This is a genomic window from Streptomyces sp. NPDC005648 (genome assembly GCF_040605395.1).
In the GTDB taxonomy this organism is placed as follows: Bacteria; Actinomycetota; Actinomycetes; order Streptomycetales; family Streptomycetaceae; genus Streptomyces.
Genome location: NZ_JBEXCS010000014.1, coordinates 57,672 through 115,342, shown reverse-complemented (window position 1 = coordinate 115,342; position 57,671 = coordinate 57,672). Strand labels below are relative to the sequence as shown.

43 protein-coding genes (1 of these 43 only partly in view) are annotated in these 57,671 nt (G+C 71.0%); 16 read left to right on the top strand and 27 right to left on the bottom strand.

The genetic code is table 11. The annotated features are described in order from the left end of the window. Nucleotides 1-73: 73 nt before the first annotated feature. Genes ABZT17_RS11155 through pdhA form a run of 3 tightly spaced genes read right to left on the bottom strand, consistent with a single transcriptional unit; the run spans nucleotide 74 to nucleotide 3,552 of the window. Nucleotides 74-1,399 (bottom strand): dihydrolipoamide acetyltransferase family protein, encoded by a 1,326-nt coding sequence (locus ABZT17_RS11155; RefSeq protein WP_356346653.1) that lies wholly within the window; start codon nucleotides 1,397-1,399, stop codon nucleotides 74-76. Next, on the bottom strand, nucleotides 1,396-2,415 hold the full coding sequence (locus ABZT17_RS11150) for an alpha-ketoacid dehydrogenase subunit beta (protein ID WP_356346650.1): 1,020 nt from the start codon (nucleotides 2,413-2,415) through the stop codon (nucleotides 1,396-1,398). The genes ABZT17_RS11155 and ABZT17_RS11150 overlap by 4 nt, the downstream gene beginning before the upstream one ends. 6 nt (nucleotides 2,416-2,421) lie before the next feature. Next, a complete protein-coding gene (pdhA, locus tag ABZT17_RS11145) occupies nucleotides 2,422-3,552 on the bottom strand; it encodes a pyruvate dehydrogenase (acetyl-transferring) E1 component subunit alpha (RefSeq protein ID WP_356346647.1) in 1,131 nt (376 codons plus the stop codon). Between the two features lie 133 nt (nucleotides 3,553-3,685). On the opposite strand from pdhA, the gene ABZT17_RS11140 reads away from it, so the two are divergent. After that, entirely contained in the window at nucleotides 3,686-4,249 is a 564-nt protein-coding gene (locus ABZT17_RS11140) for an Lrp/AsnC family transcriptional regulator (protein ID WP_356346645.1), read from the top strand. On the opposite strand, the gene ABZT17_RS11135 is transcribed toward ABZT17_RS11140, so the two are convergent. From ABZT17_RS11135 to ABZT17_RS11120, 4 genes are all read right to left on the bottom strand, one after another. Then, nucleotides 4,199-5,935 (bottom strand): aldehyde dehydrogenase family protein, encoded by a 1,737-nt coding sequence (locus ABZT17_RS11135; RefSeq protein WP_356346643.1) that lies wholly within the window; start codon nucleotides 5,933-5,935, stop codon nucleotides 4,199-4,201. The genes ABZT17_RS11140 and ABZT17_RS11135 overlap by 51 nt on opposite strands. A 4-nt stretch (nucleotides 5,936-5,939) precedes the next feature. Next, complete coding sequence (gene hisC, locus ABZT17_RS11130) at nucleotides 5,940-6,986, bottom strand: histidinol-phosphate transaminase (RefSeq protein ID WP_356346641.1); 1,047 nt, start codon at nucleotides 6,984-6,986, stop codon at nucleotides 5,940-5,942. Between the two features lie 241 nt (nucleotides 6,987-7,227). Beyond that, nucleotides 7,228-8,829, bottom strand: coding sequence for an ABC transporter substrate-binding protein (locus ABZT17_RS11125; RefSeq protein WP_356346638.1), 1,602 nt, complete (start codon nucleotides 8,827-8,829; stop codon nucleotides 7,228-7,230). A gap of 255 nt (nucleotides 8,830-9,084) precedes the next feature. Continuing rightward, nucleotides 9,085-9,750, bottom strand: coding sequence for a Tat pathway signal sequence domain protein (locus tag ABZT17_RS11120; protein ID WP_356346636.1), 666 nt, complete (start codon nucleotides 9,748-9,750; stop codon nucleotides 9,085-9,087). Nucleotides 9,751-10,049: 299 nt separating this feature from the next. Between ABZT17_RS11120 and ABZT17_RS11115 the strand changes: the two genes are divergently transcribed. The 3 genes from ABZT17_RS11115 (at nucleotide 10,050) to ABZT17_RS11105 (ending at nucleotide 12,783) form a co-directional block, all read left to right on the top strand. Beyond that, nucleotides 10,050-10,796, top strand: a complete 747-nt coding sequence (locus tag ABZT17_RS11115; RefSeq protein WP_356346633.1) for a TetR/AcrR family transcriptional regulator — start codon at nucleotides 10,050-10,052, stop codon at nucleotides 10,794-10,796. A 293-nt stretch (nucleotides 10,797-11,089) separates the two neighbouring features. Then, nucleotides 11,090-12,010, top strand: a complete 921-nt coding sequence (locus ABZT17_RS11110) for a permease (protein ID WP_356346716.1) — start codon at nucleotides 11,090-11,092, stop codon at nucleotides 12,008-12,010. Then, entirely contained in the window at nucleotides 12,007-12,783 is a 777-nt protein-coding gene (locus tag ABZT17_RS11105; protein WP_356346631.1) for a TIGR03943 family protein, read from the top strand. Before ABZT17_RS11110 ends, ABZT17_RS11105 begins: the two co-directional genes overlap by 4 nt. A 401-nt stretch (nucleotides 12,784-13,184) precedes the next feature. On the opposite strand, the gene ABZT17_RS11100 is transcribed toward ABZT17_RS11105, so the two are convergent. The 8 genes from ABZT17_RS11100 to ABZT17_RS11065 all read right to left on the bottom strand — a co-directional run bounded on the left by ABZT17_RS11100 (nucleotide 13,185) and on the right by ABZT17_RS11065 (nucleotide 29,345). Beyond that, on the bottom strand, nucleotides 13,185-19,097 hold the full coding sequence (locus ABZT17_RS11100; RefSeq protein ID WP_356346629.1) for a hypothetical protein: 5,913 nt from the start codon (nucleotides 19,095-19,097) through the stop codon (nucleotides 13,185-13,187). A 106-nt stretch (nucleotides 19,098-19,203) separates the two neighbouring features. Then, nucleotides 19,204-21,735, bottom strand: coding sequence for a hypothetical protein (locus ABZT17_RS11095; protein ID WP_356346627.1), 2,532 nt, complete (start codon nucleotides 21,733-21,735; stop codon nucleotides 19,204-19,206). Between the two features lie 58 nt (nucleotides 21,736-21,793). Next, nucleotides 21,794-24,697 carry a DUF6603 domain-containing protein gene (locus ABZT17_RS11090; protein ID WP_356346625.1) on the bottom strand — a complete coding sequence of 968 codons (2,904 nt, stop codon included), beginning with the start codon at nucleotides 24,695-24,697 and terminating at the stop codon, nucleotides 21,794-21,796. 6 nt (nucleotides 24,698-24,703) lie between these two features. After that, nucleotides 24,704-25,771 carry a PQQ-binding-like beta-propeller repeat protein gene (locus tag ABZT17_RS11085; RefSeq protein WP_356346622.1) on the bottom strand — a complete coding sequence of 356 codons (1,068 nt, stop codon included), beginning with the start codon at nucleotides 25,769-25,771 and terminating at the stop codon, nucleotides 24,704-24,706. Between the two features lie 14 nt (nucleotides 25,772-25,785). Further along, nucleotides 25,786-26,124, bottom strand: coding sequence for a hypothetical protein (locus ABZT17_RS11080; RefSeq protein ID WP_356346620.1), 339 nt, complete (start codon nucleotides 26,122-26,124; stop codon nucleotides 25,786-25,788). An 8-nt stretch (nucleotides 26,125-26,132) separates the two neighbouring features. Beyond that, on the bottom strand, nucleotides 26,133-27,356 hold the full coding sequence (locus tag ABZT17_RS11075; RefSeq protein WP_356346617.1) for a hemopexin repeat-containing protein: 1,224 nt from the start codon (nucleotides 27,354-27,356) through the stop codon (nucleotides 26,133-26,135). Nucleotides 27,357-27,580: 224 nt separating this feature from the next. Beyond that, complete coding sequence (locus tag ABZT17_RS11070; RefSeq protein WP_356346615.1) at nucleotides 27,581-28,534, bottom strand: expansin EXLX1 family cellulose-binding protein; 954 nt, start codon at nucleotides 28,532-28,534, stop codon at nucleotides 27,581-27,583. A gap of 235 nt (nucleotides 28,535-28,769) precedes the next feature. Continuing rightward, complete coding sequence (locus ABZT17_RS11065; protein WP_356346612.1) at nucleotides 28,770-29,345, bottom strand: TetR/AcrR family transcriptional regulator; 576 nt, start codon at nucleotides 29,343-29,345, stop codon at nucleotides 28,770-28,772. Between the two features lie 322 nt (nucleotides 29,346-29,667). On the opposite strand from ABZT17_RS11065, the gene ABZT17_RS11060 reads away from it, so the two are divergent. The 3 genes from ABZT17_RS11060 (at nucleotide 29,668) to ABZT17_RS11050 (ending at nucleotide 31,832) form a co-directional block, all read left to right on the top strand. Beyond that, the gene (locus ABZT17_RS11060; protein ID WP_356346610.1) at nucleotides 29,668-30,294 is read left to right on the top strand and encodes an NAD(P)-binding oxidoreductase; all 627 of its coding nucleotides are present in this window, start codon (nucleotides 29,668-29,670) and stop codon (nucleotides 30,292-30,294) included. A gap of 123 nt (nucleotides 30,295-30,417) precedes the next feature. Beyond that, nucleotides 30,418-30,741, top strand: a complete 324-nt coding sequence (locus ABZT17_RS11055; RefSeq protein WP_356346608.1) for a putative quinol monooxygenase — start codon at nucleotides 30,418-30,420, stop codon at nucleotides 30,739-30,741. Between the two features lie 71 nt (nucleotides 30,742-30,812). Continuing rightward, nucleotides 30,813-31,832 (top strand): alcohol dehydrogenase catalytic domain-containing protein, encoded by a 1,020-nt coding sequence (locus tag ABZT17_RS11050; protein ID WP_356346606.1) that lies wholly within the window; start codon nucleotides 30,813-30,815, stop codon nucleotides 31,830-31,832. A gap of 71 nt (nucleotides 31,833-31,903) precedes the next feature. Here the strand turns inward: ABZT17_RS11050 and ABZT17_RS11045 are convergent, their stop codons facing one another. The 6 genes from ABZT17_RS11045 to ABZT17_RS11020 all read right to left on the bottom strand — a co-directional run bounded on the left by ABZT17_RS11045 (nucleotide 31,904) and on the right by ABZT17_RS11020 (nucleotide 37,536). Next, complete coding sequence (locus ABZT17_RS11045; protein ID WP_356346604.1) at nucleotides 31,904-32,755, bottom strand: MarR family transcriptional regulator; 852 nt, start codon at nucleotides 32,753-32,755, stop codon at nucleotides 31,904-31,906. 319 nt (nucleotides 32,756-33,074) lie between these two features. Next, nucleotides 33,075-34,058: a 2-oxoglutarate and iron-dependent oxygenase domain-containing protein gene (locus tag ABZT17_RS11040; RefSeq protein ID WP_356346601.1), complete on the bottom strand. Its 984-nt coding sequence runs from the start codon at nucleotides 34,056-34,058 to the stop codon at nucleotides 33,075-33,077. 127 nt (nucleotides 34,059-34,185) lie between these two features. Then, on the bottom strand, nucleotides 34,186-35,097 hold the full coding sequence (gene mmuM / locus ABZT17_RS11035; protein ID WP_356346598.1) for a homocysteine S-methyltransferase: 912 nt from the start codon (nucleotides 35,095-35,097) through the stop codon (nucleotides 34,186-34,188). After that, nucleotides 35,094-35,843: an amino acid ABC transporter ATP-binding protein gene (locus tag ABZT17_RS11030; protein ID WP_356346714.1), complete on the bottom strand. Its 750-nt coding sequence runs from the start codon at nucleotides 35,841-35,843 to the stop codon at nucleotides 35,094-35,096. The genes mmuM and ABZT17_RS11030 overlap by 4 nt, the downstream gene beginning before the upstream one ends. Beyond that, on the bottom strand, nucleotides 35,843-36,673 hold the full coding sequence (locus ABZT17_RS11025; RefSeq protein WP_356346596.1) for an amino acid ABC transporter permease: 831 nt from the start codon (nucleotides 36,671-36,673) through the stop codon (nucleotides 35,843-35,845). The genes ABZT17_RS11030 and ABZT17_RS11025 overlap by 1 nt, the downstream gene beginning before the upstream one ends. Further along, entirely contained in the window at nucleotides 36,670-37,536 is an 867-nt protein-coding gene (locus tag ABZT17_RS11020; RefSeq protein ID WP_356346593.1) for an ABC transporter substrate-binding protein, read from the bottom strand. The genes ABZT17_RS11025 and ABZT17_RS11020 overlap by 4 nt, the downstream gene beginning before the upstream one ends. Nucleotides 37,537-37,741: 205 nt before the next feature. On the opposite strand from ABZT17_RS11020, the gene ABZT17_RS11015 reads away from it, so the two are divergent. Continuing rightward, nucleotides 37,742-38,524 (top strand): IclR family transcriptional regulator, encoded by a 783-nt coding sequence (locus tag ABZT17_RS11015; RefSeq protein WP_356346590.1) that lies wholly within the window; start codon nucleotides 37,742-37,744, stop codon nucleotides 38,522-38,524. A 57-nt stretch (nucleotides 38,525-38,581) separates the two neighbouring features. Here the strand turns inward: ABZT17_RS11015 and ABZT17_RS11010 are convergent, their stop codons facing one another. The 3 genes from ABZT17_RS11010 to ABZT17_RS11000 form a co-directional block, all read right to left on the bottom strand. After that, nucleotides 38,582-39,241, bottom strand: a complete 660-nt coding sequence (locus tag ABZT17_RS11010) for an IclR family transcriptional regulator C-terminal domain-containing protein (protein ID WP_356346587.1) — start codon at nucleotides 39,239-39,241, stop codon at nucleotides 38,582-38,584. After that, nucleotides 39,184-39,846 carry a hypothetical protein gene (locus ABZT17_RS11005; protein ID WP_356346585.1) on the bottom strand — a complete coding sequence of 221 codons (663 nt, stop codon included), beginning with the start codon at nucleotides 39,844-39,846 and terminating at the stop codon, nucleotides 39,184-39,186. The genes ABZT17_RS11010 and ABZT17_RS11005 overlap by 58 nt, the downstream gene beginning before the upstream one ends. A gap of 86 nt (nucleotides 39,847-39,932) precedes the next feature. After that, complete coding sequence (locus ABZT17_RS11000; protein WP_356346583.1) at nucleotides 39,933-40,550, bottom strand: 3'-5' exonuclease; 618 nt, start codon at nucleotides 40,548-40,550, stop codon at nucleotides 39,933-39,935. Nucleotides 40,551-40,697: 147 nt separating this feature from the next. On the opposite strand from ABZT17_RS11000, the gene ABZT17_RS10995 reads away from it, so the two are divergent. After that, nucleotides 40,698-41,498 carry a hypothetical protein gene (locus ABZT17_RS10995; RefSeq protein ID WP_356346581.1) on the top strand — a complete coding sequence of 267 codons (801 nt, stop codon included), beginning with the start codon at nucleotides 40,698-40,700 and terminating at the stop codon, nucleotides 41,496-41,498. Nucleotides 41,499-41,605: 107 nt separating this feature from the next. On the opposite strand, the gene ABZT17_RS10990 is transcribed toward ABZT17_RS10995, so the two are convergent. Continuing rightward, complete coding sequence (locus ABZT17_RS10990) at nucleotides 41,606-45,265, bottom strand: LamG-like jellyroll fold domain-containing protein (RefSeq protein WP_356346578.1); 3,660 nt, start codon at nucleotides 45,263-45,265, stop codon at nucleotides 41,606-41,608. A gap of 374 nt (nucleotides 45,266-45,639) precedes the next feature. Between ABZT17_RS10990 and ABZT17_RS10985 the strand changes: the two genes are divergently transcribed. The 6 genes from ABZT17_RS10985 (at nucleotide 45,640) to ABZT17_RS10960 (ending at nucleotide 53,725) form a co-directional block, all read left to right on the top strand. Then, entirely contained in the window at nucleotides 45,640-46,656 is a 1,017-nt protein-coding gene (locus ABZT17_RS10985; RefSeq protein ID WP_356346575.1) for a LacI family DNA-binding transcriptional regulator, read from the top strand. Between the two features lie 233 nt (nucleotides 46,657-46,889). Next, nucleotides 46,890-48,137 carry an extracellular solute-binding protein gene (locus ABZT17_RS10980; protein ID WP_356346573.1) on the top strand — a complete coding sequence of 416 codons (1,248 nt, stop codon included), beginning with the start codon at nucleotides 46,890-46,892 and terminating at the stop codon, nucleotides 48,135-48,137. 46 nt (nucleotides 48,138-48,183) lie between these two features. Further along, nucleotides 48,184-49,131 carry a sugar ABC transporter permease gene (locus ABZT17_RS10975; protein ID WP_356346712.1) on the top strand — a complete coding sequence of 316 codons (948 nt, stop codon included), beginning with the start codon at nucleotides 48,184-48,186 and terminating at the stop codon, nucleotides 49,129-49,131. A 56-nt stretch (nucleotides 49,132-49,187) separates the two neighbouring features. Then, complete coding sequence (locus ABZT17_RS10970) at nucleotides 49,188-50,012, top strand: carbohydrate ABC transporter permease (protein ID WP_356346570.1); 825 nt, start codon at nucleotides 49,188-49,190, stop codon at nucleotides 50,010-50,012. Nucleotides 50,013-50,104: 92 nt separating this feature from the next. Continuing rightward, the gene (locus tag ABZT17_RS10965; protein ID WP_356346568.1) at nucleotides 50,105-51,841 is read left to right on the top strand and encodes a trehalase family glycosidase; all 1,737 of its coding nucleotides are present in this window, start codon (nucleotides 50,105-50,107) and stop codon (nucleotides 51,839-51,841) included. 39 nt (nucleotides 51,842-51,880) lie between these two features. Then, the gene (locus ABZT17_RS10960) at nucleotides 51,881-53,725 is read left to right on the top strand and encodes an RICIN domain-containing protein (protein ID WP_356346566.1); all 1,845 of its coding nucleotides are present in this window, start codon (nucleotides 51,881-51,883) and stop codon (nucleotides 53,723-53,725) included. 917 nt (nucleotides 53,726-54,642) lie between these two features. Here the strand turns inward: ABZT17_RS10960 and ABZT17_RS10955 are convergent. Then, a complete protein-coding gene (locus ABZT17_RS10955) occupies nucleotides 54,643-55,755 on the bottom strand; it encodes an alkene reductase (RefSeq protein ID WP_356346563.1) in 1,113 nt (370 codons plus the stop codon). 393 nt (nucleotides 55,756-56,148) lie between these two features. Beyond that, nucleotides 56,149-57,495 carry an aldehyde dehydrogenase family protein gene (locus ABZT17_RS10950; RefSeq protein ID WP_356346561.1) on the bottom strand — a complete coding sequence of 449 codons (1,347 nt, stop codon included), beginning with the start codon at nucleotides 57,493-57,495 and terminating at the stop codon, nucleotides 56,149-56,151. Nucleotides 57,496-57,668: 173 nt separating this feature from the next. Here ABZT17_RS10950 and ABZT17_RS10945 point away from each other — a divergent pair, with 173 nt between their 5' ends. After that, nucleotides 57,669-57,671: the start of a helix-turn-helix transcriptional regulator gene (locus ABZT17_RS10945; protein ID WP_356346559.1), read on the top strand. 921 nt of this gene lie beyond the right edge of the window; the window shows 3 of its 924 coding nt (coding positions 1-3); its start codon is at nucleotides 57,669-57,671; the stop codon falls past the right edge of the window.

The following is a 57,671-nucleotide window of genomic DNA, read 5'->3' as shown; positions in this document are numbered from 1 at the left end:
TCGGTCGGTAGATGGGTGCAGTGGGCTCAGGCAGAGAAAGGGGAGGGAGAGGCAGAGGGAGGAGATGGAGGCGTCAGACGTCGGCGAGGAGGATGTCCGGCCGCTCCACGCAGTCGGCGACGAAGCGGAGGAACCCGCCGGCCACTCCACCGTCACAGACCCGGTGGTCGAAGGTGAGCGAGAGCTGCGTGACCCTGCGTACGGCGAGGGTGCCGTCGACCACCCAGGGCTTGTCGACGATGCGGCCCACGCCGAGGAGGGCCGCCTCGGGGTGGTTGATGATGGGGGTCGACCCGTCGACGCCGAACACGCCGTAGTTGTTGAGGGTGAAGGTTCCGCCGGTCAGCCGGTCGGGCGGCAGGGTTCCGGTCCGGGCCAGCTCGGTCAACCGGGCGAGTTCCGCTGCCAGTTGTACGGTCGTCAGCCGATGAGCGCCCCGGACGACCGGCACCACCAGCCCGCGTTCGGTCTGGGCGGCGAAGCCGAGGTGCACCTCGTCGAAGCGCAGGATCTCTTGCTGTCGGGTGTCGACCGCGGAGTTGAGCTCGGGGTAGCGGCGCAGACCGGCGACACAGATCCGGGCCAGCAGCGCGAGCAGTCCGACACGGCGGCCGGGTTCGGCGGCCTCCAGGGCCTTCTTGGCCCGCAGCAGTCCGGTTGCGTCCACGTCGACCCAGGTGGTGGCGTCGGGTATCTCGGTCCGGCTGCGCGAGAGCTTGTCCGCCACGGCCCGGCGCACGCCCCGCAGCGGGATGCGCACGGGACCACCCGCGGCGGGCTCCGTCGGGGCCGGCCCGGCCTGCGCCACGGCCTGTTCCACATCGCGTCGCAGAACGACTCCCGCGGGACCGGAAGGTGCCAGCGTGGAGACGTCGATGCCGTGGTCCCGGGCCATTCTCCGCACGAGGGGTGAGATGACCCGGGGGGCGAGCGGTCCGGTCGGCCCTGCGGTGGTGGGGCCGGGGCCGCCTGCCGCCACGGTCGCCGCTGACGTCGACGCGGTCACTCCTCGTCGGCGGCGACGGCGCGGTGCCGGTTCGTGACCAGTGCCGTAGCCGATCAGCACATTGCCGGATCCGGCCTGTTCCTCCTGGCGGTACCGCTCGGCGGCGCCGCCGAGCGGCCCTCGGTGCGAGTCGTCCGCCGGACCCCCGATGGTGATCAGCGGTTCGCCGACGCCCAGCGCCGAGCCCGCCTCGGCGTGCAGCCGCAGCACGGTGCCCGCGTAGGGGACCGGGACCTCGACCGCGGCCTTGGCGGTCTCCACCTCGACCACGATCTGGTCGATCGTCACCGTGTCTCCGACGGCGACCTTCCAGTCGATGATCTCCGCGTCGGTCAGTCCCTCGCCGAGGTCGGGCAGCCGGAACAGCTGCTCGTGCCGTGTCGCCGTGGTCATGCGACCGCCCCCTGCGGCAGGTGCCGGGTGTCCGGCTCGTCGGCGAACTGCAGACGGTCGACGGCGTCGAGGACGCGGTCGACGCCGGGCAGATGGGCGTGCTCCAGCTTCGGCGGCGGATACGGGATGTCGAAGCCGGCGACCCGCAGCACGGGCGCGGACAGCGAGTGGAAACAGCGCTCCTGGACCCGCGCGGCGATCTCCGCGCCGACGCCCGCGAAGCCCTGGGCCTCCTGCACGACCAGGCAGCGCCCGGTCCGGCGGACCGACTCCGTCACGGTCTCGTCGTCGAAGGGCACCAGGGTCCGCAGATCCACCACTTCGAGGTCGATCCCGTCCTCGGCGGCGGCGTCCGCCGCGGCCAGTGCCACCGGGACCGACGGCCCGTAGGCGACGACCGTGGCGTCCCGCCCCGGCCGGCGTACCGCGGCCCGGCCGAACTCGGGTGCCCGCCGTGTCTCCAGGTCGGTTTCCTCGCGGGACCAGTACAGCTTCTTGGGCTCCAGGAAGACCACGGGGTCGGGGTCGGCCACCGCGTCGCGCAGCAGCCAGTAGGCGTCCTCGGCCGTCGCCGGGGTGACCACCTTGAGCCCCGGGGTGTGCGCGTAGTAGGCCTCACTGGAGTCGCAGTGGTGTTCCACTCCGCCGATCCCGCCCGCGTACGGGATACGGATGACCATCGGCAGGCCGATCCGTCCGCGGGTGCGGTTGCGCAGTTTGGCCACATGGGAGGCGATCTGCTCGAAGGCCGGGTACGCGAACGCGTCGAACTGCATCTCCACCACGGGCCGGAACCCGCCCATCGCCATGCCCACCGCGAGACCGACGATGCCGGCCTCGGCCAGCGGGGTGTCGAAGCAGCGCCCCTCGCCGAAGTCGCGGGTCAGTCCGTCGGTGATGCGGAACACCCCGCCGAGGGGACCGACGTCCTCGCCGAAGACGAGCACCCGCTCGTCCTCGCGCAGCGCGTCCCGCAGGGCGGTGTTCAGCGCCTGCGCCATCGTGACCTTGGTCATGGGGGTTCAGTCCTCCTGCTCGTGCGGGGCGGTGTCGGCCGCCGCGAGTTCGGCCGCCAACTGAGCCCGCTGCTCCCTGAGTTGCGGGGTCGGCTCGGCGTAGACATGGGCGAACAGCTCCAGCGGGTCCGGTTCGGAGTCCGCGTTCATGTCGGCTCGCAGACGCGCCGCCAGCTCCTCCGCCTCCTCCCGCAGAGCCGTCACGTCCGCGTCGGTGAGCGCGTCCCGCGACCGCAGGTACGCCTCCAGCCGGTCGACGGGGTCGGCGTCCCGCCACCGTTCGACCTCGTCGTCCTCCCGGTAGCGGGTGGCGTCGTCCGCGTTGGTGTGCGCGTCCATGCGGTAGGTGTGCGCCTCGACCAGGACGGGCCCGTGTCCCGCGCGGGCGTGCTCGACGGCCGCGCCCAGCACCGCCAGCACGGCGACCAGGTCGTTGCCGTCGACCTGCTCGCACCGCACGCCGTAGCCGATGCCCTTGTACGCGAGTGCGGGCGCCGCCGTCTGGCGGGCCAGCGGCACGGAGATCGCGTACTTGTTGTTCTGGACGAAGAAGACGACCGGGGAGCGGAAGACGGCCGCGAAGTTCAGCGCCTCGTGGAAGTCGCCCTCGCTGGTGGCGCCGTCCCCCACCAGGGCCATCGCCACCCCGTCCGCGCCTCTGCGGCGCAGGGACTCGGCCATACCGGTCGCGTGCAGCACCTGCGTGGCCAGCGGGGTGCACTGCGGCGCGACCCGGGTGGCGGCGGGGTCGTAACCGCAGTGCCAGTCGCCTCGCAGCAGGGTCAGCACCTCGACCGGGTCGATACCGCGGCTCACCAGGGCCACCGAGTCGCGGTAGGTGGGAAACAGCCAGTCCTCGGGGCGCAGCGCGAGTACGGCGCCGATCTGGCAGGCCTCCTGGCCACGGCTGGACGGGTACACCGCGAGCCGGCCCTGCTTGGTGAGCGCGGTCGCCTGGGTGTCGAACCGGCGCCCCAGGACCATCAGCCGATAGGCCTCGCGCAGGTCCTCCGGCGCGGGCTCGGCGTAGTCGGCCGGGTGCCTGGCGGCCGGTGTGCCGTCCTCGGCCACGAACCGTACCGGCGTCAGGGAGGGCAGCAGGCCCTGGACCGTCTGCCGGAGGCTCTTCACTGACATGGAGGGCGACATGGGAGGCCACTCACTTTCTCTGGACACTTGACAAGAGAATGGTCGTCATCGCGGAATATGTGTTCAATACCTCGGCGAAACTCGTGATGAACTGCCGACTCAGGCGATCCTGGAGGACAATGTGTCTGGGGAATTCCCGTCGACCGGGTCGGTGATCGGACAAACTGCCGTCCCGCTCGACGACATCGACCGCGAGATCCTCAGCCGGCTCCTCGGCGACGGCCGTATCTCGGTCCGTGCGCTGGCCGAGCAGGTCCATATCTCCCGGGCCAACGCCTACACACGCATCGGCAGACTGGTCGCCGAGGACGTCATCACGGGCTTCACCGCGCAACTGAACGCCCAGCGGGCCGGCCTCGGCACCAGCGCCTACGTCACGATGAGCATCGACCAGAACGCCTGGCGCGACATCTCCCGAGGGCTGCGCGAGATCCCGTACGTCGAGCATGTCGCGCTCGTCACGGGGGACTTCGACGTGCTGGTGCTGGTGCGCGCGCCGGACAACATGGTGCTGCGCCAGGTCGTGCTGGAGAGCATCCAGGCGGTGCCGGGAGTGCGTTCGACCCGCACCTGGCTGGTCTTCGACGAGGTGCGCGGGCGAGGCGCCCTCTGGACCGCGGGCGGAGCGTCCCGCTCACACGTCGACCAGGCGGGCGCCCGGACCGGAGTCCGCGACGGCGACTGAGGCGGCCTCCAACTCGGCGGGCGGCGCTTTCGCCGGCTGGGGGGCGGCCCGCGGCGCCTGCCGCCGGGAACGTACGACGCGGAAGCGCCCGGTGACGAAGTGGGCGGCGGTGCCCGGTGGGTCGGCGAGCGCCGAGGAAGGGTCGGCCGGCAGGTCGGCGAGGTTCACCGTCAGATGCGCCCCGGCGTCCAGCGCCGCCGTCTCGACGGCCGCCAGCACCAGCGGATCGGTGGAGTGCACCGACGCGTGGAGCGCGCCGTGGCGGGCCACCGTACGGCGGAAGAGCGCGAGACTGTGCGAGATGGAGTCGGTCCCCACGAGGAAGGAAACCGGCCCCGGCCATTCGCGGGTGTAGACGCTCTCGTCCGAGGCGCGCAGCCGTACGAGCAGCGGGCTGCGCACATCGGCGTGCGGATGGTGCGGGTGGGGCACGGGAGCGGAGGCATGCAGGATCGGGCCGTGCCGCGCGGCCTGGGCGAGGGCGCCGCGCACCTCGTCGGAGGTGATCGCGCCCAGTACCCGCCCCACGCGTGCGGGATGCCCGAGCAGCCGGTCCACCGCGTCGCCCAGGTTGGCCCCGAGATCCCGGATCGTCTTGTGGCCCTCGTCGGTGGCGAAGCCCCGCTCCGGCACCAGGATGTTCTGCGGTGTGGTGCGCACGGTGCCGTTGCACAGGCACAGCGACAGGGCCAGACCCCGCACCAGGCCCTGGTAGTCCTCGGTCGAGTCCACGATCACCGTGTTCAGCCCGCTCCGGTCGGCGAACACGGCGGCCTGGCGGGCGTGTCGCTCCAGCCAGTCGGCGAATCGCGCGGAACCGGTGAAGTCGACGATGCGCACCTCCGGATCCGTGGCCAGCCGCCGGTGCACCTGCCGCTCCGGTTCCGCGACCGCGAGGGTGACGACGTCCGGGACATGACCGGCTTCCGCGAGCACCTGCCGGGCCACCCGCACGGTGATCGCCAGCGGGAGCACGGAGCGCGGGTGCGGGGCCACGATGACGGGGTTGCCGGTCACCAGGCTGGCGAACAGGCCCGGATAGCCGTTCCACAGCGGGAAGTCCGGACAGCCGATGAGCAGCGACACCCCGCGGGGTACGAGGGTGCAGGTGCCCTGCATCGCCAGGGGGCGCCCGCGCCGCTGCGCGCTCTCCCAGCGCAGGTCCGCCGGGACGTGTTCCGACTCGGTGAACGCCTGGACCACGGCTTCCAGCGCGCGGTCCTGGGCACGTGGCCCGGCGGCGCGCAACGCGGCCGACAGCGGCTGACCGGTGGTGTGGTGCACCGCGAGAGCCAGCTCGTGACTGCGGGTGTTGAGCCTGCGCAGGATCTCCACGGCCAGTCCCGCGCGCTGGTACGGCCCCGCCGCCCGCCAGCCCGCCGCGGCCCGCCCGGCCGCCGCGACCAGCTCCGACGGCTCGCACCGTGGATAGGAGATCCCCAGATCGCCGCCGTACGGCGAGGACTCCGTGCGCGCCCGGCCCGCTTCGCCGGGCTGGCCCAGGTCGAAGGGTTTCCCGAGCAGGGAGTCGAAGACCTTTCCGGCGGTGCGGGTCGATCTCATCCCCGCGTCGGCCGCGTCCTGCCCGGTCGCCTCGGTGAAGGGGCGGCAGCGCCCACCGGCTGCCAGGGTCCGTGCGACGCTCTGGATCAGGCCCCGGTGCCGTTCGTAGGGACTGGGGCGCACGGCCTCAGCCTCTCCACGTCTCGGCGAGCGCGAGAAAGGCGTCGTTCTCCTGCGGCAGGCCGATCGTCACCCGCACGCCCTCGCCCGGGAAGGGACGGACCACGACCCTTCCGTCGAGGCAGTGCACGGCGAGGTCCCCGCTGTCGTCGGCGAGCGGCAGCCACACGAAGTTCGACTGGGAGTCGGGGACTTCGTGGCCCAGCTCACGCAACCGCCGGGTCACCCGGTGTCGTTCGGCGACCGTGAGCGCGGCCCGCCGGGCGACCTCGGCGCCTTCGCGCAGGGCGAGGACGGCTGCCCGCTGGGCGAGGGCGCTGACACTGAACGGCACCTGGGTCTTGCGCACATGCGAGGCGAGCTCGGGCGGCGCGACGCAGTAGCCGACGCGCAGCCCGGCCAGGCCGTACGCCTTCGAGAAGGTCCGCAGCACCACCACGTTCGGGCGGTCGCCGAGCAGGGCGAGGGCGTCGGGGACCAGGGCGGGGTCGGCGTACTCCCGGTACGCCTCGTCGACGACGATCAGCACGTCCGGCGGCACCCGGTCCACGAAGGCGGACAGCTCCCGCCCGCCGACCGCGGTGGAGGTGGGGTTGTTGGGATTGCACACGAAGACAAGCCGGGTGCGGGCGGTGATCGCCCGGGCCATGGCATCGAGGTCGAGAGCGTGATCGCGCAGCGGGACCTTCACCGCCGTACCGCCCGCGACCGCCGTGAGGATCGGGTACGCCTCGAAGGAACGCCAGCCGAAGACGACCTCGTCGCCCGGGCCCACGACCGAGTGCAGCAGCTGTCCGCACACCTCGGAGGAACCGGCGCCCACCGCGATCCGCTCCGGATCGACCCCGTGGTGCGCGGCCAGGACCTGGACCAGGTCGGTGGCGTCCAGGTCGGGATACCGGGACACTCCGCCCGCCGCCTCCGCGAGCGTGCCGGCCACCCCGGGCAGCGGCCCGTGCGGTGATTCATTGCTGGCCAGCACGATGGCACCGGGCAGTTTGCGGCCCGGAACGTAGGCGGGCAGTTGAGACAGGGACGCACGGACACGCACCATGCTGGACTCGCTTCTGCAGCGCTGGGCCCGAGGTCATGCCGTCGGGCACTTGACAGGCAAATCGTGAAGAGAAGACGACAAGCGCTCAACCCTTTGGCGAATTCGGCGACATATCGCCAGGACCTGCCCGTCCGCTCGGCAAACAGTCTTCCGCGAGGTCCCCCGGAGCACCTGGCACGAGACGGACGGCACGCCGCCCTCGGGCCACGGGCGGGCTCTCCCGTGGTGTCTCCCCGTGGGCTCACCAACTGGCCTTGCGGTGCAGCTCCCACATCATCATGATCGTCGAGGGGTCGAGCGCCTGTTCGCCGCCGGAGATGTCGTCGCTGGCCGCGATGTACTGCCGGCCCTGCCACAGCGGAATCAGGCGGGCGTCGTGGACGAGGATCCGCTGCGCCTGCTCGAAGTCCTCCACCGCCTCGCCGCGGTCGCTCCTGCTCCGGGAGTCGGGCAGCAGTCCGCCGGTGATCACGGGGGATCGATAGGGCGTGCTGAGGGTGTTGTGGTCGCCCACGAAGGGGGCGATGAAGTTGTCGGCGTCGGGGAAGTCGGGGAACCAGCCGCGCCCGAACACCGGGTACTCGCCCTTCTGGTAGCCGACGACATACGTCTTCCAGGGCCGGCTCTTGAGAGTGATCGTGAACAGGCCCGAGCCGTCCAGCTGACGCTTCAGCTCCCGGAACTCCTGCGCGGTCTCCGAGCCGTAGCGGTCGGTGGTGTACCACAGGGTGAGCGGGACCCGCCGGGTGATGCCGGCGGCGGCGAGGATCCTGCGGGCCCTGGAGATGTTCGGGCCGCCGTACGCGTCGAAGTAGCCGGCGGTATGGCCGGCCAGCCCGGCCGGGACCATGGAGTACAGCGGGTCGACGGTGCCCTCGTAGACCTTGAAGGCGAGTGCGGGACGATCCACGACCTGGGCCGCGGCCTTGCGCACGGCCGGAATGCCGGCCCAGCGGTCCCTGGGGTTGAACACCAGGTAGTTGATGTCGATGCCGGCACCGTCGATCAGTTGCAGGTCGGAGGAGTGGCCGGAGGACGAGTGGGAGGGGTGGTACGACTGCAGGGCGACGATGTCGGACGCGGCGAGCCCGCGGTAGGTGACGTCGATGGCCCCCGACCGCAGGGCGTCGACCATGGTGGCCGAGTCGGGGAAGTAGCGGATGGTCACGGCGTCGTTGTGCCGGTGGGCGAAGCCCTTGTAGTGGTCGTTGCGGACGAGTTCGGCCTTCTTGCCGTCCTCGTAGCGTGCGAGCTTGTACGGCCCCGAGCCGTTCACCGACTGGTCCTCGCGCAGGGACCTGGCGGGGTAGTCGTGGGGGTCGACGATCGACATCGCCGGGGTGGCGAGGACGAAGGGGAAGGTGGCGTCGGCCTTGTTGAGGTCGAAGACCACCTCGTGGTCGCCGAGCACCCGCACCTCGTCGAGGCTGCCGAGCAGTCCCGCCGGGCCGCTGGGCGCGTCGATGGCGCGGATCCGGTCGATGGAGTACTTGACGGCCTGTGCGTCGAGCGGGTCGCCGTCGGCGAACTTCAGCCCGGAGCGCAGTACGCAGCGGTAGGTGCGATTACCCGAGTCGGTGAAGCCGCAGCTGCGGGAGGCGTCGGGGCGGGGGGTGGTGGCGCCGTCGGGGTAGGCGAGCAGTGTCTGGTAGACGTTCCGGAACAGTTCCCAGGAGCCGTCCCAGGACCCGGCCGGGTCCAGGCTGCTGGGGGCGCTGGTCGTCCCGACGACGATCGGCCTGCCGGACTCCGGGCCGCTGCCGGAGAGTACGCCGCATCCCGCCACCAGGGACAGGGATCCGACGGCGGCCAGTCTTCGCAGACTTCGGTTCTGGTTGAACACGCGCACACTCCTCGGTCCGTTCCGCGAATGTCGGCAGAACGTACTGAGTGCCGCGCCGGCCCGAACCACCCCGAAAGGGCGCTGTTGCCGGAATGTGCTGTGCCGATGCTGTCGTGCCGGTATGTGCGCCGCTCCAGGGTGGATGACGCGCCCGCTCGATCACGTCTGTGACGTTTCCGTGATCGCCGACCGGGGCGTGCGGTGCGTCGGCCCGGGGGTGGAGGGCCGGCGCACCGCACGCGTTCGGGCCGAGGGTCAGTTGGTGTAGACGGCGGGGGAGCCGCTGACGCTGCTGTCGACCACCGGGGCGTAGGAGGCCGAGAAGTAGCCGTTGGCCGCGCACAGTCCCGACCCGGAGACCTTGCTGAAGGCCTGGTTGGAGAAGGAGAGGCTGTTGTTGCTGTTGGAGCTCACGGCCGCGAGGCTGGGCGCCTGGTAGACGCAGGTGACGGAGCCCAGGAGGGTGGAGAGCACGACGGTGGTCTGGATGGTGCCGCCCGCGGCCGGGGTCACCACCACGCTGCCGTCGGACGCGGCGGAGGTGGTGTAGGGCAGGCCGTTGACGGTGATGCTGCGCACGCCGGTGACGCCGAAGACGTTGCTGGTGCAGCCGCTGAAGGTCTGGGCGGTCGCGGACTCGGTGGCGGTGCCCGGTGCGGCGGGGTTGTCCGCCACGGTGGCGGACAGCGTCGAGCCGGTGCAGGTGATGCCGGAGGTGCCTCCGCTGGCGGTGGCGAGGGTGGCCTTGGTGCCGCCGGCGAGGGATGAGGTGAGTACGTCCCCGACGGAGACGGCGGTGCCGCCGGCGCTGCCGTAGGTGAGGACGGCGCCGTCCGCGGAGGCGGCGGTGGCGGGGAGGAACGTCAGGGCCGTCAGGGCGGCGGCGGTGGCGGCGGTGGCGGCGACGGTGTGTCTGCGCATGGCAGGTCCTCTGGTGCTGGGGGGGTGGCGAAAGAGCGGGGCGCCGCGAGCGCCGCGGGGCGGCGGAGACGGCGGCCCGCGTGGGGCCGTTCCCGGGGGAGACGGCGGACCGGTGCGGGTGACTGACCCGGCGTCAGGGACGCGGGTGCTCTTGTTGCGGCCTTGCGGGTGCGTGAAACTGACGGTTCCCGCGGACCTCGCCCCGCGGGTCCGCTCTATGGAAAACCTGTGAAGTTTGTAAACCTGACGGGTATTCAACGTCAAGGCAGCGCACGGAAGTTCGTGAGGAAGGGCGTGTGATGGCAGGGACCTCCTCGGCGCCGGGGGTGCCTCTGGTGCTGCCCGGTACCCGCACGGGCCGCGACCCGGAGCGCTCGCTGCGGCGGGGGCCGCGCCGCACCTCTCCCGAGGCGGTCGCCGCCAACCAGCGCGACCGGCTGCTCGACGGTTTCGTGCGTACCGTGGCCCGCGTCGGCTACGCCCACACCCGGGTCAGCGACATCTGCCAGGCGGCGGGGGTGACCAGACCGGTCTTCTACGAGCTGTTCAAGGGCAAGGAGGACGCCTTCCTCGCCGCCCACCAGCACGGCACCTCCCTGGTCGTCGGCGCGATGGAGGAGGCCCACGCCCAGGGCGGCGACTGGCCGAGCCGGGTGCGTGCCGGGCTCGGCGCGCTGCTGGACATCCTGGCCGAGGCTCCCGCGTTCGCGGCCATGGCCATCGTGGAGATCGACGCGGTCGGCCCGGCCGGGCGCGAGGCCCGCGAGGAGCTGCTGGCCCGCTTCCGGACGTTCTTCACCGACCTGCCCGAGGTCGAACTCCCCGTACCCACTGAGGAGTTGGTCGACATGGTGGTCGGTGGGGTCTATTCCGCTATATACCGCCGGATCGCCGCCGGCCGAACCTCCGAACTGCCCGCCCTGCTGCCCGGTCTCGCCTTCTCCGTACTGGCCCCCTTCCTGGGCCCCGAACGCGCCACGGCCTGCCTCGACGATCCGCCCCCCACCCCGGGCCCCCGACCGTCCTGCCTCACCCCGGACGGCTGATCCGCGGAACTGCCGTGACCCGGGCCGACCCGGCCCCGTCGCTCCCCGGGACGGCGGAGCCGGCCGCGTCTGCTTCATCGGCCATACGACGGTCCTGTCCCGGCCGACCTGGCGTGTTTCCGTTTCATGGTGATAGGTGCCCTTTATGTTGGCCCGATCATCTGACAGGCGGAGCTGAGATGCAGAGCACGGAAGAACGGGCCGAGGAGGCCGAAGCCGCCGACTGGGACAGGGCGACGGGTGGCGAGACCACTCCCGGCCGGCCGCGGATCCGGCCGCTTCTGCTCCTGGGCATGGTCCTCGTCCCCGCTGCGGTGCTGTCCCTCGCGGAGGGATGGCTGGAGACGCCCGCGATGAAGGCCTGGCGGACCGTGTGTCTCGCCGTGACCGTCCAGGCACTGCCCTTCCTTCTGCTGGGCACCGCGCTGTCCGGAGCCATCAACGCCTTCGTGCCGGCGCGGGTGTTCAGCCGGGTGCTGCCACGCCGTCCGGTGCTCGCCGTACCGGTGGCCGGGATGGCGGGAGTCGTACTGCCGGGCTGCGAGTGCGCTTCGGTACCGGTGGCGAACAGCCTGATCGGGCGCGGTGTCACCCCGGCGGCCGCGTTCGCGTTCCTGCTCTCCGCGCCGGCGATCAACCCGGTGGTGCTGACCGCCACCGCGGTCGCCTTCCCGGGGCAGCCGGCCATGATCGCCGCCAGGCTGCTGGCCTCGCTGGTCACGGCGTGGGTGATGGGCTGGCTGTGGTTGTGGCTCGGGCGGGCCGAGTGGTTGCGGCCGGTCGCCCGGCACACCGGGCACGAGACCGGCGGCAGCCGGTGGCGGGAGTTCCGGACCGGTTTCCAGCACGACTTCCTGCACGCCGGCGGTTTCCTCGTGGTGGGGGCGATGGCGGCGGCCACTTTCAATGTGGCGGTGCCCCGTTCCGTGCTGGACGTGTTCGCCGGCTCGGCGTGGCTGTCGGTGCTGTTCCTGGCCGGGCTGGCGATCCTGCTGGCGGTGTGTTCGGAGGCGGACGCGTTCGTGGCGGCCTCGCTGAGCGGGTTCTCGCCGGTCGCACGGCTGGCCTTCATGGTGGTCGGACCCATGGTCGACCTGAAGCTGATCGCGCTGCAGGCCGGAACCTTCGGGCGGGCCTTCGCGGTCCGGTTCTCCGCCGCCACGGTGGTGGTGGCGGTGCTGGCCGCCGCGCTGATCGGAGGAGTGCTGCTGTGAGACGCCCGCTTCAGATCACCCTCCTCGTCCTCAGCGGCCTCGGCCTGCTGCGCATCGCCCTCTTCAGCGACCTGTATCTGCGGTACGTCAAAGAGGGGATGCGGCCGCTGCTCATCGCCTCCGGCGCCGTACTGATCCTGCTGGGCGTGGCGGACGCGGTGTCGTACGGGCGACGGCATGGGGCCAAAGGCCACACGGACCACGGGGACGAAGGGCACACGCACCACCACGGGGACGGCGGCCACGGGCACGACCATTCCGGCGGACCCCGTGCCGCGTGGCTGCTGCTGGTCCCGGCGGTGAGCCTGCTGCTCTACGCCCCGCCCGCACTCGGCGCGTACACGGCCTCGCGCGAGCCGTCCAGGCCCGCGGTCACCCCGCGGCACGACTTCGACCCGCTGCCCGCGGCCTCACTGCTGCCGATCACCCTCACCGACTTCGCCCTGCGTGTGCGGCAGGACCGCACGCGAGCCATCAGTGGACGTACCGTCCAGTTGAGCGGTTTCGTCACGGCCGGCAAGCGGAGCGACAGCTGGTTCCTGACCCGGATCATCATCTCCTGCTGCGCCGCTGACGCCCAGTCCGTGAAGCTGCGGATCTACGGCCCGGCGCCCCGCCCCGACACCTGGGTCGCCGTCACGGGCACCTGGCATCCCGCCGGATCCCTCGGCACCGAGTCCGCGGCCGTCGCGCTCGACGCCCGCACGGTGGAGGAGGCCGCCAAGCCGGTGAACTCGTACACCGACGACCTTCCACTCGTCCCCACGAGATGAGCCGGTGGCTGCCGGGGATTGTCGGGAAGCCGTGCGCCTCGGAACGGAAGGGTGGCAGCAGGCGTGAGACCGGTCGCGAGCGCAGCCGCTGTCGCGCGGACGGTGAGTCGCATGGAGCGCGTACGGGGGTCGAACAAACACTGGTGTCGGTTGGTGGTCAGCGTGGCAGCCGGCGCGGTCGGATCGGCTTCCAGTTCCCGTTGGGCCGCCTCGACGACATCCTCGCTTCGGTCATCCAGAAGTCCTGGGTCTCGCGGAGCACGGCCAGGTGATACCCAGGCCCACCCCACCTGCGGTCCTTTCCCGGCGTACCTTCCTGCTGGGGAAACGGCAGTGCGCTCAGGCTGTCGACGATTGACAACTGATCACTGGCGGAGTCCGCCGGCTGGTCACGGTCACGGTCACGCCCACGGCTCGGTCGGCCTGACGGTGTCGAAGGCGAGTCCGCTGGAGCTCTCCCCGGTGCCGGGAGCCTTCTCCCGGCGCACCCAGCTGTGCCAGGAGCCGTCGAACCAGCGGGCCAGCACCGGACGGCGGATCACGTTCGCCCCGTCGCGCGGCACCTCCTCCTCGCGCACCCACAGCCCCGGCGCGATCAGCCGCCCCTGCGGGCGGGAGGCGAGGCCGGGACCGGTCAGCTCGGCCAGCCGGAACCGGATCATTCCCGGGCGGACCGGCTCCGGAACCAGCGGGAACCAGTAGTCCGGCACCAGGGACTGCACTCCGTAGACGGGGAGTTCGCCGCTCGGTGCCGGGTCGGGCGGCGCGACGCGCGCCCACTGGTCCCGGCGGTCCACCGGTTCGCCCCGGCCGTCGGTGTAGCGGGGCTGCACGGCCCAGGCCAGGTTCGCCAGTTCGTCGCGGGCCAGTACCACCTGCTCCAGCGGCTCGCCCGTCTGACCCGGCTCCGTCGGCAGCATCAGCAGACCCGTCGCCGCGGGTTGGCCGGGGTCCGGGCCGTCCAGGGTGAACATCGACCAGGACGGGTCGTCGCGCCCGGCGCGCTCGACGAGGTGGTAGCGGCCGAACACATCGCGCACCAGCAGCTGGTCCAGCACGGTCAGCGACCCGACCGGTACTTCCAGCGGCACCAGGAACCAGTCGTTGCCGTACACCGTGGCGAACGAGATCAGCAGCAGCCGTCCGGTGTCCAGCGTGGACACATCCGTCGAGCCGAGGTCGATCCGCGCGTCCTCCATCTCCCAGAACCGGTCGGCCGGCAGCCCGCCGTAGTGCACCGTCGTCGGCAAGCCCTCGTCGGTGAAGGTCCGCCTCGGCCCGGGTGGAGCGCCCGTGACCTCGGGATCGGGGTGCACGTCGAGCGCGTACCAGTCGAGTCCGTCACCCAGATAGGCGTCGGCGCGCAGTACGGCACCACCGACGGACACCTCGGCGCCGTACTCCAACCGGTGCGGGTCGAAGCAGTCGGGGCCGCGCTCGGCCAGCTGCCCCGCCCACCAGCGCCGCCAGCGGCTGAGCACGTCCCCGAGCCCCGGGGCGCCGGCCGCCAGGGTCCCGGCGTCGAGCGCGGCCGCCACGGCCGCCGCGTCCGGCAGCCGCCCTCCCAGCAGTGCGATCAGGCTCGTGTCGGATGCGCCGCCGTTCTCGTCGGCGGGGAGTTGATGGGCTGTCAGCGCGGCTGCGGCGGCGGCGAGCAGGCCGGCGTCGTCGGCCATCCGCAGCAGCGCGGCGCCGCCCTCGGCACGCAACCGCTCGTCGACGAGCACCGGTTCGTCCTCGACCGACACGTCCAGGGGGCCGAGGCGCGGGTCGTAGGGCACCCAGTCGGTGGCGCCGGCCGGGCGCCAGGCGTCGATGGGGGCGCTGCCGCCGCTCATCCGCACCACCGCGGGGGAGCCGGCGTCCTGTGCGGCGAACTCGCCGAACTGCCACTGCCGGGTGAGCAGCCACAGCGGGTCGTGCGTGCGGGCGGCCAGGCCGGACTCGACGTCGCCGGTGCGATAGCCCGCCTCCAGCCGGAACGGCCCGTCCGGGTCGGTGTTCGGCCGGGTGGTCTCCACGCGGGACAGTGCCTGCCCGGTCGCGCCGTGCGGGGAGATACGGATCGCGGGCAGCAGATTGCCCAGCCGTGGCAGGTCGTCGGCGTCGACGGCGCGCAGCTTGGCCAGCTCCAGCGTCTCGCGGAGCACCTGGACCAGCCCGTCGGAGGTCCAGCCACGGTTCAGGTCCGGGGGCACGGCGATGAGCACACTGTGGGGGGCCTTGGCGTCCGGGCGGTCGTAGTGGAAGGCGACACCGGTCAGCTCGGTCTCCGGCGCGGGCTCGGCCGCCGGCTCCGGCGCGGGGGAGGAGGCCGGCTGGTCCGCACCGGGCAGCAGCTCGATCCATTCGTCGAGCACCAGACCGGTCACGCCCGCGCCGGGCACGGGCTCGGCGGGGGCGTGCCAGACCAGGTGTGTGGTGGCCAGCGGGCGCTGTCCGGCGGGGAAGACTCCGCCGATCCATGGCTCGGTGGGGTCGCCGGGACGCTGGGCCGCGCGCAGCGGTTCGCCGCGCCCGTTGCGGATCCCGGCCAGCACCAGGGTCTCGTGCAGGGTGCGTACCGACGTCCGTACGGCGGCGTTGCGGCGCAGCCAGTCCTCGATGTCGGCGCCGGACAGGTCCGCCCGGCCGGCCGGTGGGGCTCCGGAGAGGTCGGGCAGGAGGGGGATCTCCGCGCCGAGCACCGCCGCCAGCGCGGTCCGCGCGCGGGACGGCCAGCTCTCCGCCGGTTCCGGAGCCAGTGCGGCGAGAGCGGGGGCGGCGGGGTGCGCGGCGATCAGGGGATCGGCGGCGAAACGGGCCAGTCGTGCCCGCAGACCGGTGTGGTCGAGCACGTGGCCGGCCGGATCGTCGGAGAGGTGGAGGGGCAGCAGCGGCTGGGCGGTGGCCAGCAGCGCGCGGATTCGGGAGGCCCGGCCGAGCAGACCGGTCCAGTCGGGCCCGGAGAGGGTGACCGGTGTGTCGGGTGCGGCGCCGAGGGCGGCGAGGAGTGCGTGGCGCAAACGGGTCTGATCGGCGCCGGATGCCTCCAGCAGGGTGCTGACGGCGCCGAGGCCCAGCCGGTCGGCCGTGACCTCGAAGGGGCTGTCCTCGTCGCCCAGCATGCCGGTCAGGGTCCAGCCGGCCGCCGGGCCGAGCAGCCTCGCGACCCAGGTCTCCAGGGCGGGTTGCAGGGCGGCGAGCGGATCACCGGGCCAGCCGGTCGGCTCGATCGGTGCCGCGGGCAGCAGGGCGGCCACGCGGTGGGTCACCGCACGGGCCCGATGCGGGGTGCGCAGGACATGGAAGGTGTCCGGTACGTCCTGGCCCCGGCCCAATGTGTCCGCGGTCAGCCCGGCCCGGATGGGGTTGCCGCCCACCAGCTGGTGCACGCTCTCCGCCAGCACGAGGTCGCCCACCGCGTCCAGGGCGTCGGCGAGGTCGGCCAGCAGCGGCGCCACCGCGTCCTGTTCGCCCACGGGCACCACGGACTGGTCGTCGATGTCGCTGGGCAGGCCGGACGCCGCGGCACCGGCCCGCACCAGCGCCAGTCCGTCGACGACGTTGCGCGCGGCCACGGCCTCCGCGCTGCGGGCCCACAGGTGTGGGTCGCCGTCCTGTCCCTCGGGCTCCGGCACCACGGGCAGGGGGAACTGGCGGCGGAACCGCTCGATGAGGTGGTCCAGTTCCGCGTCGTGCAGCGCCCGCTCGAAGCGGTACCCGAGCAGCGAGCCCAGATTCTGCCCCTGCCGTACACCGCCCAGCAGCCAGCGGGCGGTGCGGGCGCGGCGGGAGGTGAGGTCGACGGCGTACGTCTGCTCGCCGGGGTGGCCGAGGAAACCCGAGCGCAGGACCGCCGCGGTGGCCGCGTGCTGCAGTGAGGGTGCGTGGATGTAGCCGTCCTGCGCCGACACCTCGACCGTGGTGTCCTCGTCGTCGATCTCGATGTCGACCTGTTCGCGGGCCACCGGTGGGCGCAGGTTCTCCACCCAGCCGTAACACCCGTAGCGGACGCCCTGGACGCCGGACGCCCTGAGTTCGGCCAGCCGCCGCGAGGCGAGGGAGGTGATCCAGGCGTCCAGCCGGTGGGAGTGGACGTCGACGACTTCCAGCAGCAGTTCGGGCAGCCGGGTCACCGGTACGGCGGCGAGTGCGCGCAGTGCCTGTTCGAGCCGGGGCAGCGCGGTCGCGGCGCGTAGGGCGGCGGCGACCCGCTGGGCGCGGTCGTGTTCGGCGAGCCCCTCCAGTACGTCGGCCACCAGTTGGTCCACGTCACCGGTGACGGCCAGTGCCTGACGCAGCGGGTCGTCCGCCGTGTCGTCCTGGGAGGACGACCAGTTGGGGAGGAAGAGCAGCGCGTCCAGCAGGCCGGTGGCGTCCGGCGGGGGCTGGTTCTCCAGGTCCTGCGGCACGTCGTCGTCCTGCGGCTGGGGCGGCGTGGGCCCGTCGGGCCGGTCGCCGGCCCCGTCCGGCAGGTCGAAGAAGGTGCCGCGCCGGGGAGGTGTCTCCCGCCCGGACGACAGCTCCACCGGCCAGGCCTGGTCATAGCCCTGGGCGTCCAACTCCCCGGCCAGGAAGGCGCGGACCGCGTGCAGGTAGTCCGCGGTGGCCGTCGCCCGGGCCGGGAAGGCGACCGGGTCGGGGGCGAGCCGGGAGACGAACCCCGGTACACCGGTCGTCTCGTCGAGTCCCCAGCCGAGGTCCGTCCAGCCGTCACCGCGGGTGGTCCAGCGCAGCACCCCGTCCGGCGGCAGTCCCGGCAGTCCGGGCTCGGCGGGCGGCTCGTCGCGCGGGGTTCTCGGTACGGCGAAGGCGGGGCCGTCCATCCGCCGCATGGCCAGGCCGGTCGCCACCGGCAGCCGGGTCAGGGCGTCCACCGCGATCCGGTCGACCGGCTGGTCGGGCCGCACCCTGGGGACGGCGTCCGGATCGTCGAGCACGGCGCGCCAGCGTTCACGCAGCCGCAGCAGCCAGGGTGCGAGCAGGGCGTCCACGTCCGCGGGCCGTTCGGCGCGCCAGTCGCCGAGCGCGGTCGCGGGCAGCACGCCGTACGGCTGCCGGCCGACCCGTAGTGTCGCCAGCGGACCCCGGCTGCGGACATGCTCGGCGAGATGGTCCCGTACCCCGCGCCACGCCCGCGTGGGTCCGGCGGCGCGGATCTGCTGGGTGCCCAGGTCCAGTTGGGACACCGCGGCCTCGGCGTACCCCTGCCCCAGGGTCGGCCAGGTGAGCAGGGACAGCGCGGCGAGGGCGGCGGGTTCCGCGTCGGCCGCGCCGGAACAGCCGCGCAGGAAACCGGCGTCGGGCAGTCCGAGCGCCTCCGCGAGGGCGTCGGCCACCGGGCGTTCTCCGGACTGCGGGTCCGGTTCGGGGCCCGGGTAGGCGGGCGCCGAGGACCAACCGGAGCGGGCGCGGGGGGTGTTGTTGGTCGCGGTGCCGACGGGCAGCAGACCGAGCCCGCCGGCGTAGCGGTGGCCGTGCAGCAGATCGCGCAGCCGGGTGGCGCCGTCCGTCACCGAGTCGGCGCGTACGCCGACGACGAGCAGCTCGTCCAGGTGGTCCGTGCCGTCGGCGAGGTTCAGCTCGACCCCCATGCCTGCCTTGAGGGCCTCGAACCAGTCGGTCTCCCAGCCTTCCTCGTCGCCGCGCAGCAGCCCGACCGGCAGGGGGTCGGGCACCGGGCGGCCGAGTTTGTCGACGACGACTTCACCGTCGAGCAGACCGAGGAAACGCCACCGCTTCGGCATCGAGATCGTCCGCGTCCGGGGTGCGGCCGGGTCGTCGGGGCGCACCACGGGGGGCGGGGAGCCGGGGCGGCAGGCGTCGACGGCCCAGGAGGCGCGCGCCGGGCGCAGCCGTGTGAGCAGCTGCTGCCAGGCCTCGGGGCCCGGTGCCTGCCAGTACTCGGTGGCCGCGGCCGCCTCGTCCGGGGTGAGCGCGGGTTCGAACTGGGACATCAGGATGTCGTCCGGGTACACCCGCACGCGCAGGGTGCTCGGCTCCCACCAGATGGTCTCCACCCGTACCGGCAGCAGCGCGATCGGGGTGGTGTTGCCGTCGGGGAACAACGGCGTTCCGGAGTCGAGGGCCTGGTTCAGTTCGTCCTCGTCACCGGGAACCGGTCCGGCCAACTGGTCGGCCGTACGCTGCAGCTCCGCCTGGGCCGCCTCCGCCGTGGCGAGCAGGTCGGGTGTGGCGCGCTCGTCACCGGTCCGGATGGCGTCCTGCAGACGTCGTACGACGGCCAGTTGCTCGTCGGCGCGGGCCCGCGCGACGTCGGCCTCGGCGCGGGCCCGGTCCAGCTGAGCGCGGGCGCTGAACGCGTCGGTCATCTCCGGTGTGCTCCTGTCCTTGCGCGGTGCTCGGTCTCGGTGCGCTGGGCGCCGGCGCGGTGCCAGCTCGGCCGCGGGTTGGTGCCCGGCGTGGCGCTCGCGGTGCTCAGCCGGTGAGCAACGTGGCTGCCGGGAAGGCCAGTTGGAAGGGCTGCTGGAAGGCGATGCGGGCCGTGTCCGCGGCGTCCCGTCCCCACACCGGGGTATCGGGTGGTGGCGGACCGGTCGGCTGCGGCGCCGGGGGCGGCGGGGCGAGGCGTACGAACCGGGCGGCGTCCAGGGTGACGCCCTGCCAGGTGAGGTCGGCCCAACTGCCCATCGGTGCGGGCTGTGCGCCGGAGTCGAAGCCGAACTGGGTGCCGTGCATCGGTTCGCGGAACACGAAGAACCAGCCCTCGGCACGGGCCTGTTGCTCGTCGAGCGCGGCGAACAGATAGAGCACGGTGGACTCGTCCAGCGCCAGCGGGGTGCCCGGCACGCCGTCGAACGCTTCCGGCAGCCTCCCGTTGTCGCCGCGCACGGCGAGCAGCGCGGTGCCGGGAAACCGGTGCAGCAGCTCCCCGCGCACCAGCACGGCCAGATGACCGTCGCCGCCGTCGCGCAGTCGGCTGCTCAGCGGGGTGTCCAGCGGCCAGAGGGCGATCTCGTCGATGTCCGCGTCGCCGGGCCAGAAGCGGGCGAACGGCGTGCCGCGCTGGTCGGTGGGGAACTCCCGCCACAGCAGCTCCCGGTTGAACTCCTGGTTGAGCCCGACCAGCAGGGCGGCGACGAACTCGGGATTGGTCTTCAGCAGCGTCACCGAGTCGGGTGGCAGCGCCCCGATTCCCGGAATCGCCCACTCCGGCCAGCGGGCCAGCAGCTCCTCGGCGATCGGCACGGTGAATTTGGGGTGCGCCATGATCGGCCGCAGCGGCCGGGCCTCCGTCTCGGTGCGCCGGGCCCAGAAGTCGGCGGGAATGCGGTCGGTCATCCGCAGCAGCTGCAACCGGGGCGGGCTGATCCCGGTGCGCAGCTCACCCGGCAGCTCGACCTCGGGCGACCGATCCCCGCCGCCCATGTCGCTCAGCCCCTGTTCGATCACCGGCTTGGTCGCCTCGACGCCGGGCGCACCGGGGGTCGCGACCCGGCTCATGCGCCGGGCCAGCGCGCCACTGCGGCGGGTCAGCCTGGCGAAGGAGGTGCTGGCCGCGCCGGTCGGCACCGGGGACGCGGCCAGCAGGGAGGTGAGGGTGGCCGTGGTGGAATCGGCCGGGGTGTCGGCCGGCGCGGGTACGGACACCGCCACCCGGTCGCCCGCCGGTGCCAGCACGGTCACCAGGTCGGAGACCCCCAGCGGGTCGAGGTGCTTGCGCTGGGCCCGTTCGGCAGCGGCGGCGGACAACTCACTGACGGCCAGCAGCTGGTTGGCCCGCCGGACTTCACCGACCTGCTCCCAGGCCCGCGCCATCAGGAACTCCTGCTCCTGCTGCACATAGCGGGCACCCAGGGCGGCTGCCACCCGGCGCCGCACGTCCAGGTTGAGGGTGCTCATCCAGTCGTCCGGGTCGGCGGGCACGGTCTGCTGCCCGGTGTGGTGGCTGCCGTACAACGGCGGTGCCACGGCCGCGGTGTCCCTCTCCTCCGGTGGCTGCCCGGCGGCGTCGCGGCGCTGGGCCGGCGCGTCGAGGCGGGCACGGAGCAGGGTGCGGAACCTGTCCTGTGCGGCCGGGTCCGACCAGGTCTCGGCTCCCTCCGCACCCGGCACCCGCAGCGCGCCGTCGAGGGACACGGTGGCCGGACCGGCCGGCTGCTCGGCCGGCCAGGGGCGGCTCACGTCGATGGTGCGGGAGCCCAGACCGGCTTCGGCGGCGGGGTGGAAGCGCAGCCGTCGGGCCAGTTCCTCGAAGGTGCCCGCGGCCCCGGTGCGGAAGGTCCACCAGTGGTAGACGGGCAGCTCGACGGTGTCGGAGCCGTCGATCGGCCAGGCATCCCCGGTGCCCGCGCGGGCCGGGTCCCCGTGCAGCCCCGCGGCCCGTCCGGCGGCGGTGGCGGGCACCACGGCGGCGATCCAGCCCCGGTCCGGCTCCAGCCGCCGCGGGCACACCAGACGTCCGACGACCTCGGCCGAGTGCGCGCGCACCCCCTCTTCGGCCAGTCGCTGCGCGGTGGCGAGGTCGGTGACGTCGTCCGGGAGGCGGGCCTCCACATGTGCCCATGCCCATCGCTCGCCGAGCGGAGGCAGCGCGGCGACCGGGGCGGTCAGCACCGGCAGGGGGTTGCCGTCGCGCGGTGCGGCGGCCTCGTCCTCGGCCAGCACGACCAGAGTGATCCACGGCTGCGGGGTCGGCCCGGACGGTGTGGCGGCCGTGGCGGGGGACAGCAGCCAGGGCAGGTCGGCGTGCGCCAACTCGACACTCGCCATGATGTTCTCCGCCGCCTGGGCCGTCCCGGACGGGGGCTCCTCCCGCAGCACCATCGTGCGGTCGAAGCCGAGCACGTCGCCGGGCCCGACCAGCGACAGCGTCGGCCCCGTCGCCGTCTCCTGCGTGTGCCGCCCGTCGATGTCACGGCCGAACAGCACGGCGGTCGTCAGCGCCTGTCCCGTGGCGGAGGCCGCCGCCCCGAGCCGTGCCGAGGAGAAGAACCATCGCGTGCTCATACGTCGCTCCCGTCACGGCCGCACATGCGGTGCCCGGGCTGCCCGCTCGCCCCGTGGCTCATGCCTGCTGCTCCCAGCTCTCGACGAGCCGCACCGGTCGCCGCGGATCGGCCAGTTGTCCGCGCACCGTCTGCCAGGCGTCGGCGGTGGCGTTGACCAGGGAGACGTCGTGGAGCAGCGGGTCGAGGTCCTTGGCATCGACGACGCTGAGCGTCGCGGGACGGACCCGCACGGCCGCTTCGGCGGTGCGCCAGCGCTCCAGCCGTTCGGTCGCGCCGACCGTGAACACCGCCTCGTGGCCGAAGTGCCCGGGCCAGGTGGAGAACTGCCGCTCCGCCAGGGGCGGTTCGTACGCGGTCTCGTACCGGTCGTCGACCCGGTGGCCGGGACCGACCCGGACCCCGTCGGTGCCCACCCGCACCCCGCCGGCGTAGTCGGCGAAGGCGGGGCGGGTGAGCTGCTCGTCCTCGGTGAGGTCGAAGAAGTCGGCGGGCACGAACCGCTCGGGCAGCGGCGGGAGATGGTCGGCGGGCTGGGGAGTGCCGAGCGTGACCTGCTGGATCGTCCATGTCTGCACGGGCACGGGACGGCGTTCGAACCGCGAGAACGCCACGCCCAGGGGGAGCACTTCCTGGGTGACGCGCAGCGTGGCGTCGGGATGCACGAGGGTGCCGTCGGTCAGCTTCCGGGTCGCCGCGGGCGTGAAGTTCAGCGCGGTGCGCTCGACCGCGGGCCGTTGCGCCACCCAGCTCCTGGGGAGGGCGATCGCCTCGCGCAGAGGTTCGAGCGGATCTCGTCCGGGCCGTGCGGCGGCGGGAGGCGGTGAGCCCCAGCGGACGTCGAAGTCCAGCGAGACGTCCCAGAACAGCACCGAGATGGAGCCGGTGCCGTACGCGTGCCAGGGCGCCGGGCCCTCCAGGGTGAAGTCCAGTGCCACGCCGGCCAGCCGGTGGCCGAACGCGCGCACCGCCACCCCGGCCCGCACACGCACCGCGAACGAGAACACCGGGTCGAAGACGAACAGCGCGTCCAGCCCCAGCCAGCCTTGCACTCCGCACCCGGCGATCATCGCGTTCAGCTGGACCTGACCGCCGAACATCAGCGCGTTGGAGGTGACCGCGAGATACGCCTCCATCCGCAGCCCGAAGCCACCGCCCGGGGCCAGATCGACCTGGAGACGGCGCAGCGCGGGCACCTTCGGCGGCGGGCTGTAGCGGGGGTGGAAGCCACCGGCGGACAGCACGAACTCCGGCTGCGCGCCGCCGCGTACCAGCAGGTACATCTCGCCGCGCACCGCCAGTCCGACGATCCAGGACCCGGCCAGCGACACCAGGACCTCGACCTCCGGGATGCCCGGGTCGAGCCGGCCCAGCACACTGGCCTGGAGCCGGATCAGGGGCAGCTCGGGGTCGGGCAGCCCGACCAGGAGCCGCCCCACCAGGACCGCCCGCACCGGGGCGGGCAGTTCGAGGATCAGCGCGCCGGACAGCGACACGATCCGTCCACCCCAGGTGAGGCGCACCATGGGCCCGACGAGGACCCGACCGGCGGCGACCGGGTACACCGCGCCGAGCGAGGCGATGATCTCCGTGGCGCGGTCCGCGGCATGGTGCGGGAACAGCACGCGGTCGGCGTTGCCGTCGCCCACCAGCTGCTGCAACTCGGCTACGTCCACGCGCCGGTTGACGCCGATCTGTCCGCCGACGGCGTCGAGGGCGAAGCCCAGTCCCAGCTCGATGCCGGGCGCCGGGAACTGGGCGGAGAGCAGCACCAGGAAACTGGTCGGCGCACCAGCGGTCGGCGGTCGGAACATCGCGAACGCCTGCAGTTGCAGCACGCCCAGATCGATCGAGAGCAGCCCGGCGTAGCCCTGGTCGGGGGTACGGCGGACCAGACCGCTGCCGGAGACCGGGGGCACCTGGAGCTCGGTGCCGATGCCGTCGGGGAACAGCTCGCGCAGACGATGCGGGTCGAGGCCCACGGGGGCGGCGGGCGTCAGGGCGATGGGCAGGTCGATGCCGGCGCCGTCCAGGAAGACCCGCACGGGCAGCCCGGGCATCCCGGCGGTGAGCGACAAGGACAGCGCGAGGCGCGGCGCACCGCCGTCGGAGGCCAGCTCCAGTGCGGCACCCCGGGTGCTTACCCCGGGCGCGGCCAGCCGCAACGGCAGCGGGACCCCGAGCCCGCCCGTTCCGGTGAAGCGCAGCCCGTCGACGCGGTCCGCCTGGAGCGTGACGGTGACCGGCCCGGAAGCGGCGGCCATAGGACTGGCTCCGTCGACGCCGACCATCCGCGCCAGCGCGGTCGGCAGGACGGCCGCGGTGAGTTCGCGCAGTTCGACCGCGACGGACGGGGCGGCGCCCGGGGACGCGGTGACGGTGATCCCCAGGCCGTTGACGCCGATCCCGGGCCCGTCGGTCATTCCGGCGGTCAGCCGTCCGGCGCGCTGGAGCCGGATCGTCGCGCTGCCGCCGGGCGGGGCGGGCGGCAGGCTGGGGCCGAACGCGGCGTCCCAGCCGCCGGGCGCGGCGATGGTGGCCTGCGCGCTCCACGGCCCGTTGACCGTCGGCGGCAGGGTCAGCGTCGTTTCGGGGGTGACGACCACGTCGAAGACCGGCCCACCCGGGGTCACCCCGAGCACCGCGCGCCCGGCCGCGGCGCCGGACGGATCGGTCAGCACCAGGGCCACCCCGAGGGGTGCTCCGGGCGCGCGCCGCCAGCCGTGCAGCCGTACCGGCGCACTGGCGTCCAGCTCGCCGAGCACCTCCCGCACCAGTTCCACCAGCGAGTTCCCCGGCGGCAGACGGTCGTGCACCGCGAGGAGTCGTCCGGCCAGTACGGTTCCGGCGGCGGAGGGGTCGTCGCCCAGCTGGGGGAGCTGCCGCACGAGGTTCTCGACCGCGTCCTGGGCGAGTGCGCGCAGCTGGTCGGCGATCTGCTGCAGAAGTGCGTGCGGGTCCATGGCGCCTTACCCGAGGCCGATGTCGCCGTTGTCGATGACGAGCGCGCGCCCGAAGCAGCCGACCGCGAGCCAGCGGCCGTCCGGACTGAACGCCATCGCCTGCACCTCTTCGGTGCTCACTGTGTAGTGCTCCTTGCCGTCCAGAGCGAACACGCGCACCACGTTGTCGACGGAGGCGCTGGCGGCCGCTTTGCCGTTGGGCGCGAACGCCACATGGGTGACCGCGCCGAACTCGGGGTTGGGGCCACCGGGCGTCAGTTTCGGCGCCCGGCCCTTCTCCACCCCCGACTCGGCCTCCAGGACGCGGGCGAACCCGTCGGCGCCGCCGACCACGGTCCACTTCCCCTTCGGATCGAACGCCAGACAGCTCGGCGCGGTGACCTGATCGTCGACGTCGTCCTCGGTCGGCCAGAGCTGCGCTCCGCCGTCCGCCTCGAACATGCGCGTGGTGTCGTCGGCGGAGCAGCACAGCACGAGGGAGCCGTCGGGGCTGAAGGCCACGGCGAACACCGCGTTGTCGGGGGTCAGCCGTCCCGTCTCGGCCCCGGTGTCCAGCGCCAGCACCCGCGCCGACCCGGCGAACTGGTGGTCTCCGCCGTGGCGCTGGTCGATGGCCAGCGCCACCCGGGAGCCGTCGTGGCTGAGGTCGAGATCGGCGATGAGCGGGGTGTCGACCGGAATCCGCCGCAGTGTGCCGCCCGTGGGGCCGTCGAGTACGACGACTGCGGTGTCCGTCGCCGCGACCAGCCTGCCGTCCGGGCAGAACCGTAGGGTGTTCACGGAGTTGCCGGGGTCGAGCGGACCCTGCCAGATCGCCGCCCCCGTCGTGCCGTGGCGCAGGAACACCTGCTCGAAGTCGGCCACGGCGAAGGTGGTTCCGTCCGGGCTGAAGGCGATGGCGGAGACCAGTCCCTGAGTGGGCACGTCGATCGGGGGGCCGATGCCGACCGAGCGCACCCGCAGCACCGAGTCGGTGCCGCCGCTGGCGAACCGTGAGCTGTCCGGGCTGAACGCGATGGCCTGGACGGAGCCGTCGTGTTCGACCGTGAGCGCCACGGTGCCCGGCTGGCTCATGAGCGGTTCCTCTTTCAGGCGACTGGCGGTGAGACGTCGAATGCCGCGCTTCCACCGCGCACGGTCACGGTCACGGTCGCCGGGGTGAGATGGTCCGGGTTGTCGAACCGGTACAGGGCATAGGCGTTCGCGCCGACCAGTTCGATCGTCGGAAGCAGTCCGGGCGCGGGCCCTTCGGCCAGGTTCAGACTCTGCCCGTCGGCGACGAGGTCCACCGCCACGTCGGTGTCCTGCATGTCGGACGGCGATTCCACCGCGATGGCCACGCTGACCCGCACCGAGTCGTCGGACGTGTCGCCGAGCTGCGGGTACACCCAGAAATCACCTGCGAGTTGCGGTTCTTCCGCATTCATGGGACTCATTACGGCACGCTGCAATTCACGGTCCACTCCCTGGTGAACAGTACGGTTCCGCCATTGCACACATCGATCAGCTGCCCGCGGAAATCGACGTCGATCTTGAAGAAGATGCCGGCCGGACCGTTGCCTCCCGGGGTGTCCCGGCCCACGTATTCGGCACCGGAGCGTCGATCCAGGAGGTACATGTCGTTGCGGTTGCCATTGCCGACGGACGCGTTGCGATGGCCGTAGTCCAGGTCGACGTGGAATGGGTTGTCCGGATTCGACGCAGCCTGACCGTCTTCCTGGAAATTGTCGTCGGTGGAACCCGGACCCGGCCTCGGGCGCATCAGGCGCGGTGCCGGTACTCCGTTCTCCCTGAGGACGAAGCGCACGGGTTGTCCGTTCACCTCGAGGACGCCCCGGACGTACTGCCGGTATTCCCCGCAGGCCGGAATCGACGGGTTGGCTTCGGTGAACACGGCATGCATGTCGAACTCGCCGCCGCAGCGCACTCGAGGCAGCGAACTCTTGCTGCAGGACAGCAGCCGGTCCGGGATCTTCACGCTCGCCACGTCGGCCTGCGGCCACTCGATCACGTCGTCCAGCGGACCGGTGAAACCGGCCTGCACCAACTCGGGCCATTTTCCGGGCTCGGTGATCGGCAGCGGGTAGCCCGGGCGGACCTTGCTGTTCTGGATGTCGTAGTTCAGATAGCTGCCACCCTTGAAGAAGTACGCCGTCCCGTTGCCCCAGTTGACGGCCGCGTCGATGCCGTTCTTGAAGGCGGCCGGGAAGTCCGGCCAGCCGTCGCTGATGTCCCGGGGGTAGATGTTGTGGTCGACGAAGTTGTCCTTGATGTCGTAACGGACGTACTGCGACCCTTTGAAGAAGAACGCCCGGCCGTCCCCCCAGTTGATCGCCGCGTCGATGCCGGCGGCGAACGACGCGGGCAGCGCGGGCCATTGATCGGCCGTGGCGTGGGGATAGAAACTCGCGTCGACCGTGTCGTCGGTCGCGTCCCAGCGGACGTATTGCGGGCCCTTGAAGAAATAGACGTAACCGTCCGGCCAGGTCAGGGCGGCGTCGAATCCATGCGTGAAGGAGGCCGGCATCGCTGTCCACGCCTCGGAGACATCGCGGGGGTAGATATCGTGATTGACCGACTCGGCACCGGTGGCCGGATCGATCTCGTAGCGCACATACTTGCCGCCGCGGAAAAAGAACACCGTTCGCGCCTGAGCCATGGCCGATCCTTTCCGCAACCGCCGGGTCACGCACAGCCAGCGTAAAGGAAGGATGGGTCTCGGGCGGGCGTTTGTAAACCCATCCGGGTGAGATCCACTCGATTGCGCTTCACCGAAGACAATCGGAGAAATGCGGAAGGGATAATTCAGTTCGATTCTGCCCCGTGCGCCCCCGTCGCGGAACTGATCGCGGCGAGGGCGTTGCGCAGGCGTCGGCCGGGTGATCAGTGCCGGGCGAACTGCACCTGGGTGGGCTGCACGACATTCGGCTTCACGGCGAGGCCATTGATGGTCAGTTGCTGGCCGTAGATGTCCGTGACCCTGATGGAGCTGCCGCATCCGGTGCCGTCGGCGGAGATGAAGTAGTTGTAGCCGGTGCGGGGCAGCGGCCGCCAGCCGCTTCCGGTCCGTACCGCGAGTGCCGTCACCGGGTTTCGGTGGTCGATGACCTGGATGCCGCACCAGTAGGCGCTGGACCCCGTCATGTAGCGGATGGAGATGTCGCCGATCGAGCTGGGGCTCACCAGGCTCCAGGTGATGGCGAGCCGGCCGACCTTGAGCTCGGCGAGTTTCGCGAAGGCCTGCTGACTGAGGTCGATTTGCCCGGGAGCGCAGGGCAGCGGACATTCATTGGTGATCCGTACGGTGACGGACTTGCCGTTGGCCGCACGGACCTGCACGTACGCGCCGCACGCCCTGGAGGTCTGGTAGTCGGTGGTGTTCATCGCCGCGATCATGAGGTCGGGGCTCGGGCCGAACAGACAGGCGCCGTTTCCGTCCCCGGCCTCATAGGCGGTGGCGACCCCGCTGTAGGAGGTGCCGGGCTGGATGCGCCCCGCCGACGATGTGGTGGCGGCCGTCTGCCGCGGTGGGCGCGGGGTGGCCTTGGCGGGCTTCCGCGCGGCGGGTTGGGACTTGGAAGCCGACGGCTTGGGCGTGGCGGTCGGTGAGGAGGTCGCTGACGCGGTCGGCGTTTCGGTCCTGTCCGCGCTCGCGGAACTGACCGGGGTGTTCGCGGCCGGCGTGGCCGCGGCAACCTCCGTATCGGCCTTTCGGCCGGGGAGGTCCCCCAAGACCAGATAGGCGAGAACGCCTGCGACGGCCACCCCCAGCGTGGTGCCCAGCATGAGCCTGCGTCTCTGCCTGCGCTGCCGCGCGGCCTGCCTCGCTGTCTGCATTGTCTGTCCGTTCGGGGAGCGAGCTGATGGTGCACCCCTCAGTGACCGCCCGAGGCCGAAAGGTTGCCGGACATCCGCAGTTCAGCCAGGTGAACTTGAGCGAGTCTCCGGCCGGGCCATCCAGGAGGCCGCTCAGCCCGGCTCACGCGTCACCGTGGAGGTCGTACGGATTCCCGGATCGCCAGTTGGTCGGCCTCCAGGATGGTCGGCCTCCAAGCCAGTCACCCCTCGGCGGTCAGCCCCGGCCCGGTGCTCCCGTGCGCAGGCCGTCCATGATCAGATCCAGGAGCCGGGCAGTCTGAGCGTGCCAGTCGCCGTTGACGTCGATCTGCCAGATACCGGCGATGGCCAGGACGAAGTCATCGGCGGTCACGCCGGGACGGATGGTGCCGGCCTCGTGGTTGGCCGCGAGCAGCGCCTCGATCGCCGCGACCACCAGCGCGTACCCCGGTTGGGCCGAGGCGGTCGACGTGCCGATGGTCTGACGCATCGCCTCGGCGAGTCCCACCTTGGCGACGGCGAAGCGGGCCAGCCTGCTCATCCACTCGCGCAGGGCCTCGTCGGGCGCCTTGGTCTCCAGCAACTCGGTCGCACCCTCGGTGAGTTGCTCCACCTCGCGCCGATGTGCCTCCAGGACGAGAGCCTCACGGTTGGGGAAGTTGCGGTAGAACGTGCCCTGCCCCACGCCCGCCTTCTTGGCGATCACGCTGAGCGGAACGTCCGCCGAACGGGACAACTCGACCAGCGCCACCTCCAGGATGCGCTCACGATTGCGCTGCGCGTCCGAGCGCTGAGGCCCGCCATTACTCAAAACCCCACTCCCTCTTCCGGGTTCAGACCTGGCACCCGACAAGCGGACGGCAATCCGCTTGAGGCTGTCGCGGTGCTTGCTGTAGCCGACGCCATGGCCCGCCGCCTCACGTTCCCACCATTGAAGCGTATGGCTGGTCGATTCCCATCCCGCGCCATCGATGGCAGGCGATCGATGACGCGATTCTCGCGGGCAGGCCTCCGCGCGAGTGTGATGCCGCCCTGTTGCCTCACTTGCTAAGCGGACAGCTGTCCGATAAGTTTCACGACGAAGCCGGACAGTTGTCCGTTTAACTCTCTCCTCCCCGGAAGGGCTCCCTGCCATGAAGCTGCTCGTTCTCGGCGCGACCGGTCCCACGGGACGTCACCTCGTCGACATGGCCGTGCGCTCGGGTGACTCGGTCACGGCCTTCGTGCGCAACCCGGATGCCCTGGGTGACCTGGCCGAGGGGGTGACGCCGGTCATCGGCGACGCCACGTCGCAGCGCGACATCGCCGCGGTGGCGGCCGGACATGACGCGATCCTCTCGGCCCTGGGCCGGGGCAACTCGGTGACGGCCGACGGCTTGTTCACGCGTTCCTCGGCGGCGCTGATCGGTGCGGCCGGTGCCGCGGACGTCTCGCGACTGGTGTGGCTCTCCTCGTTCGGAGTCGGCCACACCTACGCCTGGGCGAGCACCGCCCAGAAGCTCATCTACCGCACGGTGACGCGGGCGATCTACGCCGACAAGGAGATCGCGGATGAGCGGATCCGCAACAGCGGGCTGGACTGGACCGTGGTGCTCCCGACCCGGCTGACCCACGGTCCCGCCAAGGGCACCTTCCAGGCGGACGACCGGCTGCCGATGAAGGGCAACCCGACGATCAGCCGGGCCGACGTCGCCGCCTTCATGCACCAGGCGGCGCACAGTGACGAGTGGATCCACCGCAGCCCCGTGATCACGGACTGACGTCCTCATCCGGCATCTCGGTCCGTGCTGCGTCGGTGTGGGTCAACCGATCAGCCCCGGTGACCAGGGTCCCAGGCTTCTGTCATGATTATAACGACTGTTATAGCGAGAGGGGTGTACTCCATGGCGGAGCCGGTGGTGATGGTGGCGACGATCGTCGCGAAGCCGGGCCAGGAAGAACTGGTCGAGAAGACGTTCAGGGCGCAGATACCCGCGGTGCACGCCGAACCCGGCTGCCTGCTGTACGCGCTGCACCGCAAGGCGGGCACCGCCGGCGAGTTCGTGATGATCGAGAAGTGGGCCTCGCGGGAGGCGCTGGGCGCGCACATGAAGGGCGCGGCGATGCGGGAGATCGGCACTGCCCTGTCGGAGGCCCTGGCCGCCCCGCTGGACGCTTTCTTCCTGGAGGCGCTTCCCGCGGGCACCCCGGACTCCGGCGCCATCTGACCTACGAGGGCACTGGGCCGACGGAGTTGCCGCCCGACCCGACACCCCCCACGCAACCGAGGAGTTTCCCCATGAAGAGCCTGATGTTCGTCGCGCCCGGACAACTGCGCTTCGACGAGGTCGACGCCCCCGTCATCGTCGAGGGCACGGACGCGCTGGTGCGCCCGCTCGCGGCGACGACGTGCGACCTCGACCACCATGTCATCGACGACAGGACACCGTTCTCCGGCTTCGGCCCGTTCCCGCTCGGCCACGAGTGCGTGGGCACGGTCGTCGAGGTCGGCCCCGACTGCACGGACGTAGCGGTCGGCGACGTCGTCGGCGTCGCCTGGCACATAGCGTGCGGCACCTGCGCGCAGTGCGAACTCGGCCACACCGCCCGCTGTCTCCGCCACGGCGACGCCCAGTACGGCCTTCCGGTGAACGGGGCCTGGGGTGGCTGCTTCGACGAACTCATCCGCGTGCCCTACGCGGACTTCAATCTCGCCAAGCTCCCCGCAGGCGTCGACCCCGTGCACCTGGCGTCGATCGGCGACAACCTCGCCCTCGGCTGGGAGACGGTGATGCCGACCGTCGCCGGGATCACCGACCCGAAGATCGCCGTCTTCGGCGGCACCGGTTCCATCGGCCTGTACTGCGTCGACGTCGCGGTCCACTGCGCGAACGCCCGCACCGTCTACTACGACGACGACCCGGTCCGGATGAAGGTCGCCGAGCAGCTCGGTGCCGAGGTACACGACGTCAGCGGCAAGCGCGAGAAGGACTTCCACCTGGCCGTGGACGCCAGCTGCGACCCCGAGCGCCTGCGCAAGGCACTGCTGTCGGTCCTGCCCGAGGGCCACGTCAACAGCGTCGGCATCTACTTCGACGACGTCCAGCTCCCGCTGCTGGCCCTGTACCAGCGGGGAGTCCACTTCCACAACGGCAAGGGGCACGCGCGACCCAACATGACACCGACCCTGGAAGCGGTGGCATCCGGCACCCTCCATCCCGAGCTGGTCACCAGCGGCATCCACGCCTGGAACGAGATCCCCGACGTGCTGACCTCGGGGCACGCCGGCCACAAGCCGATCTTCGTACTGGAGAAGTGAGGAACCGGGACCGTCGGTCCCTCCTGGTGCGGGGCCCGGTTGGACCGGGCCCTCGGCGCGCTGTTTGCGTGTCACCGTGATCCCGCGGCCACCAGCGTCGCGGTGATGGGGCCGAGCGCGGCGACGAGTTCGTCCAACTCGTCAGGAGACAGGGCCTCGTAGGGCGGGGCGGCGAGTTCGTCGGTCAGGGCTTCGATGCGCTGCTTGGTCTCCCGGCCGGCGTCGGTGAACCGGCCCTCGCCGTCGACGAGCCCGCGTTCGCGCAGGCCCTCCATGACCGCGGCCAGCCGCTCCTTCGGCAGGTGGTGCACACGCCCGAACGACTCCGGCGGGTGGATGCCCTGCTCCAGCGCGGAGAGGATGTGGGCCTCCGTTCCGCCGATGCGCGCGCCGACGAGGGCGGCGATGTGTCCGTCGCCGCGGTGCTCGCGCAGCATGGTCGCGGAATGCCACAGCCGGGCGACCGGGTCGGCGGGCACCGGCAGGGTGCGCATCCCGGCGTACATGACCCGGCCCTCGGTGGGGGCGCTCGTCGCGGCCTTGGTGGTCAGGTCGGCGGCGCGCACCAGGCCCGGGGAGGCGGCGAGTTCCTCGCCGAGGATGCGCCGCAGGGAGGCCGCGCTGCCCCGCTCCCGCGCGGCGACGGACGCCTCGGGCGGGATCGTCTCCCAGGCGCTGGGGATGTGCCGCGCGGCCTCACCGTCGGCGAAGTTGTAGAAGGCCGCGTGCACGACCTGGGCCGGCACCCGGCCCAGCGGCGCGGCCCGGCTGGCGAAGTAGCCGTCCCAGTAGGTGCGGTGGCCGAGGGCGGCGAGTTCCTCGTTGCACTCGTCGGCGAAGAAGGTGACCAGGCAGATCGGCTCCAGGAGCTCGAACATGCGGCGGGCGATGTCTGCCCTCGGATACGAGTGCGCCTTGCGCATGGGGCTCTCCATTCGTCTCGTTGTGCCGGGATGGACCTTCCGGCACCACGAAACTCATCGGTGGGCGAACCGGGGAACGTCAGATGTCGAGCAGGTCCCGGGTCCGTACGGGACCGCCCGACTCGAAGGACCGGTTCGCGGCAAGGCCGCTCACCAGGGAGCGTGCCCCGTCGACGGCGTCGGCCGCCCGCCCGAGCGCGTCCAGGTGGACTCCTCGACGAGAAGCTCGAGGCGCCCCTCGCTGCCGTTGAAGGAGACGCGGCCGGTGAGTCCCAGGACCCGCCGTCACTGAAGTCCTTCCCGGCTGCTGCTTTGGCCGTCAGGCCACGGCCAGTCCCGGATGGTGCCTGCTCACCACCGCGGGGTGGGCGCGGACCCAGCCCTTGAGCTCGTTCCAGCCGAACTCCGCGAACAGCGGGTTGTCCGGGTCCTCCGTCACGCCTGCCGCGTCCGACGCGCCGGGGAAGGGAAGCGGCGAGATCCGGGCGTCGAGCCGGGGGTTGTAGAAGAACGGTGCCGAGAAACGCTCGCGTGATCCCGGAGGAGAGACCACACGGTGGTTGGTCGCCTTCAGATAGCCGTTGGTCGCGACCTCCAGCAGCTCGCCCAGGTTCACCACGAACGCCCCGGGCAGATACGGCACGTCGATGAAGCCGTGCCCGTCCGGCGCCTCCACCTGGAGCCCCGGCACCTCGTCGGTCAGCAGCAGCGTCAGGAAGCCGTAGTCCTTGTGCACGCCCACGCCCTGGTCCCCGCCCACGGGGGCACGTCCCGGATATCGGACCAGTTTCAGGTGGTTGCGCGGGTGTCCGGAGAAGGCGTCGTCGTAGAAGTCCTCGGGGCCGCCGATCGCCGCGAGCAGCTCGTGCAGCAGCCGGTGGGCGACCGTGCTGAGCCGGGCCATCCACTCCAGCGACACCTCCCGCAGCACGGGCAGGGCCTCGGGCCACTGGTTGGGCCCCTCCAGCCACCAGTACGGCGGCTCGCCCGGGGCCGGCACGTGCGCGGGCAGCTCGTTGCTGATGTCGAGCTGGTCGCGCCAGTCGCGGCGGCCCTGGGTGTGCTCGTTGCCGATCCGTGTGTAGCCCCGGAAGTGGGGCGAGTTGAGGTTGTCGAGCGCGTGGCGGTCGGCTTCGGGCAGGGCGAAGAAGTCGCGGGCGGTGCCGAGCAGCCGGGCCTGTTCGGCGGGCCTGACGCCATGACCGACCAACTGGAAGAAGCCGACGTCACGGGCGGCCCGGTGGAGCGCCTCACGGTCGAGGGCCGAGAGGTCGATCACCGGGAGGGAGGCGGGCTGGGGCATGGGTGTCGTTCCTTGGAAGCGATGCGTGTACGAGGAGGTGGCGAGCGGGATCGGGCGGTGCCCGGCGCGCCGTCGGGGGCGCGGCGCACACACGCGTACGGGTGCGTACCCGGCCCGGGAACGCCGTTCAGTGACCCGGCGGGGAAACGGCGAGGCGGCCGGCCAGCTGCGCGATCTCGGCCGGGCCGACCCGGCAGCAGCCGCCGACGAGCACCGCACCGGCGGAGAGCCAGGAGGGAGCCAGGTCCGCGATCTCGTCCTGGGCGCCCAGCCAGCCGCGGGCTTCGGGGTCCCAGACGCCGCCGCCGTTCGGATAGACCACGCCGGGCAGCGCGGTGTTCAGGGCCAGCGCGGCAGCCGTGTCGGCGGCCGGGGCGCAGTTCACCCCTGTGGCGACGACGTCCTGGCTGCTCCGGGCCAGGGCGAACGCCTCGGCCAACGGCTGGCCCGCGCTCGTGGTCGTGCCGCGGATGCTGTACGAGAGCCAGGCCGGGATGCCCAGGCCGTCGAGGGCGGTCAGGACGGCCTCGGCCTCGCGCAGGTCCGGAATGGTCTCGACGGCGAAGACATCGGGTGCCGCCTCGGCCAGCGCCTCCAGCCGGGGGCGGTGGAAACGTGTCAGCTCGGCCACGCTGAGGCCGTAGTCGCCCCGGTACTCCGAGCCGTCGGCCAGCATCGCGCCGTACGGCCCCACGGACGCCGCCACCCAGCGAGCGCCGCCGGTCCCGCCCGGGGCGCTCTCGGCGGCCTCGCGGGCCAGGCGCACGCTGCGCCGCAGCAACCTGGTGGTCTCGGCGCGAGTGATGCCCAGCCGGGCGAAACCGTCGTAAGTGGCCTGATAGCCGGCGGTGATGGCGACCTGGGCGCCCGCCGCGTAGTAGGCGCGGTGGACGGCCGTGATCGCGTCGGGGTCGTCGCGGAGCAGACGGGCGGACCAGAGCGCGCCGCTGAGATCGTGGCCCTGGGCCTCCAACTCGTTGGACATGCCGCCGTCCAGGACGAGGGGGCCGGCGGCCAGGGCGTCGCGGAAGGTCGTCACAGCACTCTCGTCACGAAGTCGCGGGTACGGGGGTGGTCGGGGGCGGTCAGGACCCGTGCGGGCGGTCCGGACTCCAGGATGCGGCCGTCGTCGAAGAAGACGATCTCGTCGGCGACCTCGCGGGCGAAGCCCAGCTCATGCGTGACGACGAGCATCGTCATGCCGTCCGCGGCGAGGCCGCGCATGACGTCCAGGACCTCACCGACCAGCTCCGGGTCGAGTGCCGAGGTCGGCTCGTCGAAGAGCATGAGCTTGGGCCGCATGGCCAACGCACGGGCGATGGCGACGCGTTGCTGCTGACCGCCGGAGAGCTGGGCGGGGTAGGCGTCGCGCCGGTCGGCCAGGCCGACGCGGTCGAGGAGCGCGAGCGCCTCCTCGCCGGCCTCGGCGCGGGGGCGGCCGGCGCCGACCGGTCCCTCAACGACGTTGGCGAGGGCCGTCAGGTGCGGAAAGAGGTGGAAGCGCTGGAAGACCATGCCGATGTCACGGCGCTGCCGGGCCAGGTCACGGCGGCGCAGCTCGCGCAGCCCGTCCCGGTAGGGCTCGTAGCCGATCGGTTCGCCGTCCACCAGGATGCGTCCGCCGTTGGGCCGCTCCAGATGGTTCACGCACCGCAGGAAGGTGGACTTGCCCGAGCCCGAGGGCCCGATGACACAGGTGACCGTACCTCGCGGTACGGACAGGTCGACCCCGCGCAGTACTTCCCGCCCGGCGAAAAACTTGCGGACACCGGTGGCCTCGATCATCATCGGCTGCCGCCCTTCGCGAAGTGACGTTCGAGGTAGTGCTGGCCGATGTTGAGGAGGGTCGTGACGGCCAGGTACCAGATGCTGGCGACGATCAGCAGCGGGATCGTCTGGTACGTGCGGGCGTACACGATCTGCACGGAGTACAGCAGTTCGGCGTAGGCCAGCACGCTCACCAAGGAGGTCGTCTTGAGCATGGAGATGGTCTCGTTGCCGACCGGCGGGATGATCACCCGCATCGCCTGGGGCAGGACGATCCGGCGCAGCGTCCTGGCCCGGGACAGCCCCAGCGCGTCCGCCGCCTCCGTCTGCCCGGGGTCGACCGAGACGATTCCGGCCCGGATGATCTCGGCGAGATAGGCGGCCTCGTTGAGGCCGAGACCGAGCAGGGCCGCCGTGAACGTCGTGATGACGGAGTTCGCGGGCACGCTGCCGATGGCCGGCAGGAGCGGCAGATGCAGGGACAGGGTCGGGTACAGCGCGGAGATGAATCCCCAGAACAGCAACTGCACCAGGAGCGGGGTGCCACGGAAGAGCCAGATGTACGCCCAGCTCACCGTCCGGGCCACGCGGTTGTCCGACAGGCGCATGAGCGCCAGCGCGATGCCGAGGACGAGCCCGATCGCCATGGCGGCGGCGGTGAGTTCCAGGGTGGTCAGCAGGCCGGTCAGCACGGTTCGGCTGAACAGCCAGGCGCCGACGGTCTCCCAGCCGAAGCGCCCGTTGGTGATCAGTGACTGGACCAGGGCCGCCGCCAGCAGCACGACCACGAGGGTCAGGGCCCACTGGCCCGGTCTGCGTCGGCGGTAGAGCGGCAACTCGGCGGTCATGAGGCCGCGTTGATCTCGAACGTGTCCAGGGCGCCCGACTGCAGGCCCCACTTGGCGAGGATCTGCTCGTAACCGCCGTTCGCCTTCAGGTCCTCCAGAGCCGACTTCAGTAGATCGGTGAGCTCACTGTGCTTCGGTACGGCGATACCGAACGGCGCGTTGCCGTAGGAATCGCCGGCCACGTCGAGCTTGCCCCCGGACTGCTTGGCGGCGTACGCGGCGACGGGTGAGTCGGCCAGGGCGGCGTCGGCGCGCCCGCTGGTGACGGCGAGGTTCACACCGGTGCCGTCCGGGAAGGTGCTGACCTTGATCGGCGTCTTGCACGTCTTGGCACGGGCCGGCAGGTCCACGAGCGCCTGTGTGGACCCCTTCGCCACGGCGACGGTCCGGCCGCACAGCGAGTCGCCGCCGGGCTTGAGCGCCTTGGGATTTCCGGCCGGGACCAGCAGGGAGGTGCCCGCGTTGAAGTAGGTGACGAAGTCGACGACCTTCTCCCGCTCGGCGGTGTCCGTGAAGGAGGAGACGCCGAGCTGGTACTTGCCCGACTGCAGGCCGGGCAGGATCGAGTCGAAGGGCACGTTGACGATGGTGACCTTGACTCCGAGGACGGTGCCGAGGGCCTTGTCGAGGTCGGCCTCGGCGCCGACGACCGTCTTGTTGTCCGAGGCGAAGAAGTCCATCGGCGGGTAGCTGACATCGCTGGCGACCTTGATCCCGCTCGCCTTGAGGGCGGCGGGGACCTTGGCGGCGAGGGCGGCGTTCTTCTTGACCGGGGCGGCGCCGGAAGCGGTGCCGGACGGGGCCGCGGAGGAGGCGGCGGTCGGCTCGGAGGGGTCGGCGCAGCCCGCCAGGAGCAGTGCCACGGAACCGAGGAGTACTAGCGGGCGCAGAGCGGACAAGACGAACTCCAGATGAGCCTGATGTGCGGGGAATGGCTGGAGACTATCCGTGAATGCGTAATAGGCAAATCCAGTTGCTCATCATGCACGCACCTTGCAATGAACCTGCAATGTCCGCGCAACGATCGCCCCCGGCGGCACCGCGGCCTGGCGCTATGCTCGGCCCGCGATGACCACCGACAGCAGCCTCACACGCGGCCTGGCCGTGCTCCGCCTCTTCGCCCAGCACCCCTCGCCGGACCCTCGCGGCCACACCGCCGCGGAGGTCGCCGCGCTACTGGGTCGTGAACGCAGCCAGGTCTCCCGCATCCTGCGGAGCCTGGAGACAGCCCGCTTCCTGCGCCGCGATCCGGTGTCGCTGCGCTACTCCGTCGCCTGGGAGCTGTACGCGCGAGCCCAGCAGATCACCGAGGCACGGCTGCGCCGCGACGGCCGTACGGCGCTGGAAGGCGTCGCCGCCGACACGGGGGAGTGCGCCTACCTGGGCGTTCTGCGCGGCGCCAGTTCGGTGACCATCCTCGAATCGATGCCGCCCGCCCTGTCCTCGTTCGTGTCCTGGGTGGGCCGCGCCTACCCCGCCTACTGCAGCGACGCCGGACAGGCCCTCCTGTTCGACGCCGACGACACCGAGGTCGCGGCCGTCCTCGCCCGCACTGCCTTCGTCCGGCACGGCCCCAACACCCCGGCCGACCTGAACGACTTCCTCACCCGCCTGGACACGGCACGCAAGCGGGGCTACTCCATCGTCGACCAGGAGGCCGAACCCGGCCTCTATTCGCTCGCCGCTCCCGTCAGGGACTTCCGAGGGGAGATCGTCGCCGCCGTACAGGTCGTCGGCCCCCGCCGCCGTCTGGAGCCGACGACGGCGGCCTGCGCGGAGTCGGTGGTCCGCTGGAGCCATTGGCTGACCGCCGCACTGCGCTCGACGGAGGGGGAGAGGGACGAGGGATGACGGTGGGATCAGGTGAGCGGAACCTCAGCCGAGCCACAGCCGAGCCACAGTCGAGCCTCAGCCGAGAAGGGACGCCAGTCGCTCCGCCGCGTGAGCGATGGCGGCGACGAGCTCCTCACGGTCGTCCCGGGCCGCCGCGTGCGGCACGACCGCGCTGACCGACGCCACCACGTCCCCGCGTACGTCCCGCACCGGTGCGGCGACCTCCAGCACGTCCTCGTCGTACTCGCTCTCGCACACCGCGACCCCGCGCCCCACGTCAGCGGCGACCCGCGCCAGCAGATCATCCACGGTCCGCGGCGCGTAGGGACCGCCCGCCCCGATGAAGTCCTCACCGCCGAGGAGCCGTTCGACCTCCTCCCGCGCGTGGTCGAAGAGCAGCGCCCGTCCCGCGCCGGTGCACCAGACCGGCGTCAGCCGCCCCGCCCGTGCCCAGGAGAACTCGGCCCAGGCCGCCAGTTCAGCCCGCACCGAAAGCACCATCGCCCCGCAGAGCACGTCCACATAGGCACACGCGCCGAACCGGACGACCAACTCCCGCAGCAGGGCCCGGCTCTCGACCCCCCACGGACCGGCCTCGGCCGCCACGGCCAGCAGGTCGGCACCGGCGCGGAACTCGTGCCCGTCCCGGGCCAGCGTCCCGGTGCCGACCAGATCCCTCAGCAGCCGCGACGCCTGCCCCTTGTCCAGCCCGCTCTCCTCCGCCAGCCGGACCACACCGGGCCCTCCTCGGCTGTCGAGCTCCCCGCGGACCACCCGCTCCACCAACCCGAGCCCTCGCGGCAGGGCACCCGTCGCCACGTCCATGCGCCGGATGCTACCGTCCACGCGGTCTGAGACTCCTTCGTGGCGCTGACGTCCGGGTCGAAGCCCAGGTAGTAGCCGCGTCCTCCGCTCTCCTGTCCGACGGCCAGGAAGACGATCACACGGAACCCGGTGTTGCGGGTGTTGTTGAACTTGCTCTCGGTGCCGCCCACGTGTCCGGTCGAACCGTTGACGTACACGGCGCGCTCGGCCTTCACGGCCGAGTCGATGGCCGTCCACTTGCCCGGGACGTTGAGTGCCACCGAGAGGTCGGCGGGCTCGTACATACCCCCGGTCCCGGAGCTCAGCAGACCGCCGACCCTGCGAGCGCGCACCTGGCAGTCGTTGTCCAACATCTTCGCGAACTCGGAGTCGACCGGCATCTGCAGCCAGCACCTGAGGCGTTCGAGGGCGGTGGTGCCCGTCGTCGCGTCCACCGCCTTCGAGATCCGCTCCCTGATGTCCTTGACCGCCGGTGAGGTCTTGTCGTCGGCCTGAACATACGCCTGCTCGATCACGAAATATCCCCCTGATGTCGGCTTCTCTTGGCTCCACTATGGCGCGCGGAGCGTGAAGGACGGGGGACGGGTAACGCGCCGCCGTCTCACTGCTGTTGGGGGATTCCGCCGGGTTGCTGGACGGCTGTGTCGGTGGCCGGCCATGCTCCGCGATCCAGCAGGTCGAGGACGAGTGCGGCGATGTTCCACGCGTCGTCCTCGCCACGGTGATGGCGTCCCTCGAGCGGTAGTCCGGCGATCTGGAGGGCGTGGCTCATGCCGGGTTTCCTGCGCAGTCCGTAGGACGAGGTGAATACGGCCTTCGCGTTGGTGTGGGTGCGCTCCGTCGGATAGCCGAAGGGGTAGGCCACTCCATCGGCCTGGCTCTGCCGGGCGAACTGGCGACGGTCGTACTCGCCCCAACTCGTCCAGGGGCGCTTGCCGGCCTCGTACTCCTCGACGAGGATCCGGCAGGCCTCGGCGAAGGTGACGCCCCGTTCCACCTCGGCTTGGGTCAGTCCGGTCAGTTCGGTGCAGAAGCCGCTGACCCTGGACCGCGCGGGGCGGACCAGGACACGGTGGCGGGACACACGGTGCCGTGCCGCCACGTCCACGACGGTGAGGCCGATCTCGATGATCTCGTTCACGGAGCCGGGCGGCGGCTGTCCGTCCCAGCAGGTGGCTTCCACATCAATGACGTTCAGCAGGGTGGATTGGTGGCGCATGGGCCGAGAGTAGGGACACGAGCCCGGCTCCGGCATCTCACTTTCTCCGCGGAAGGGATCAGAGTTCGGCGATCAGGAAGGCGGGCGTCTTCCAGCAGCGTTGGACGCATGGAGCCGACGCCGCGAGAACGCGGATACTGTGCGCAGATGTCGTACCGACTTGATGCCGTCGTAGGTGAGTTCGACCACTTGCGAGGCTGGGCCGAGGGAGTGCCGGGGGCGCTGGTCGCTCCGCTCAGGCAGCGCATGGGCCTGCTGCCGCTGTCCACCGCGCTCCGCGGTGATCTGCCGGGAATGCTGCGTGACCTCTCACGGAGGGGACCGGTGGCCCACGTCGAAGCGGACTTCTGGGGTGGCGAGGGGGATCAGAAGGCCGCCCTGTGGCGGGCCGGTGTGCAGGAGTGGGGGCCGGTGCATACCTCGGACTTCAGCGGTGCGCGGGAGGACTGGCCGATCAACGCGGCGCTCGCCCGGCTCGGTGTGGCATGGGCCGGTCCCGGCGCACCGGACCACCGCGATCTGTTCGTGGAAGTGGGCCTCGGCCAGGGGCGGGACGAGGAGGACTGGCGCCGGGCCGCGCTGCGCGCCCGCGACGCGGCCGACTACGACGAGTGGCACGCGAGGGAGCAGGCCGAGCGTGAGCGCGAACAGCGTGCCGCAGCCGAGCGAGCCCTCTACGAGCGACTGCCCGGCATTCCGGTGCCCCTCGGCGGCAAGGAGATCATCGCCCTGCTCGGTCTGCCTCAAGGCCGGACGATAGCGGCGGCCATCCGCCACCTTCAGCAACTCCACATCGACCGCGGCCCCCAGTCCCGGGAGGAAGCCGAAGCCGCGCTGCGTGCCTGGGCGGCGGAGCAAGGTCTGACCGCCGCCACCGCGAGGCGGGGAGACACCGCGTCGCCGCGCGCTCACCGCCCGGCTTCGGCCGACCACTGCCGCGGCCAGTAGTCGTCGTGCGCCGGCGGCGACGCGGGCGTGTCCGTCGGGTGGGGAAGGGGAGGAGCGCCCCGCTCTTCGCACACTGTGCGCCTCGCGTCGCCGCCGGGGGCATCAATTCATCGCGCCTCCCGTGCGTACGGCGCGACGACGATCCGGTCGATCAGCGGCGCGTAACGGGAGCGGAGCAGCACGCCCGGGAAGGTGTCCGAGGCGTAGGTGGTGCCGTCGAAGTCGGGGAGTTCCTCCGAGCGGAACGTGATCGTGTTCTGTCCCCGCTTCAGGTGGACCGGGACGGTCAGCTCCCAGAAGTCGTTCTGGTGGAAGGTGTGCGGGAAGCCGACACGCCGCGCCGCGCCGCCGTCGACGGAGATGTCGGCGTGGCGGGCCAGTGGGTCGGGGTTGTAGTGGGTGGCCTCGGACTGTTCCGGGTTGGAGTAGCGGATGCGCAGCGCGTACAGGCCCGCCCGGTCCGCGGCGACGGTGAACGTCGCCGTGTTGCCGTTGCCCGGATCACCGCCGATCCCGGTGATCGCCGTACCGTCCGTGGCGAGCGACAGCGGGGTGAGCGTGGCCGTGCCCGCGAGCTTGGCGTCCTGGGCCTCGTACGTACGTGCCTTGAGTGTGCCGTCGGTGGGTGTCACCCTCAGGCGGTCGACGAGCGTCGGGGCCGAACCGCCGGTCACCGTCACCTTGTTGACGCCGCCGGACAGTGAGACGGCCACCGCCTGCCTGCCCTTGGCGAGGTCGAGCACCTCATGGCCGTTGACGGAGAGCCGGGCGTTCGCGGGGCCCAGGGTGTCGACCCGGAGGGTGGCCTCGCGGTCGGCGGGGGAGTAGACCCAGAACGTGGCCGTCTGGTCGCGTGCGACCCGGACCGCGCCCGAGCCGGTGGCCGGCTTTCCGGTGTGCCGGGGGAGGTCGTAGACGGGCTGTGCGCCACCGGCCGTCCAGGACAGTTCGCCTTCGTAGATCTGGGTGGCCGCCGAAGCGGCCGGCAGGGACAGGGTGAGCCGGTCGACGATGGCGTCCCCCGTCGTCACGCGCTTGCCGTCGAGGCTCTTGGCGGCCAGCGTGAGGGTGTGCCTGCCCTTGGTGAGATGGACCTTGGTGTCGGTGTGGTCCCACACCACCCACTTGTAGCCGAGCGGCAGATACAGCTGCTGCTCGCTGTCGGCCGTGCCGTCCACGCGCAGGAACACGTTGGTGGGCCCCTGGTCCCTCACCTTGTCGTAGGTGTTGAGGGAGTTGGCGAAGACGCTGAGGTCGTAGGTGCCGTCCTCGGGCACGTCCACGGCGAAGTCGAGCGTGACGTCGGAGCCGGTGCGCAGACCGCCCACGTCGTAGCCGCCGGAGGTGTAGAACTTCGACACGTCGCCGGTCGAGCCCTCCGGGCCGTTCTTGGAGTAGCCGCTGCCCGAGTGCGCCGCGTCCTCCGCCTCGTACGAGTTCTGCCAGCGCACGGGCGGCGCCTGCGTGCCCCTGGCTTCGCCGGCCGGGCTGAGGACGATCTCGTAGGCCGAGGACTCCTTCAGGCTCGGCAGTCCTCCGTCGCCGAAGTCCACTGCCACCGTGCCGTCCTGACCCACTGTCAGGTTCTGCTCGGTCAGCAGCTTCGGGCCGGAGTTGTCCCCGATCTGGCCGCTCCAGTCGATCTCGCGCACCCATGCGTGCACGCGATCCCCGAAGACCTTCCGGGGGATGCCGGCGAAGGTGATGTGTCCCTTCCCGTCGGACCCGCCGAACAGCAGCCGCGCCTGCTTCTTCCGCTCGTCGAGCGTGGCGACGCCCTGCATGGTGTAGTTCTCGCCGGGGAACGGTGGGGTCACTTTGACGGTGTGCCCGCTCATCGAGGCGTACGAATGCAGCAGCCACCACTGCCCGTTGCCGCGGTTGGACTGCACCGCGGAGTCGGACAGGTTGCCGTCGATGTTCCAGTACGCGATGTCGGCGTCCACCTTGGACTCCTCGATCGCGGACACCCACTGGATCATCTGGCCGGGGACGGAGGTGTGGTAGTTGAAGGCGTACTCGTTGATGTTGATCGGGAGTTGAGTGCCCTCACGGCTGGTGCCCCGGAACAACTCCTTCTCCCAGGCACGGTACTTGGCGACACTCTGGCGCACCGCCTCGGGGTGGCTCAGCTCGTGCCAGGTGATGACGTCGGGGAGGGTGCCGGCGGCCAGGGTGTGGGTGAGGAAGCCCTTGACCTGGTCGTACAGGACGCTGGTGTTGGGGCCGGCGATCCGGGCGCCGGGCATCCTGTCCTTGATGAGCTTGTAGACCTCGTCCCAGGCGGCGAAGTAGTCCTTGGGGTCGTTCAGCCAGCTGACCTTGTCGTAACTCCACTCGCCGGTGCCGAACATGTTGCCCTCGGGCTCGTTGAACGGCACGAAGACGATGTTGTCCTGGTACTGCTCGGGCAGCTTCAGCACCTGGTCGACCTGCTTGGCGATCTTCTCCTCGTAGAGCTTGAGCTTCTCGGCGGGGGTGGCGCCCGGCCACTCGTAGGGGAAGCCGCGGTGGATGTCGGTCATGTAGATGTAGACGTCACCGTCGGTGGAGTCGGCCAGCGGCTTCACCACCTCCAGCGCGTCGGCGCCCGGGTGCTGTGGTCCGTCCTGCGCCTTCGTGGACACCGTACGCAGTCCCATGCCCTCGATGAGGTTGTTGGTGGGCACGTCGGGACCGTAGACACCGTAGAGGGTGCCGGAGGCGCCGCCGTGGAAGGCGCCGGTGTCCGAGCCGAGATCGACGGTCAGGGCTCCCTCGCGGACGACGGTGACGGTCGCCTCGACCGCCCGCCCGGCCGCGGTGCCGGCCACGGTGAAGGTGCCCGGCCGGGCGTACGCGTCCGCCGGGACGGCGTCCCAGGTGACCGGTGTGTCGCGGTCGTAGCCGTCGGAGAAGGAGGAGCGGACGGCCGAGGGCAGGGAGGGGGCGGTCCCGGTTGTCGTACGGACCTCGAAGGATGTCTGTGAGAGCTGCTGGAGGGTGGGCACGTTCGCGACCGTGCCGGCCACCTGCTCGGGACTGAGCGCCGCGTGCCAGACCGTGAAGTCGTCGATCGCGCCCTTGAGGAGCGGGTCCTGGTAGAAGGACTTGCCGATGTAGCCGGCGGTGGTCGCCGAATCGCCGAGCAGGTCCTGGGCGTCGACGGTCGTCGCGGCGGAGGAGACCGCGACGCCGTCGAGGTAGGTGGTGACCCGGTGGGCGGTGGTGTCGAGGGTGACGGTGACGGTCCGCCAGTCGTCGGCGGGCAGGGGCGCGTAGCCGGAGACCTGGGCCTCCGCGCCTCCTCCGCCGGTGGTCACGGCGGTGCGCAGGACGCTGCCGTTGGAAGGGGTGGTGAAGAGGTACTTCGTGGTGTCGGTGCCCAGGTCGAATATGCGCTGCCAGGACGACTTGTCGTCGCTCCACCTCACGCGGGCGGAGACGGTCAAGTCGGTTGCGCCGGCGAGCAGTTCGCGGGGCAGGCGGACGTAGGCGCCGTCGGAGGCGGGTGCCCCGCCGGGCAGGGCGAGGGCCGTTCCGCCGTCGGTGCCGGTGACGGTCCGGGCGGTCGAGCCGTTCACCAGGGTCGCCGTCAGCCCATTGCCGGAGCTGTCGGTGATCAGACCGGAGGAGGGGTCGTCCTGGTCGAAGGTGTAGTGGGCGACGGGCTGCGGCAGGCCGGCCGCCTGCGCGGGTGCGGCCGGTACGGCCAGCAGGCCCGCGCCCAGCGCCAGCGCTGCGGCGGTCGCGGCCCGGCGGGGGGCGGATCTGTCAGCGGATGACATGGATCGCGTCCTCAATCCTTGATGTCGAAGAGTGTCGGCATGCGTCGAACCGGTTCGATCGTGGGGGTGGGGAGTGGCAAGCGGCTCATCAGGTCGGCGGCGAGGGGCGGCCCCTTGTTGCGGAAGATCCAAGGAAGTCTCAGGACTGCGCCTCCGGCGGTCGGAAGGATCAATTCGTCGAACCGGTTCGGGAAGCTAGCATCAGGGAGCCTGACCAGCAATCCCTTCGACGCAAGCTTCTCCAGACCGCTTCCGTGCGCCGAAGAAGTGCCGCGCGAGGTGTTGACAGGGCTTCGGGCCGTTCCTACCTTCACTTCACGCGAACCGGTTCGACGATCGGTCGCACAGCGAACCGGTTCGACCTAGGAGCCCTCATGAACATCGGTGAGATCGCCCGGCGGGCCGGTGTCTCGCGCAGCACCGTGTCCTACGCGCTGAGCGGCAAACGCCCCGTCTCGGACGACACCCGCCGCAAGATCCAGGAGGTCATCGACGAGCTGGGCTACCGCCCCAACGCCAGCGCCCGCGCCCTCGCCAACGGCCGCACCAGCACCATCGGCCTGGTCTTCCCCCCGGCAGGCAACCACTACACCGGGATGCAGCTCGACTTCATCGGCAGCGTGGTGGAGGCCGCCGCTGCCTACGACTACGACGTCCTGCTCTCCCCGAGCGGCGTGGACAGCGACCGCTCCTTCCAGCGGCTGCTGGGGGAGCGGCGGGTCGACGGCGCCATCCTCATGGAGATCAGGCTGGAGGACGACCGGGTCGACCACCTGGCCGACCTCGGCTTCCCCTCCGTCGCCATCGGCCGCACCGCCCATCCGGAGGGCGGCTGGTGGGTGGGCCTGGACCACACCGCGCTCGCGGCGGCCTGCGTGCATCACCTGGCCGACCTCGGCCACCGCCGGATCGCCTTCGTCAACCGGCCCCAGCAACTGATGCGGGCCGGATACGAGTCGGCCCACCGCGGTCTCGACGGCTTCACCAAAGCCGCAGCCGAACGAGGCCTGACCGTGCGGACCTACTGCTGCGGCGACGACGCCGCATCGGGCGAGGCCTGCCTGGAACAGATCCTCCACGACGACCCCGCCACCACCGGCCTCGTCACCCTGAACGAGGCCGCCCTCGGCGGTCTCTATCGGGGCCTGGCCCAGGCCGGCCGCCATGTGCCGCGCGACTTCTCCGTCACCGGGGTGGTGGCCGGACGCTGGGCGGAGACGGTGACCCCGCAGCTCACGGCGGCCGACGTACCGGCGGAGGAGATGGGCAGGCGCGCCGTCGACCTGCTTGTGGAACGGCTCGACCAGCCTGACGCGCCGCCGCGGCATCATCTGCTCGCGCCGCCGATCTCTTTGCGGGCCAGTACTGGGCCTTGCCACGGTGGTATGTGACATAGCACTGAAATTTTCAGTGGTATGTCACATACCGCCAGGCCTCCCGACCGCCGCCGCCACCTGACGTCGTAACCCCGCCGCCCTGCTGCCCCGCTGCCCCGCCGCCCGCCCACCGGCGCTGCTAGGCGTGCCCTCTTCACCTCCCGTACCCCCTCACGCCCCACCGCCCCTTCACCTCCCACCACCCCGTGCCTCGGCACCCGTATGCCCAGAACAAAGGACCTCCCGCCATGAACAGCTCCTCCAGACACCGCCGTCTGACCGCCGCCGCCCTCACCGCGCTCGCCGTCACCGCCACGGCCACCGCCTGCTCCTCCGGCTCCGGCAGCACCGACACCAAGGGCGCCGGCAGCGGCACGTACACCATCTGGGACCCCTACCCGCAGTTCGACCAGAGCTCGGCCTGGGTGAAGCTGCTCGACCAGTGCGGCACCAAGGCCGGAGTCAAGGTCAAGCGCACCGGCTTCGACACCAGCGACCTGGGCAACAAGACGCTCCTCGCCGCTCAGCAGGGCAACTCGCCCGACGTCCTCATCGTCGACAACCCCGTGGTGTCCACCCTCGCCGAGGCGGGCGTGCTCACCACCACCGCCGACAACAAGCTCGACACCTCGAAGGTCGACCCCAACCTGCTGGCGGCCGGGCAGTCGGGCGGCAAGACCTACGGCACCCCCATCGGCGCCAACACCCTCGCCCTCTACTACAACAAGAAGGTCCTGAAGGCGGCCGGCGTGGACATCGCCTCCGTCAAGGACTGGACCTCATTGACGGCGGCCCTGGCGAAGGTCAAGAAGGCCGGCAAGAAGGGCATCACCTTCTCCGCGATCGGCACGGAGGAGGGCAGCTTCCAGTTCCTGCCCTGGTTCTGGGGCGCCGGTGCCGAGCTGACCCAACTCGACTCCGCCCAGGGCGTGTCCGCGCTGACCCTGTGGAAGGACTGGCTGAAGAACGGCTACGCCCCCAACTCGGTCCTCAACAACACCCAGACCACCAGCTGGCAGGAGTTCGCCAGCGGCGACTACGCGTTCAGCGAGAACGGCACCTGGCAGCTCGCCAACGCCAAGAAGGCCGGCCTCGACTACGGCGTCCTGCCCATCCCCGGCGCGAACGGCGGCAACGCCGCGGCCCCCACCGGCGGCGAGTTCGTCACCATCCCCGTCCAGAAGGACACCGGCCGCTACGCCACCTCCCAGCAGCTGGCGACCTGCCTGACCAGCGGCGACAACCTCTACACCACCGACACCACCCTGTCCTACGTGGCCCCGACCAACGCGGTCCAGGACAAGCAGGTCGCCGCCGACCCCGCACTCAAGCCCTGGGTCCAGGCGGTCAAGTCGGCCAAGGGCCGCACCAGCGACGACCTCGGCACCAAGTACCCCAAGATCTCCGAGCAGATGTGGAAGGCCGTCCAGTCCGCTCTCAGCGGCTCCAAGTCGCCCAAGGACGCGCTCAGTTCCGCTCAGGCCGCGGCCAAGTGACGTGAGCGCCGTGAAGCAGACGACCCGTCCGCCGGACCACCGGTCCGTGCCCGTCCGCGGTGGGGCGGCCGCTACCGCCCCACCCTCCACCGGCCGCCGGAAGCGCCGCCGGCCCACCTCCACCCAGTGGGCCGCCTGGGGCTTCCTCGCCCCGGTGACCGCCTATCTCGCCCTCTTCTACGCCTATCCGCTCTACCGCAACCTCGACCTCAGCCTGCGCGACTACACCGTCCGCTCCTTCGTCCAGGGCGACGCCCCGTTCACCGGCCTGGACAACTACCGCACCGTCTTCGACAACCCGACCTTCACCCCGGCCCTGCTGCACACCGCCGTCTTCACCGCCGTGTGCCTGCTCTTCCAGTACGCCATCGGGCTCGCCCTCGCGGTCTTCTTCAACCAGCACTTCCGGCTCTCGGCCACCCTGCGCGCCCTGTTCCTCGTGCCCTGGCTGCTGCCGCTGATCGTGTCGGCCTCCACCTGGTCGTGGATGCTCAACAGCGACTCCGGAATCGTCAACGCGGCCCTGCACGCCCTCGGCCTCGACCCGGTGAACTGGCTGACCTCGCCGTCCTGGTCCCTCACCTCGGTGATCATCGCGAACATCTGGATCGGGGTCCCGTTCAACCTGGTCGTGCTCTACAGCGGACTGCAGTCCATCCCGGCCGGCCTGTACGAAGCCGCGGCCCTCGACGGGGCAGGAGCCTGGCGGCGCTTCTGGAGCATCACCTTCCCGCTGCTGCGGCCGGTGTCCGCGATCACCCTGCTCCTCGGCCTGGTCTACACGCTCAAGGTCTTCGACATCATCTGGATCATGACCAAGGGCGGCCCGGCGGACTCCTCCACCACCTTCGCCACCTGGTCCTACCAACTCGGCTTCGGCAACCTGCTGCCTGCCTTCGGCCCGGGCGCGGCCGTCGGCAACCTGCTCGTGGTCGCCGCGCTGGTCTTCGGCCTGGTCTACGTCCGGGTGCAGCGGAAGCAGGCGCTGTCATGAGAGCACCTGGCATGAGAGCACCCAGCATCAGTGACCCTGTCATGAGTGGCCCTGTCATGAAAGGCCCCGCCGTGAAGGCACGCTGGAAGACAGCCGTCGGCGTGCTGCTGACCGCGATCATGCTGTTCCCGGTCTACTGGATGGTCAACGTCTCCTTCACCCGAGACCAGGACATGCGCAAGAGTCCGCCCGACCTGCTGCCCCTGCACGGGACCCTGGCCGGCTACCGCACCGTCCTTGACGAGCAACTGCCCTACCTCGGCACCAGCCTCGTCATCGGCCTGGGCACCGTCGTACTGACCGTCGCCCTCTCCGCCCCCGCCGGCTACGCGCTGGCCAAACTGCGCCCGCGCGGCGGCGGCATCCTCAGCTTCGTCCTGCTGGCCGCCCAGATGATCCCCGGCATCATCATGGCGATGGGCTTCTACGCCATCTACCTCCAGCTCGGCCTGCTCCAGTCCGTTCCCGGCCTGATCGTCGCCGACTCCACCCTGGCCGTCCCCTTCGCGGTCCTGATCTTCACCGCGTTCATGTCCGGCATCCCCGGCGAACTGCTCCAGGCCGCACAGGTCGACGGAGCACAGGCACTGCGCACCTTTTGGTCGGTCGTGCTGCCCATGAGCCGCAACGCCGTGGTCACCGTGTCCCTGTTCGCCTTCCTGTGGTCCTGGTCCGACTTCGTGTTCGCCAGCACCCTCGTCAACGGCGGCGCCCACGAGCCGATCACCCTCGGCATCTATCACTACATCGGCAACAACAACCAGCAGTGGAACGCCATCATGGCCACCGCCGTCGTCGCCTCGCTGCCCGCCGCGGTGATCCTCGTCCTGGCCCAGCGCTACGTCGCCGCGGGCGTCACCGCCGGCGCCGTCAAGGACTGAATCCGCAAGAGCCCCCACAACCCCTCACGACGGCCGAGCCGTTAGTACGTCAGCGACCGCTGCCTTCCCGCTCCAGAAACGAGTCAGCCTTCATGACCGCCGCCCTCTCCGGCCCGGCCTTCTCCGTCCGAGACATCCCCTTCAGCACCTACGGGTCCTGGTTCGACCTCTCTCCCGTGGTGGCGGAGAAGACGTACGCCGAGGACCTCCACCTCGTCTCGCACCAGAACGGCATGCACGCCGTCCTGCGCCTGACCCCTCTCGACCCGGCCACCGCCGACCGCACCCCCACCCGCGTCGAGGCGACACCAGGCCTGCTCAGGTGGCACGCCGACAGCGGACACATCGACCTCGCCTACGAGTCACCGGACACCGTCCGCCTGCGCGGGAGCGGTGTCGGCATCGGCGTCCACGCCGCCGCACACAGCCTCACCCCGTTCAGCGGAACATACTTCTTCCACGACTCGGCGGCGGACGCGCACGTGTTCACGTCGTACGAGACCGGACGCCGTTACCGCGTCACCGTGCTGTCCGGCACTCTCGCGGGCACGACCGGATCCCAGGCCCTGGGCGCCGGAGACCGCGGACTCACCGTGACCGGGGGCGCCGAGGGCACCTGGGAGCTCGCGATCGAGGAACTCGACACCTCCCGCCCGCCATACACGTCCCTGGCGGACTTCGACGAGGTGGTGGAGTCCGCGCGGGATTCCTTCGCCGCCTTCCTCGACGCGGTGGCCCCCTGGCGTTCGCCCGCCACGCCGGCCGCCGAACTCGCCGCCTACGTCGTCTGGTCGGCGACCGTACGGCCGACGGGTCTGGTCACCCGGCCGGCCGTCCTGATGTCCAAGCACTGGATGGACAAGGTGTGGAGCTGGGACCACTGCTTCAACTCCCTGGCCCTGGCGCCCGGTTGTCCCGAACTGGCCCTGGACCAGTTCGCCCTGCCCTTCGACCATCAGGACGAAAGCGGCGCCCTGCCCGACTCGGTGACCCACTCCGAGGTCCTGTACAACTTCGTCAAACCGCCCATCCACGGCTGGGCCCACGCCCACCTGCGCCGACGGCTGCCCAGGCCGCCCGGCGGGGAGCAACTGGCGCAGACGTACGACCGGTTGAAGCGCTGGACCGACTTCTGGCTCACCGCCCGACGAGCCCCGGGCGCCCCACTTCCCCACTACCAGCACGGCAACGACAGCGGCTGGGACAACGCCACCACCTTCGATCCCGAGCGCGTCGTCGTCACCGCCGACCTCAGCGCCTTCCTGATCCTGCAGATGCGTGAACTGGCATATCTCGCAGCCGAGTTGGGCGAGGCTGGCGAGGCACTCCGGTGGACCGACGCGGCAGCCGAGACGCAGACGGCACTCCTCGACCAGCTCTGGACCGGCGACAGATTCGTTACCCGCTCGGTCGCCACCGGGGACACCTGGAGCAGCGACTGTCTTCTCGACCTCATGCCCGTCGTGCTCGGCGAGCACCTGCCCGCCGAGATCGGCAGCGCCCTCGCCGACCGCGTCAAGGCGCATCTGACACCGCACGGCCTGGCCACCGAACTGCCCACCTCACCGCACTACCTCGCCGACGGCTACTGGCGCGGCCCGATCTGGGCCCCCGCCACCGTCCTCGTCGAGGACGGCCTGCGCCGCGCCGGCCACCACCGGCTCGCGGACGACATCAGCGCCCGTTTCCGCGCCCTGTGCGAGACCCACGGCTTCGCCGAGAACTTCGACGCCCTCACCGGAACGGGCCTGCGCGACCGCGCCTACACCTGGACCGCCAGCAGCTACCTCCTGCTGGCCGAAGCACACGCACACCGAGGCGGTCGCTGACCGGCGCCGCCTCTCACCCCTCCCCGTAGGAGCCGCACCATGCCTACAGCCCGGACACTTCCCAGACCCACCACCCGCCGAGCCGTCTCATCCGTCGCAGTCCTCCTGGCCGCCGCGGCCGCAACCCTGATCCCCGCCGCCCCCTCCCGGGCCGCCGACACCGCCGTCACCGTCGACTTCGCCACCGCGGGCGGAGCCCCCACCTACCACGCCTCAGGAATGATCTACGGCATGACGCCGGACGGATCGCTCCCGCAGGACCACTTCTTCAAGGACATCAAGTGGCACTTCATGCGGGCCGGCGGCGCGCAGCTCAACAGCGGCGGCTACGCCACCAGCCTCGCCGACTACCAGACCCGCTGGAACTCGACCCTGGCGCAGTACAAGCGCACGGTGGCCCTCGGCGGCACCTTCGTCCTGCTCCCGCACGACCTGTGGGGCGCCGACGGCACCACCACCCAGGGCTGGCCCGGCGACAACGGTGACTGGACGCAGTTCGACAACTTCGTCACCCAGCTCATAGGCGACGTCAAGGCCAACAACATGACCGTCGAGTGGGACCTGTGGAACGAGCCCGACGGCAGCGGCTTCTGGAAGCCCTCACAGGCCCAGTACCTGCAGATGTGGTCCCGCTTCTACGCCAAGGTGCGCGCCGCGTTCCCGAACCAGCTCATCGTCGGGCCCAGCACGGCGAGCCAGCCGAACTCGTCCAACACCTGGTGGACCACCTACCTGAACTACGTCAAGGCCAACAACGTCGCCCCCGACATCTACAGCTGGCACGACGAACCGGGTGACCCGGTCAGCGACGTCGGCCGCGCCAACTCCACCCTCGCGGCAGCCGGGTTGACCAACACACGGCCGTACCAGATCAACGAGTACGCCACCCTGTCCATGCAGTCCCCGGGCGGCGGCGCCTGGTTCATCGGCCGCCTGGAGCGCGCCGGAGCCGACGGTCTGCGCGGCAACTGGGCCTCCGGTACCGGCCTGCACGACGACGAGGCCAACCTGCTCACCAAGAACAGCGCGGGCCAGTACCTGCCGCTGGGCGAGTGGTTCATGTACCGCTACTACGGCTCCCAGACCGGCAACATCGTCAACCTGGTCCCCGGCACCGGCACCGACGGTCTGGCCGTCAAGGACAACACCGCGAAGAACGCCAAGCTCCTGCTCGGCAGCAGCGGCAACACCGGGACGGTCACCGTCAACCTCACCGGCTTGAACACCACGTCGGTCGTGGAGAACAGCCAGGTCCGCGCGGTCGTCCAGCGCGTCCCCTACAACAACGGCGCCGCGGTGGCCGGACCGGAGACGGTCTCCGACACGACGCTGAGCGTCAGCAACAACGCGGCCTCGGTCAGCATCCCCTGGTCCAACGCCAAGGACGGCTACACCGTCACCCTGCTCCCGCCGTCCAACACCACCGTCTCCACCGTCGCCGTCAGCGAGAACAGCGGCCAGTGCCTGGACGACACCAACTTGAGCACCGCCAACAACACCCAGTACCAGCAGTGGTACTGCGAAGGCGGCTACCAGCAGATGCTCGACCTCAAGCCGGTCAGCGGCAAGGCCAACACCTACACCGTGGTCAACGAGCTCAGCGGCAAGTGCCTCGACGTCTCCGGGGCCTCCACCGCCGACGGCGCCGCCGTCATCCAGTACACCTGCAACGGCGGCACCAACCAGCAGTTCACCCTCAACCCCGTCACCGCGCTCGGCAACAGCAAGGACTACCAACTGGTCGCCGTCCACAGCGGCAAGTGCGTCGACGTCAGCAACGTCTCCACCACGGCCGGCGCCCTGATCCACCAGTGGACCTGCGATCCCGCGAGCGCCCTCGCCACCAAGAAGAACCAGATCTGGCGCCTCGCCGGCAAGAGCTGACGACTCGCTTCGAGTGGATGGACGGCCGCCCGGTGTCACCACCAGGCGGCCGTCGTGCTCAAGCACTCGGCAAGCGATTGTGAAGCATCTGTACAGGAGGCAGAAAACTTTAACTCTCAAGGTTCCCTTGTGCGGTCGTCCCTGTGACAGTGGGGGCATGGGGGCAGCACGCGTGTCGGACCGACCATCCCTGGACCACAATTGACGCACCATGACATGTATCCCCGGAGAGCCGGCGCCTTGTGGGGCCCCGTCATCGTCGGAACCCTGATGGTCGCCTTCGCTGTAGCGCCGGCACCGACCACCACGGTCCGGGCCCCGGCCCTGGAGGTGTCTTCGACCGAGACCACGGACCGAGTGATCCCCGTCCCTGCGCCCCTGCCGCCGCCCTTGCCCCAGTCGGGCGGGAGCTCGTGGTACGACGTGGACAACTGACCCCGGGGTGCAGCCCAACCCGTCTGCCGCACTTTATTTCCGCAGGTCCGAGCCCACGTGCACCGAATGACAAACTGTCGAGTCGAATCCGGGGCGAATCTCCACTGCAAGTGTCCTCGTTCCTGTCTGCCGCCTACTGACCTGCGGGCCTTCAGGGCCCGGCAGCGCGCGGCCGGACGCATTTGAGACAAGGTCGCGCGGTAACGGGAGTGCTGCTGGTCGTCGATCCGACAGGCCTGAAGCGGCCTCTCAGACGGCGTTGACCGGTGCGTACCCCGGTCGCCACATCCTGTCCCGTACTTTCTGGTCGCAGGCTGCTGACCAGGAACCTGAGGGGTGTCAACGCCCTGACGGACCCGACGGTCCTCGAGCCGGTGATCGCCGGTGTGACCGCGGGCTCCAAAGGGCGGGCGCAGGCTCGCCGGTCGGGTGCCTGTCCATGGGGAGTGGGGCTGCCGCATGGACAGGCGCGACCGTGGGCGTCAGGCCGTTTGGAGGAAGGGGTAGTCGGTGTAGCCCTCGGCGCCCGGTCCGTAGAACAGTTCCGGCCGCGGCTCGTTCTCCGGGTGGCCACCCTGCCAGCGCTCGACCAGGTCGGGGTTGGCTATGAGGGCCCGGCCCACGACCACGGCGTCGGCGTGGCCGGCCTCGATCTGCTGGTGCGCCTCCTCGCGGGTGGTCTGCCCCCCGAAGGGGCCGCTGTTGACGATCAGCTTGCCGTCGAAGCGCCGTCGAAGCTCCTGTACCAGGTCGCCGCCCGGCTCGATGTGCAGGACGGAGAGGTAGGCCAGGCCCAGCGGGCGCAGTTGGTCGAGCAGGGTTCCGTAGGTGGCCAGGACGTCGTCCCGGTCGGTCTCGAAGACGTCCCCGAGGTCGACCTCTGGTGAGATCCGCAGCCCGACCCGCTCGGCACCGACGGCCTGGGCGACCGCGGTGACGACCTCGACGACGAAACGGGCGCGGTTCTGCGGCGAGCCGCCGAATTCATCGGTGCGCTGGTTGGCCGCGGGGGAGAGGAACTCCTGGAGCAGGTAGCCGTTGGCGCCGTGGATTTCCACGCCGTCCGCTCCCGCCTCGATGGCCCGGCGGGCCGCGGCGGCGAAGTCCGCCACGGCTGCCCGGATCTCTGTGGTGGTCATCGCTTCCGGTACGGGGTAGGGCTGCTCGCCCTTCTCGGTGAACGTCTTGTTGTCGATGGCGATCGCGCTGGGGGCGAGGATGCGGCGGCCGCCGTTGATGTCGGGGTGGGTGCCGCGGCCGGCGTGCATGATCTGCAGGACGATGCTGCCGCCCTCGGCGTGCACCGCCTCGAACACCCGCTGCCAGCCGGCCGCCTGCTCGTCGGTGGCGATGCCCGGCTCACCGACATACCCCTGCGACGCGTGGTCGGGGTAGGTGCCCTCGGTGATGATCATTCCAACGCTCGCCCGCTGCCGGTAGTACTCGACCATCAGGTCTCCGGGAATGCCGGAGGAACCGGCCCGGACCCGGGTTACCGGTGCCATGACGACGCGGTTGGCGAGCTCGATCTTCCCGAGAGAGACGGGGGAGAAAAGCGACGGAACGGGCGAAGCTTCTGACATATCGGCGGTCATGGGTTTCTTTCTTTCTTCAATACGGAGGAAAACGGGATGGAGGTCTGCGCTGCAGGGGGTCCACGCTGTCCCTGGACGCGGTTCCAGGACCGCGATCGGGGTGTGGGTGGTGTTGGCGGCGAGCGCGGTGAGAGCCGCATGCTTTCGGCGTCGGTGTCGGCACCGGTCAAGCGCAACTGCCCGCCGGAGCCGGTACGGATCGGTGTCTGCAGGTCGCGCCGCGACCGGCTCCCTCGACGCGCCCCCGCGAAGAGGACCGGTACACGGCTTCACCTGGAACGCGATTGCGGCGGTGGCGGGTATGGCGATCTCAGCGATCCTCGCCCTCACCGCACTGAGGCACTTCCGCCGGCCGATCGCCCGTCGGACAGCCTGCTTCTCGAAAGCGCGAGGCTAGCTGAGCGGGACGTCCGCGACACCCTTGAGGTGGCTGAACGTCTCGAGGGAGTACCGGCCGTGGTAGCGGCCCATGCCGCTTTCACCGACGCCGCCGAAAGGCAGGCCGGTCATGAGCAGTTGCATCACCGGCTGGCCCCATGCGACGCCGCCGGAGGAGGTCTCGTTCAAGAGGCGCGACTTGGTGGCCTCGGACTCGGTGAAGGCGTAGAGCGCGAGGGGCTTGTCGCGTTCGTTGATGAAGGCGATGGCGGCATCGAGGTCTGCGACTTCCACGACGGCGAGGATCGGACCGAAGATCTCCTCCTGCATGACCGGCGACGCGGGGTCGACATCGGTGAGCACGGTCGGTGCGATGAACAGGTCGTCGCGGTCGTGCCGGCCTCCCACCGCCGCCCGGCCGGAGTCCAGCAGACGGGTGAGCCGGTCGAAGTGCCGCTCGTTGATGATCCGGCCGAAGTCGGGCGCGGTCTGCGGGCTGGTGCCGAACTGGGCTTCGACCGCCGTGCGCAGGGCGGGAACCAGTGCGGCGGCGGTGGCAGGATCGGCCAGGACGTAGTCGGGGGCTATGCACTGCTGCCCCGCGTTGCCGAACTTGGCGCCGACCAGCCGCTTGGCGGTCTCGTCCACGTCGGCGTCGGGCGCCACGAAGACCGGCGACTTGCCTCCGAGTTCGAGCGTGACCGGGGTGAGGTTCTTGGCGGCTGCGGCCATGACGATCCGGCCGACCGTGCCATTGCCGGTGTAGAAGATGTGGTCGAAACGCTGCGCCAGGAGGGCTGCGGTCTCCTCGGCGCCCCCCTCGACCACGGTGAGCACGTCGGCGTCGAAGTACTGACGCAACAGGCGTGAAGCCACCGCCGAGGTGTGCACCGAGACTTCGCTCGGCTTGGCCACCACGGTGTTCCCGGCGGCCAGTGCGCCGATGATGGGGTCGATGAGCAGGTGCAGCGGGAAGTTCCACGGAGCGATAACCAGGACGACACCGAGCGGGTCGTACGTCGTGTAGGCCGTTGTCGTGGGACCGAAGTGGGCAGGAACCTCTAGCGGGCGAGGCTGGAGCCAGCTCTCAAGGTTCGCCAGCGTCTCGTCGATGTCGGCGACGGTGAAGTCGATCTCCTGCGTCTTCGCCTCGGCGGCGTTCTTCCTCAGATCCGCCCAGAGCGCTTCGATCAGCTCCTGCTCGTTCTCGACCAGCAGCGCCCGCAGCCGCCGAAGCTGGTCGATGCGCCAGTCCAGCGGGCGGGTGACGCCGGTGTTGAACGTCGCGCGAAGGCGGCCGACCACCTCCGCGGCCGTGTCACCCTGGCGCGTCCTCGACTCGGTCCCCTGTGTTGCGGTCATGGGGTGTGCTCCGTTCCTGATGCAAGCCACGCCCCGGCTGCCTTCCAGCCGGGCACGGTCCCAGCGTGCTGGACGATCCGGTATTCACCCAGGTCACAGCTTTGTGTACATCCGCTGTGCCTACCACTGGCTTGGGCAGGCTAGTGTGCGTCCGACCGTGGATACTCGAAGGCATG

Excerpts from the sequence above, each read along its gene's own strand:
- ABZT17_RS11155 (WP_356346653.1), bottom strand. The coding sequence starts at position 1,399 with ATGACCACGGCGACACGGCACGAGCAGCTGTTCCGGCTGCCCGACCTC.
- ABZT17_RS11150 (WP_356346650.1), bottom strand. The coding sequence starts at position 2,415 with ATGACCAAGGTCACGATGGCGCAGGCGCTGAACACCGCCCTGCGGGAC.
- pdhA (WP_356346647.1), bottom strand. The coding sequence starts at position 3,552 with ATGTCAGTGAAGAGCCTCCGGCAGACGGTCCAGGGCCTGCTGCCCTCC.
- hisC (WP_356346641.1), bottom strand. The coding sequence starts at position 6,986 with ATGGTGCGTGTCCGTGCGTCCCTGTCTCAACTGCCCGCCTACGTTCCG.
- ABZT17_RS11120 (WP_356346636.1), bottom strand. The coding sequence starts at position 9,750 with ATGCGCAGACACACCGTCGCCGCCACCGCCGCCACCGCCGCCGCCCTG.
- ABZT17_RS11115 (WP_356346633.1), top strand. The coding sequence starts at position 10,050 with ATGGCAGGGACCTCCTCGGCGCCGGGGGTGCCTCTGGTGCTGCCCGGT.
- ABZT17_RS11110 (WP_356346716.1), top strand. The coding sequence starts at position 11,090 with ATGGTCCTCGTCCCCGCTGCGGTGCTGTCCCTCGCGGAGGGATGGCTG.
- ABZT17_RS11100 (WP_356346629.1), bottom strand. The coding sequence starts at position 19,097 with ATGACCGACGCGTTCAGCGCCCGCGCTCAGCTGGACCGGGCCCGCGCC.
- ABZT17_RS11095 (WP_356346627.1), bottom strand. The coding sequence starts at position 21,735 with ATGAGCACGCGATGGTTCTTCTCCTCGGCACGGCTCGGGGCGGCGGCC.
- ABZT17_RS11090 (WP_356346625.1), bottom strand. The coding sequence starts at position 24,697 with ATGGACCCGCACGCACTTCTGCAGCAGATCGCCGACCAGCTGCGCGCA.
- ABZT17_RS11085 (WP_356346622.1), bottom strand. The coding sequence starts at position 25,771 with ATGAGCCAGCCGGGCACCGTGGCGCTCACGGTCGAACACGACGGCTCC.
- ABZT17_RS11080 (WP_356346620.1), bottom strand. The coding sequence starts at position 26,124 with ATGAATGCGGAAGAACCGCAACTCGCAGGTGATTTCTGGGTGTACCCG.
- ABZT17_RS11075 (WP_356346617.1), bottom strand. The coding sequence starts at position 27,356 with ATGGCTCAGGCGCGAACGGTGTTCTTTTTCCGCGGCGGCAAGTATGTG.
- ABZT17_RS11070 (WP_356346615.1), bottom strand. The coding sequence starts at position 28,534 with ATGCAGACAGCGAGGCAGGCCGCGCGGCAGCGCAGGCAGAGACGCAGG.
- ABZT17_RS11060 (WP_356346610.1), top strand. The coding sequence starts at position 29,668 with ATGAAGCTGCTCGTTCTCGGCGCGACCGGTCCCACGGGACGTCACCTC.
- ABZT17_RS11055 (WP_356346608.1), top strand. The coding sequence starts at position 30,418 with ATGGCGGAGCCGGTGGTGATGGTGGCGACGATCGTCGCGAAGCCGGGC.
- ABZT17_RS11050 (WP_356346606.1), top strand. The coding sequence starts at position 30,813 with ATGAAGAGCCTGATGTTCGTCGCGCCCGGACAACTGCGCTTCGACGAG.
- ABZT17_RS11045 (WP_356346604.1), bottom strand. The coding sequence starts at position 32,755 with ATGCGCAAGGCGCACTCGTATCCGAGGGCAGACATCGCCCGCCGCATG.
- ABZT17_RS11040 (WP_356346601.1), bottom strand. The coding sequence starts at position 34,058 with ATGCCCCAGCCCGCCTCCCTCCCGGTGATCGACCTCTCGGCCCTCGAC.
- ABZT17_RS11030 (WP_356346714.1), bottom strand. The coding sequence starts at position 35,843 with ATGATCGAGGCCACCGGTGTCCGCAAGTTTTTCGCCGGGCGGGAAGTA.
- ABZT17_RS11025 (WP_356346596.1), bottom strand. The coding sequence starts at position 36,673 with ATGACCGCCGAGTTGCCGCTCTACCGCCGACGCAGACCGGGCCAGTGG.
- ABZT17_RS11015 (WP_356346590.1), top strand. The coding sequence starts at position 37,742 with ATGACCACCGACAGCAGCCTCACACGCGGCCTGGCCGTGCTCCGCCTC.
- ABZT17_RS11000 (WP_356346583.1), bottom strand. The coding sequence starts at position 40,550 with ATGCGCCACCAATCCACCCTGCTGAACGTCATTGATGTGGAAGCCACC.
- ABZT17_RS10995 (WP_356346581.1), top strand. The coding sequence starts at position 40,698 with ATGTCGTACCGACTTGATGCCGTCGTAGGTGAGTTCGACCACTTGCGA.
- ABZT17_RS10990 (WP_356346578.1), bottom strand. The coding sequence starts at position 45,265 with ATGTCATCCGCTGACAGATCCGCCCCCCGCCGGGCCGCGACCGCCGCA.
- ABZT17_RS10985 (WP_356346575.1), top strand. The coding sequence starts at position 45,640 with ATGAACATCGGTGAGATCGCCCGGCGGGCCGGTGTCTCGCGCAGCACC.
- ABZT17_RS10980 (WP_356346573.1), top strand. The coding sequence starts at position 46,890 with ATGAACAGCTCCTCCAGACACCGCCGTCTGACCGCCGCCGCCCTCACC.
- ABZT17_RS10970 (WP_356346570.1), top strand. The coding sequence starts at position 49,188 with ATGAAAGGCCCCGCCGTGAAGGCACGCTGGAAGACAGCCGTCGGCGTG.
- ABZT17_RS10965 (WP_356346568.1), top strand. The coding sequence starts at position 50,105 with ATGACCGCCGCCCTCTCCGGCCCGGCCTTCTCCGTCCGAGACATCCCC.
- ABZT17_RS10960 (WP_356346566.1), top strand. The coding sequence starts at position 51,881 with ATGCCTACAGCCCGGACACTTCCCAGACCCACCACCCGCCGAGCCGTC.
- ABZT17_RS10955 (WP_356346563.1), bottom strand. The coding sequence starts at position 55,755 with ATGACCGCCGATATGTCAGAAGCTTCGCCCGTTCCGTCGCTTTTCTCC.
- ABZT17_RS10950 (WP_356346561.1), bottom strand. The coding sequence starts at position 57,495 with ATGACCGCAACACAGGGGACCGAGTCGAGGACGCGCCAGGGTGACACG.